This window comes from Nodosilinea nodulosa PCC 7104 (assembly GCF_000309385.1).
In the GTDB taxonomy this organism is placed as follows: Bacteria; Cyanobacteriota; Cyanobacteriia; order Phormidesmidales; family Phormidesmidaceae; genus Nodosilinea; species Nodosilinea nodulosa.
On sequence record NZ_JH976537.1, the window covers coordinates 252,411 to 310,081 of the forward strand.

Below are 57,671 nucleotides of genomic sequence, written 5' to 3' on the forward strand. Positions count from 1 at the left end.
CATGGCGAGCTAGATAGGCGCCGGGGAGAGTTCCTAGGCTGGCGGCAAAAATGAACAGCACGATCAGTTGCCAATTTAGGGCAACATGCCCCAGATAGCCCAGAAACCCGGTGATCGAGTTGGCAATAATAATTAGCAGAGACGTGCCGATCGCCTGTTTCATCGGCAACTTGGCCAGCAAGACCAGCGCCGGAACGATCGCAAAGCCGCCGCCCACTCCCACCAGGCCGGTCAATACACCCACGGCCAGCCCTTCACTCAAAAGCCAGAGCCAGCAGTATTTACAAACAGGTTTAGGGTAGCCAGCTAGGGGATTGTCTGGCGGCATCGGCCTGGCACTGCGGTAGATCATAAACGCGGCGGCCAGCAGCATGGCGACAGCAAACAGCAGCATTTGAAAGGTTTCGGAAACCACGGGCAGGGTCGCAATCTTGGCCCCCGTAAACGTCCCCACCATGGTGGCAGAGCCAAAGACTAGCGCCGTTTTGAGATTGACATTGCCGGCTCGCCAGTGGGGAATCAGACCCAGGAAGCTGACAGTTCCCACGATGATCAGCGTCATGGCGATCGCCGATTTGGGGGCGACCCCCATCACATAGACCAGCACCGGCAGCGCCAGCACTGAGCCGCCCCCACCCAACAATCCCAGACTCAGGCCAATTCCCCCGGCCAGCCCTAGGCCAACGATCCAGGGCATCAGTACTGGCTCCGCTGGTTGTAGGGCAGCTTGGCCAGCAGCAGGCCCAGCATGCAGGTATCCGTTACCCCCGCAAAAATTAGCCCTGCCCCCACGGCCCCGCTCAGCAGCAGAAACCAGGGAGAGACTAATGCCCCCAGCAGGGTTCCGGTCAGCATCAGAGAACCGGCCACAATTTGCACCTGACGCATCGGGCTAATTGGCGCACTCCGCCCACTCCGATTTGTGACAGTGGCATATCCCGCCTCTTTCCAAGCGCCAATGCCGCAGGCGAGATGCGCTACCGATTCAAACCCGGCGTCAAAAAGCTTTTGGGCGGCGATCGCCGATCGCCGCCCTGAACGACAGTACAGCACCAGTTTCGCATCATTCGTCTGGGGAATTTTGCGGAGATCGAACTGAGACAGCGCCACCAGGGTAGCCCCAGGAATATGCTCTGTCGCAAACTCCCCCGGTTCGCGCACGTCAATGAGGGTGGTGGATTGCTGGTCTAAGCTCTGTTTTAGAGTTTGAGCATTCAGCGTATGTAGCTGGTTCAACCGAGACGTCGACATTCAAGATTCTCCCATTAGCAGTGCAGCGTACCGTTGCCAAAGCATTTCCCCAAGAGGCCAGAACGCTTCCCCAGCGCTCAGCGACTCAAGCCAAGACCAGGAACCCCTCCTTTTAGATTAATCTATTATATAGTTATATAAAAGATAAAGTATCTGATTGTCCTGAAATCTGAGTAAGATAGTCATATAACTTGTCTTCTAAGACGTGGTATCTTTCCCTCGACCTATGGCCCTACCTCCCTCTGCCCTGGCTCCCGTGGCCGATTACTTCAAAGTCCTGTCTGAGCTCAGCCGCTTGCAGGTGCTGTGTTCTCTAAAGTCAGGCTCAAAGAATGTCACCGAAATTATTGAAGAAACTGGCCTGGGTCAGGCCAATGTCTCAAAGCACCTCAAGATTCTGGCCCAGGCCGGGATTGTCTCCCGCACCCCCCAGGGCGTTAGCGTTTACTACGAGATTGCCGAACCGTTCATTTTTGATCTGTGTGAGCTGGTAGGCGATCGCCTTTTCACGCGATTGGAAGCCCAGTCGCAACAGCTTAAACAGCTGGAAGGGTTGCGACGAGCTGAACCAGTTGGTGCAGACAGCAAAGGTTCCTGATCCCTTGCGCCCCAAGCCGGTCGGCTAAGTCCTCATCCGTTGCCCCACGCACACCTAGCAGGGTATGCGTGGGGCAATTTTTTGGGGCAATTTTTGGCTCAGGCCGTTATGCCAAATCTTGATAAGCTACCCCCGATTAGTGGCGCATTGCGGCTAATCAAAGCCATCAGGGCGCTGCCAGGCGAGGGTGTAGCCGCGAATGCATCCTATGGTCTACCTTTTGGGAATCAGGATTATGGGATTCGGATTCGGTATTACAGAATATTAAACCTCTTAATGCAGTTAATTATATAACCTTATAGTGTTATAGTTATTCCACTGAGCTGCCGGAGGCGCCATGGTGAGGTCGGTTAACGGTCGAAAGCAAGCCTGGACTCAGCACCAGTGGGTGCGGTTAATTGCAGGCAGCATCGTACTGATCAGTTTGTCGCTCTCGCTAATCAACCCCAGCTGGCTGTTTTTGACCGCGTTTGTGGGGCTAAACCTGCTGCAATCGGCATTTACCAACTGGTGCCCGCTGATTGTGCTGCTAAAAAAACTGGGCGTGAGGGAGTGATGGGGTGAGGCGTGACGAGGTGCCCGCCGAAGATTTCAATACTCAATATTAAAAACTCAACTTTTAGGAGTCGCTGCTATGGCTCGCGTTGTTGTGATTGGGGCCGGGCTAGGAGGATTACCTGCCGCCTACGAACTGAGGCATGCTTTGCCCCAGGAACATCAGATCACGCTGATTTCAAATCAGCCGAAATTCACCTTTGTGCCCTCGCTGCCCTGGGTGGGGCTGGGGCTAAAATCCCTCGATCGCATCCAGCTAGATTTAGCCGCGATCGTGCCGCAGCACGGCATTGAGTTTATTCAGGCGGCGGTTACGGCCATTGATCCAAAGTCCCGCCAGCTTAGGATGGATGCCACAACGCTGGACTACGACTACGCCGTCATTGCCACGGGGCCAGAGCTGGCGCTAGATGCCCTGCCGGGGTTGGGGCCAGAAGGCGGTTACACCCACTCGGTATGCAATCCCCACCATGCGGTGTTAGCTGGGAAAGCGTGGGAGAAATTTCTGGCCGATCCAGGCCCTATTGTGGTGGGTGCGGCACCGGGGGCCAGTTGTTTTGGCCCCGCCTACGAGTTTGCTTTTTTGATTCACCACGTGCTGAAGCAGAAGGGGTTGAGGGCGCAGGTGCCAATCACCTTCATTACCTCAGAACCCTACGCCGGGCATCTGGGCATCGGCGGCATGGCCAAGTCTCGCTGGCTGATTCGCAAGTTCATGGCCGATCGCGAAATTGAGCTGATGGAAAACACGGCCATTTCGCATTTTGAAGCCGACGCGGTACATCTGACCGACGGGCGGAAAATTCCCTCCCGGTTCACCATGGTGCTGCCGCCGTTTCGAGGCCCGCGCTTTCTGCGCGAGGCACCGGGCCTGGCCGATGCCAAAGGGTTTGTGCCTGTGTTGCCCACCTACCGGCACCCCGACTTTGAGTCGATTTACTCGGTGGGGGTGATCACCCAGCTCAAACCCGTGGAGCAAACCCCTATTCCCACTGGCGCGCCCAAGGTGGGGCTGATGTCCGAAGAAATGGCGCTGGCGGTGGCCCACAACATTGCCCTGGAGCTGGGGGTGGCGACGGGACTTCAGTCTAAACCAACTCTCCAGGCCGTTTGCTTTGCCGACTTTGGCAACACCGGGGCGCTGTTTTTAGCCGACCCGCTCCTGCCGGATGCGTCGGGGGAGCGCGATCGCGCCCTGATTTTTAACGGCATCTGGGTCTCCTGGATGAGGACGGGGTTCGAGAAATATTTTCTGACGAAAATGCGCCTGGGCTGGACGATTCCCTGGTTCGAGCGGTGGGGCTTTCGGGCGATCGGGTTGCCGCTGGTGACACCTCTGCCCGCCCGTGAGCAAAGCCGCTCGTTAGCGCCGACCGTTTGAGGCAGCGGGGGGATGAAAGGATTGGGCAGTCTACTCTGCCAATTCTGCATGATTCCACCTGATTAACGCTGAGGGGAAATGTGCCATGGACGCAATGCTGAGCCCTGCCGAACTGGAGATACTGGCCGGTCGATTTAAGATTTTGGCCGAACCCGCCCGACTGCAAATTCTTGCCGCGCTACGCCACCAGGAGCACAACGTGCAAGAAATTTGCGCCCACACCGGGCTTCACCAGGGCAACGCCTCTAGGCATTTGCGGTTGATGAGAGACGCAGGGGTGGTGGCCTGTCGCCGGGAGGGCATTTGGCGCTATTACCGGGTCATCGATACCGAACTGTTGGCCCTCTGCCCCCATTTACACCCATCGTCTCACCCGTTTGAGGAGCAAAGAACACCATGACGGCCTGTCGTATTCGGCAAATCTTTTCCTGGATGCTTTTGCTAGGGGCAATTATTCTGGGCATTTTTCTGGGTCTGGAAATGTTGCATCCGCCCAGCGCCGCTGCCGCTGTGCGGCAACTAGAGGAAGCCCCCGGACAAAGGGTCTATCAATCTCGCCAAACCCTCAAAGATCAGCATGGAAATGCGTGGCAGGCCGTTGCCTTCAAACGTATTTTCCCTGACGGCGAGAGCAGCTTCGAGCTGAGGCTGGTGGGCTTTCCTGGCGCGGTTGCGATCGCACGCTCCCAACCGCTGACCTTAACCAGTTCCCTGGGCAAAACGCTGAGCGCGGCGGATGTTTCAGGCCAGATTTTTACCGATTCCACCCGGCCTGAAGCCCATGTAGGGCAATACGATCTTCAGCCTTTACTGCCGCAGCTACAGACAGGAATTCCCCTCAAAGCGGCACTGCCAACCGTCGGTGGCGAAGCGGTAACTCTGTCTATTTCCCCCGCACTCATTGAGGAATGGCAGACCGTTTACAGCCATGGATAGTCGTTAGCTCCTTTGAGAATTTTTCAACCTAAATTTGAGAGAGTTTACAATGTCAGACTTATTTTCACCGGCATGGATGCAGGCATTTGGTGAGCAGTGGAATGCCGAACCAGAGCTAGCCGATGCCCTGGCCAAGATTCATTTTAATTCGGTCATTGGCTATGGTTTTGTTGACGAGCCAAACCCCGCCGCCATGCTGAGGCTTGAGGAAGGGCGGGTTGTGTCTGCTGGCGCCTACGACGGGCAGCCGCTGAATTGGGATTTACGCGCCGATCGCAGCCATTGGCAGCAGTGGAGGACCAAAGGCCTGACCACGGCGGGGCTGGGTATGGCCTATGTGAGCCGCAAGCTGCAATTTCGGGTGGGAGACTACGCGGCCATGATTAAAGATCCCCGCATGGCGAAGCCGTTTATTAAATCGTTTGCGGTCATGGGCCGAGTTTGAGCGGGAGAGAACGGGGCAACTAGCGCCCCCACCATTAGTTTTGCCAATAACTGCACGGCGAGGAAGCCCGTTATGACAGCCAAATCAAAGCGAATTAGCCAGAAGAGTTCAAACCCAGTTTTGCTCACCCCGGCCCAGCTAAAATCACGCCAAAATCACCTGCTGGTTGTGGATATAAGGGGCCGGTTGGAATACTGGCTGGGGCATATTCCCGGAGCGCAGCGGCTCAGCCGCAGCCGCGTGCTCAGAGAGATTTCTAAAGAGCAAGCGATCGTCCTCACCTGCCTGTCCGGCCACCGGAGCGCGATCGCGGCTCAGTGGTTTGTAACCCAGGGCTACCGACAGGTCTACAACCTCCAGGGTGGTTTGCTGGCCTGGCAAAGCGCCGGGTATGCGCTGCGCCGGGGCCATCGTCCTTAAGGAACAAGACCAATGACTCACACCACATCCGATGAATCGCTGAATGCACCGCTGGACAACGCGATCGATGGCTCAGCTCAGCTCCATCCGTCGCCGAACCCGTCTCAGCGGCGGTGGGCGCTGCTGCTGGGCGGCACGCTGCTGCTGGCCGGAGGCACCTGGGGAATGTTGCAGCTCACCCGTTCGGCCCCTGCCCCCGAGGTGGCCCTAGTGCCGGCCACCGCCGTTGACGTGCTGACCCTGCGCGCCCAGCCCGTGGCCAGCACCCTGGATCTCTCCGGTACGATTCGCCCGGTGGATCAGGCTGTTCTGTCGACCCGCGTGAGCGGGCGGATCACCTACTTTCCGCTGGAGGCGGGCGATCGCTTCCAAAAGGGCGACATTCTGGCCCGCATCGATGTGCAGGACATGGCGGCGCAGTCCAGCTCGGCCCAGGCCGGAGTCGCCCAGGCCCAGGCCGAGCTGGCCCGCTCCCAGGCCACCCTGAGCCAGCTGCGATCGCAAAAATTAGAGGCCCAGGCGGCGCTTCAGCTGGCGCAAATTAGCCAAACCCGAACCGCGCAGCTCCAGGCCAAGGGAGCCGTATCCCAGGCCGACCTCGATGCCGCCAACACCACCCTGAATCAGGCCCAGGAGCGGGTAGCCCAGGCGGAGTCGGGGATTCAGCAGGCCCAGGCGGCGATCGCCCAGGCCCAGTCTGCCATCGATCAGGCCCAGGCCGGGGCCACGGCGGCCTCGGTCAACGAAAGCTACGGCACCGTAGTGGCCCCCTTCGACGGCATCGTAATTGAAAAAATGGCCTACCAGGGCGAAACCACCAACCCCTTCTCCATGGACGGGACCGCGCTGCTGAAAATCGAAAATCCCGATCGGCTGCAGCTGGAGATCGCTGTGCCGGAGGAAAACCTGCGGTTTGTGCGCGTCGGTCAGCCCGTGCAGGTGCGGGTGGATGCGGCCAGTGCCACCCTCAGCGCCACCATTGGACAAATTGTTCCGGCGGCAGATCCGGGCTCTCGGAGCTTTTTGGTCAAGATTCCCCTGACTGGTTCTGACCGCTTGATTTCCGGCATGTTTGGCCGCATCGCCCTGCCCACGAGCGAAAGCCAGGAAACGGTTCTGATTCCCGCTGCGGCCCTGATTCAGCGGGGGCAGCTGCAGGGGGTGTATGTGGTCAAGCCGAGCGCCGCCCAGTCTAGCAGCGCTCCATCGGTAGCCGTGCTGCGCTGGGTAAAAACCGGCAAACAGCAGGACGGGCAGATAGAAATTGTTTCGGGCTTAGCGGCGGGCGATCGCATTGTCACCAGCCATATCGAGCAGCTCAGCGACGGGCAGGCGATCGCGATTCAAAACTAGGGGCAAACGACGATGCAAAACGAATCGAATGGTCATCAGCCCGCCTCATCCCATTCCCTGGGCTTTGTGGGCCATTTAGCCAAAAAATTTATCGACTCCAAGCTCACACCCTTGATCATTCTGGTGGCGCTGCTGCTGGGCCTGGGGGCAACGCTAATTTTGCCCCGCGAAGAGGAGCCCCAAATTACCGTGCCGATGGCCGATGTGTTTGTACAAATGCCGGGGGCCTCGGCCAGGGATGTCGAACAGCGGGTCACGTCGCCTCTGGAGAAGCTGGTCAAAGAACTGCCCGGCGTGGAGTACGTTTACTCCACCTCGCGGCCGGGATCATCCCTGGTGATCGTGAGATTTCTGGTGGGGCAAAACCCAGAGGATTCTGTGGTTCAGCTCTACAACAAGATCTATGCCAACGTTGATAAAATTCCGCCGGGGGTGTCGCAGCCGCTGATCAAATCGCGATCGATCGACGATGTCCCCATTTTGACCCTCACCCTGTGGGGGGAGCAGAGCAGTGGGGCAGACCTGCGGCAGATTGCCGCGCAGCTGGACGAGCAAATTAAGCAGGTTCCCGATGTTTCAGAAACGACTATTATCGGCGGCCAAAAACGGCAGCTGCGAGTAGATCTAGACCCCGCCAGGCTCAGCGCCTACGGCCTGACGCCGCTAGAAATCTCCAGCGCGCTTCAGGCCCAAAATACGGAGCTGGCCAGCGGCGCGTTTAGCCAAAACAATCAGTCTTTTCTGGTCAGAACCCAGAGCTTTATTCGATCGGCAGAAGATGCCGAAGGCCTGGTAGTGGCAATCGCCAGGGGTCAGCCGGTCTACCTGCGCGATGTGGCGACGGTCACCGATGGCTCGGAAGAACCGGCCAGCTACGTATTTTTTGGCCAGGGAGCTGGAGGTCAGGAGCCGGGAAAACACAGTCCGGCAGGCCCAACTCAAAACTCAGAATCAAACCCGCCAAATTTTGGCGAAACGGAGGCGCTGACGATCGCGATCGCCAAGCGCTCCGGGGCCAATGCCATTCAGGTTTCCCACCACGTTCTCCGCAAGCTGGAGCAGATCCAGCGCCACTACATTCCGTCCAATGTCCATTTGACCGTGACGCGAGACTACGGCGAAACCGCAGCGGAGCGATCGAATGAGCTGCTGTTTCACATGCTGATTGCGGTGGCTTCAGTGACGCTGCTGATGTGGTTTGTGATGGGCAAAAAAGAGGCCATGGTGGTGGCGGTCTCAATTCCTGTCACCCTGTCTTTAACGCTGGCCAGCTTCGTCTTTTACGGCTTTACTCTCAACCGGGTCACCTTCTTTGCGCTGATCTTTTCCATCGGCATTTTGGTCGACGATGCGATCGTGGTGGTGGAAAATGTGGGCCGACACCTGCAACTGCCGGAGAACAAAGCTCGCCTGCAACAGTCGGCAAACCGTCGCCAAACCCTGCAACAGATCGTGCTGGAGGCGGTGGATGAAGTGGGCAACCCCACCATTTTGGCCACCCTGGCGGTGATTGCGGCCATTCTGCCCATGGCCTTTGTGGGCGGCCTGATGGGCCCCTACATGCTGCCGATTCCGCTGGGGGCCTCGGCGGCTATGATCTTTTCGGCCCTGGTGGCCTTTACCGTGGTGCCCTGGACGACCATGCGGGTGTTTAGCGGTTCCAGCCTGTCTGCCCATGCCCACGGCGAGGATGCCCTGAGCCAGCTATATCGGCGGTTTATGTACCCCCTGGTGCACTATCCCCGGCGCGGCACGGCGTTTCTGGTGGCTACGGTGCTGGCGCTGATCGTCATTGTGGGAGGGCTGGCCGGGTTTCAGCTGGTGATCTTAAAAATGCTGCCCTTTGACAACAAAAGCGAGCTGCAGGTGGTGGTGAATATGCCCGAGGGCACCACCCTAGAGCAGACCGCCAGCGCCACCCGAGAAATGGGGCAGTACCTCGCCACCGTCCCGGAAGTAACCAGCTATCAAAGCTATGTGGGCACGGCATCGCCCTACAACTTCAACGGCCTGGTGCGGCACTACTTTTTGCGCTCTGGCCCCAATGTGGCGGATATTCAGGTGAACTTTTTGCCCAAGGGCGATTCCCGTTTCGGGAGATTTCATCAACGCCACCGCCAGAGCCACGCCATTGCCAAGGCCCTTCGCCCCCGGCTGAAGGACATTGGCGATCGCTACGGTGCCCGTGTCCAGGTGGCCGAAATTCCCCCCGGCCCCCCGGTGCTGCAAACCCTGGTGACGGAAGTGTACGGGCCTGACTACCCAGGGCAAATTGACCTGGCCACCCAAATTCGCCAGCTATATCAATCCACCGATGGGGTGGTGGATGTGGACTGGTATGTGGAAGCCCCCCAGACCGACTACCGCCTGGTGATCGATCGCGAGAAAGCCGCCCTGAACGGCATCAGCCCGGCCCAAATTTCAGCGGTATTGCAGATAGCGCTGTCGGGCCAAAATGTCGGGCTATTGCACGATGAAAATGCCCGCGAGGATGTGGCGATCAATCTCAGGTTTAGCCCGTCGAGCCGTACCAGTTTAGAGGATCTAAAATCGCTCAATCTCAGGGGAGAAAACGGCAATTTAGTCCCCCTCAGCGCCCTGGTTAAAACAGAGACAACTACGGCAGATACCAGCATTTACCACAAAAACTTGCAGCCCGTGGTCTACGTCCTGGGGGATGTTTCCGGCAGGGTAGAAAGTGCGGTCTACGCCATGCTCAACCTGCAACCCAAGATCGACAAACTGGTTCCAGCAGCGGGCACCTCGGTTCAAACCTACCTGACAGAGCAACCTCCAACCACCGAAACCTACGCGATCAAGTGGGACGGCGAATGGCAGGTTACCTACGAGGTTTTCCGCGATTTGGGCATTGCCTTTGCGGTGGTGCTGGTGCTGATCTATGCCCTGGTGGTGGGCTGGTTTCAGTCGTTTACCACACCGCTGGTAATCATGGCGGCCATTCCCTTTTCGCTGGTCGGCATCATGCCCGCCCACTGGCTGCTGGGGTCATTTTTCACCGCCACCTCCATGATTGGCTTCATCGCCGGAGCCGGAATTGTGGTGCGCAACTCCATCATTCTGGTGGACTTCATTGAGCTGCGCCTGAAGGAGGGCATGCCGCTAGAAGACGCGGTGATCGATGCCGGAGCGGTGCGGTTTCGCCCGATGCTGCTGACGGCGGCGGCGGTGGTAGTGGGGTCAGCGATTATTCTGACTGACCCCATCTTTCAGGGGCTGGCGATCTCGCTGATGGCGGGGGAAGTGGCCTCGTTGCTGCTGTCGCGATCGGCGGTACCCATCCTCTACTACAAGCTCTGGCACAACCGCAAAGCCCCCCGCTCTGCGATCGAAAAATCTATGGTTGGCACGGCAAAGAACGGGGCAATGGGATAGGCGAACCGCTCGCCCGCGCTTGTTCCGCGATTTCTCCGGCGGGCTCAAGGGCTGAGCCTGCCCACCAGGTAAACCAGGGGCGATCGCCACTGCACGGTCTGCCCCTGCAACTGCCGCTGGCACTCCTGCTGAATGGCGGCAATGTCTTTGTCGGATAAATGCTGGGCCAGCTGGTCGCGGTAGCTGGGGGGAGTGCTGCCCACCGCAAACCACCGCTGCAGCAGGGCCGCCGAAATATAGATACTGCTGTGCAGCACAGCTTCGCTCAGCTGGACGGTAAAGCCTGCTTTGCGAAACAGCGCCTCTAGGGTTTGGGCCTGCCAGTTAAAGCGGGGGTCGGTGGCGGAGTGGGCGATTCCCGAAGGGATCACTCCGTGAATCGCCTCGTCGGCCTGGTGCCAGCGCTTGCCCAGGGCTTTGCTGAGGGTATCCTCTCTGACCAGGGCCGAAATGCGCTGGCTGTGGCGGGGAATGGTTTCGGCCAGCAGCACGACTCCGCCGGGGGCGAGAAACTGCTGCACGATGGCGATGAAGCGATCGCGGTTGACCACCTGGCTAAAGGTATTGCGCCCGACAATGCGCTCGAAGCGCACCCCCGGCGTGTGGGACTCCAGGTAGGCGGCCAGGGCCTCAAAGTCGGCGTGGACCAGTACGGGGCGGGCCATTTCAGGCAGCTGCGCCGCCTGCTCTTCCAGCGCCACCTGGTCCTGGGCGGTGTGCACGCGGGCGTAGACGCCGCCCTCGGGCACCCGCCGCAGCGCCTCCCAGGTGAGCAGCCCGGTGCGGGCGTTGAGATCGAGAATGCGGTGGTGGCGCTGCGGCGGGGCCAGCTCAAAGATGCGATCGCGCACGGCCCCCAGCTGCTCGCCCGCCTGGCTGAGGGTGCGCTGGAGCCAGCGATCGCGGGCCGGGTCGTCGGGGCTGTAGGTGAGCGCCTCCGGCAGCGCGCCGCCGCCGTCCACCATCGCCGCCAGCTGGGCTTCGCGCCGCTGGGTCACCTGGGTTTGAATCGAGGCCTCGTAGCCCTGACCCGAAGGCTGGTAAAACACCTGCCCCTGCAAGCCGCTGGGCAAATACTGCTGCTCCACCCAGTGGTCGCGGTAGGCGTGGGGGTACAGGTAGCCCTGGCCGTGGCCAAAGCCTTTGCTGTCGCGGTTGCCGTCGCGCATGGGGTTGGGCACCTCCTGCTCGCGCTCCTGCTCAATGGCGGCCAGGGCGTCAAAAAAGCCCATGGTGCTGTTGGATTTGGGCGCCGTCGCCAGGTACAGCGTCGCCTGGGCCAGGGGGTAGCGGCCCTCGGGCATGCCCACCCGGTCAAAGGCGGCGGCGCAGCTGGTGACTACGGTAACGGCGTGGGGGTCGCCCAGGCCAACGTCTTCGCTGGCCAAAATCACCAGGCGGCGAAAGATGAAGCGGGGGTCTTCGCCCGCGTAGACCATGCGGGCCAGCCAGTACAGGGCGGCATCGGGGTCAGAGCCGCGCACGCTCTTGATAAAGGCGCTGATGGTGTCGAAATGGGCGTCGCCCTCTTTGTCGTAGAGCACCGCCCGCTGCTGAATCGACTCCTCCGCCACCTCTAAAGTGATCTGGATCTGACCCGATTCGTTTGGGGACGTGGTCTCCACCGCCAGCTCCAGGGCGTTGAGCAGGGCGCGGGCGTCGCCGTTGGCCACATCCACTAGGTGATCTAGGGCAGCGGGGTCAAGCTGAATGGGGCGATCGCCGTAGCCCCGATCGCTATCCGCCAGAGCCTGCTCCACCACCCGGTACAGGTCGGCGGCCTCCAGCGGCTTGAGCTGAAAGATGCGCGATCGGCTGACCAGGGCCTTGTTGACCTCAAAAAACGGATTCTCGGTGGTGGCCCCAATCAAAATCACCGTGCCGTTTTCCACCCAGGGCAGCAGCGCATCCTGCTGGGCCTTGTTGAAGCGGTGGACTTCATCGATAAACAGAATGGTGCGTCTGCCGTACTGGCCGCGCAAATCCTGGGCGGCGGCGATCGCCTCGCGAATATCTTTCACCCCCGCCAGCACCGCATTCAGCGCAATGAAGTGGGCGCTGGTGGTGTTGGCAATAATCTGGGCCAGGGTGGTCTTGCCCGTGCCCGGCGGGCCAAAGAAAATTAGCGACGACAGCTGGTCGGCCTGGATGGCGCGGCGCAGCAGTCGCCCCGGCCCCACCACCGCATCCTGGCCAATGAATTCATCCAGGGTACGGGGCCGCAGCCGCGCCGCCAGGGGCGCATCGCGGCCAATCTGTTCTTGGCGACTGTGGTCAAAGAGATCCATTCGGGCGCTAGTCCTGCTGGCTTAGATAATGCCGCTGCGCCCTACTATATCGCGCACCATTGCTTAGATAGACGCAACCCTGGGCAGATACCACGATAGGAAAACCACATCAGGATATGTCTGTGCCCATGGTTTTGTACTTGCGAGGTTGGCGGCCCCATTTCTACTCAACCGAAGGCCATAAACCTGTCCACATCCATGCCCAAAGGGGAGATCGAGGCTGCAAGCACTGGCTAGATGTAGAGGCTTACGAAATCCTTGCAGCCTACCCGCGCAGTCTATCAACGCGCGACAGCAGAGAAGTAAGGAAGATTATCTTGCAGCATTTGGGCGACATTGCAGACGCCTGGGGGGCCTCGTTCGAGCTACGGCATTCGCTGGCCCCCGCTAGATGAAACCCTATCCATCGACGGTCTGCTTGAACTCGCAGCCATCCAACCCCAGGCTCTAAAGGCTAATTGAATCCGTGAGACTAAGGCTACAGGCCGTTATAGCTCAAATGGCTTCCTAGCTCACCAGATAGGCTTTCAAATCCTGGCGGGCGTAGCGCAGTTTTTTAATCGCGTCGCGCTCGATCTGGCGCACTCGCTCGCGGCTGACGTTGAGCTGCTGGCCCACCTTCGAGAGCGATAGCCCTTCGCCGGTGCCCAGACCAAAGCGCAGTACCAGCACCTCCCGCTGCTGGGGGGTGAGGCGATCGAGAATGCGAAAGATGTCCTGCTGGAGATTGCTTTGGGCGGCGTAGTCTTCAGGCGATCGCCCCTGGTCGTCTTCGAGCATGTCGGCCAACTCGGTGTCGCCCTTGTCACCCACCATGGCGTTCAGCGACATGGGCTGCTGCGACTGCGACAGGTACTGGCGCACCTGGGGCAGGGGCAGATCCAAATGGTTGGCCACCTCTTCCAGGGTGGCGGTGCGGCCTAGCTCCTGGGCGAGCTGCCGCTGGGCGCGCTTGATTTTAGTCAACTTTTCAAAAATGTGGATGGGCAAGCGAATGGCCCGGCTCTTTTCGGCGATCGCCCGCGTCACGGCCTGGCGAATCCACCAGTAAGCGTAGGTCGAAAACCGAAAGCCCTTGGTGGGGTCAAACTTCTCTACCCCCCGCTGCAGGCCCAGGGTGCCCTCCTGCACCAGATCCATCAGGTCCAGGTTGCGCTTGGTGTACTTCTTGGCGATCGAAACCACCAGGCGCAGGTTGGCCTCCACCATGCGGCTGCGGGCGGCCTCGCCAGACTCCACCTGGTGGTTCAGGTCGTCCACCGACAGGTTGGCCGCCGCCGCCCAGTCCTCAGTGGAGGGCGTCTGGCCCGACCCCTTAGAGAGCTTAGCTGCGATCGCGTTGAGCTTGTTTAACCGCTGCACCCGCTTACCCAGGGAAATCTCTTCGTCGCGGGTCAGCCGAGGGATGCGGCCAATTTCCTTCAGATACGCTTGAACAGAATTACTGGAAGCAGAAATAGCTTGAGCCATGGGAACATCAGTAGTGGCAGTTGACTTAGATGCCACTATGACAAGCTACAGGCCCAGATGCCTCTACCCTGGGGCAGGCCTAAAGATTTCCTTAAGGCGTGCAGTTGGCGGCGTCGTACTGCACCTGCACCGGCAGCCAGCTGGCGCGGGGGTTGGGCAATGGCCCGTCCTGGGGTGCAAAGCTCCGCTGTAGCGCTGTCTCCAGAGCCTTTTCATCCAGCACGGTGTAGCCCGTGCTGTCGAGCAGTACCGGGTCTTTGAGCAGCTGCCCGGAGGGGCTGAGAATCACCCCTACCAGCCCCTCCGAGGGCGGCGGCACCAGGCAGGTAGCGATCGGGTAGGCGACCTGGAGCGGGGCCAGCTTGGTGCCCAAAATCGGGGCGTCGTCTTCGCTTAGCCCCTGGCTTTCCTGCTCTAGCCAGGTGGACAAATTGTTGGTGTAAAGCGAGACTTCGTCGTTGAGCAGCGACTTGGCCTGCCCGTTGAACTCGTACTGGGCTGGGTCGCGCAGGCGATCGTCCAGGGTAGCGGGCGGTGGCTCCGGGGGCACTGGCTCCAGATCTACCGTCTCTGGCGGCGGTGGGGCTGGCGTCTCCGGGGCGATCGGGGCGGCGGGTGCTGGCGTCGCCGTTTGGGTCTGGGGCGGCTTCTGGGAGGGCGCCTGGGGCGCTCTGGCGACAGGCGGCGGGGCAGGGCGAATGGCCCCAGCGACGGGTTTTGGCGTCGCTGGTAAGCGCACCACCCCGACCACCGCCGTCGGATCGTTCAGCTCGGTCAACCGGTTTGGCAACTCACTGGGAGTCTCTGGAGTAGACTCGGGCAGGGGCATTCCCAACAGCAGGCCGTGCATCCCGATCGATATCAGCACCAGCAAACCACCCCCCGACCACCGGAGAGAACGCTTGCCCGCCCTGAATTTGAGAGGAACTATCATGGCTATGCCTGCTGCTCAGTGCCAGTAAATGTCAGCCTTTGCCGCTCTAACGGTGGCACATCTCTCCAAGGGTGTTATCAGTGAACAGACAGTTTTTATACTGTCGTTATCTGTCGTTACCCTGGGGCTGGCGGGGCGTTAGCAAAAAGGGCTCAAAAGATGCGACGGATGCGACGAGAAGACTGGACCCTACTGACGGCGGGCCTGCTGGTAGTCCTGGCCGCTATTCTTTTAATTGCCCTGGAACCCCGCCTGCCCACCGTCGATTCACCCTCCGAGGCCACGGCCGTGCCCACCCAACTCCTGAGCGATCCCTTCTTGCAGTACCCCACCCCCGGTGCCGTACGGGTGGTTTGGTTCACCGAGTTTGAGGGCCAAGACCACCAGGTGAAATGGGGATCGCCCGCACAGCAGCCCAGCGCTAGCTTACCCAACCAGGCGGCGGCTACCACAACCCAACTGCCCCGCACCCGAGAAGATGCCCAGTCGCGGCTCGACCATCCCAATTTTGCCGATCTAAAGCAGACGGTGCCGCGCCCCATCTGGCGCCATGAGGCGCTGGTGACCGGCCTGCCGCCGGGGCAGCGGGTGCCCTACCAGGTGACGAGCACCGCCGCCGATGGCACCACCGCCGCAAGCCGGGTGTTTACCCTAACCGGAGCCCCGATCGCGGGTCAGCCGCTCAAGGTACTGCTGACCTCCGACCATCAAAATATGCCGATGGTAGCCGCCAATCTACAAAAGGTAGAAGAAACCCTGGGCCAGGTGGATGCGGTGTTTTTTGCGGGCGATCTGGTCAACATTCCCGATCGCGCCTCCGAGTGGTTTGACGACAGCCGGGGCTGCGGCTTTTTTCCCTGTTTGCAGGGCAACACCCGCTACGGCCTGGAGCGCAATGGCCGCACCGTGAACTACCGGGGCGGCGAAATCATCCAGCACGCGCCGCTGTTTCCAATTTTGGGCAACCACGAGGTAATGGGGCGATTCGCCGCCACCACCCCCCTCAAGGATCAGTTTGGCAATCCTGTGCCGCGCCCCGTGGCGGTAGGCTTGTACGAGGCCAACGCCGACCTGTATAACCCCAGCGGCGACCCTGCCCTGCGCCGCCAGTGGATCATTAACAATTCGTTCAACAGTGACACCTACGAGGCCCTGTTTAGCCTGCCAGTCACCCAGGTGCCCAACCCCGATCGCCCCGAAACCACCAGCCGCTACTACGCCATCACCCTGGGAGACATTCGCCTGGTGTCGCTCTACGTCACCCAAATCTGGCGCTCCTACGACCTCGACGCCGCCACGCGGGGCCGCTACCAGGAGCGCGAAGCCGACCTGGGCACCCCGCAAAACTGGGGCCACGGCCAGCACATTTTTGAGCCGATCGAGCGGGGCAGTTTGCAGTACCAGTGGCTAGAGCAGGAGCTGGCCAGCGAAGCCTTTCGCCAGGCCAAATACAAGGTGGTGATGATGCACCACCCGCCCCACACCCTGGGCGACAACATCGTGCCCCCATTTACCACCCCGGTGCCCCACTACGATCGCGATGGGCAGGGCCAGCTCACCGCCGTGCGCTACCAGTACCCCCGCGCCCAGGACCACATCGCCCGCGACCTGGTGCCCCTGCTGGAGCAGGCCGGGGTAGACCTGGTCTTCTACGGCCACTCGCACCTGTGGAATCGCTTTGTGTCGTCCCGGGGCACCCACTACCTGGAGACCTCTAACGTCGGCAACTCCTACGGCGCCTTCTGGAAGGATGCCGCCCGGCCCGTGCCCCCGGAAACCATTGCGGGTTCCATGGTGACCTATTCCCCCAGCGACTACGCCGCCCAGGGCGACCCCAACGGCCTGGAGCCAGTGGTGCCAACCCTGGCCCCCCTCCTCGACGACAGCGGTCAGCCCCTGCCCTACATCGCCAGCAACGACATCACCGCTTTTAGCGTCTTTGAAACCGAGACCGGCACCGTCAGCAGCTACTACTTCGATACCCGCAGACCAGAGTCGGCGGTGGTGAAGTTTGACGAGTTTACCCTGGGCAAGTGAGCGCGGCGGTGAACGGCGCCCACGTCGAACCCCCTATAGCCATAGTCATGTTAGGTAAAATATCCAGAAACCCTATGAAACCTGAGTTCGGGATAACGCGGTCCCCTCCTTGGAGGGGTGCCCGAAGGGCGGGGTGGGTTAAACCTACGGCAAAATACAAGTTTCTAGATAGGGTGAGTTGCCATGCTGGCATAGACAACCCACCCCTACCCCTCCCAAGGAGGGGACAGTGGGCCTGCTTTGCCAAGGTCTTTTCTGATCCCGAACTCAGGTTATGAACGTTCAAACTTTTGAACGTTCACAGAAGACACGGCTTAACCAGACTGGCTACGGCCTACCTCCGATCCCCAGGGCCAACCTGTAGGGGCGTTGGGGCAGCCATGCCCAATCAGAATTCTCCAGCCGGATTTGGTTAGCCCCGTTCTGCGTAGGGTTCGGTGGCGAGAAATTGGCCAATCAGGTACAGCGACCCGCACAATACCCTGAGGCGACCTGGGGTATGGCCTATGGCGACCAGCCCATCCCTTAGAGAACCATGGTGCCGGCACTGGGCCAGGCCTGGGCAGGCCGATCGCGCGATCGCCCCCAAATCTTCTGGCATGGCCGTTTCATGCCCCGGCACCGGCACCAGGTGCAGGGCGTCGCCGGGCCGCAGCAGCGCCTCAAAAATATCGCGGTGATCCTTGGTCGCCAGCATGCCCATCAGCCACACCGTTTTCGCTGGCGCTTCCCCCTGGCTGGTCCACCAGCTATCGACGTACTGGCGCAGGACCTCGGCGGCGGCGGGGTTGTGGGCGCCATCAAGGAGCAGGGGGTAGCCTCCGGAGCCTTGACCCCAGCTCACCCACTGGAGCCGCCCTGGCCAGCGGGCCTGGCCCATGCCCTGGGCGATCGCCTGCTTGGATATATCCCAACCCTGGGAGCGCAGGCTGAGCAGAGCGGCGATCGCGATCGCCGAATTGACCAGCTGATGAGCGCCAAGCAGGGGCAGCGGGTAGGTCATGGCATCGTCACCGAGGCCCCAGCAGGCCTGGCCATCCCCTACGGACACCGCCGGAGCGGGCCACACCACCGGGCAGCCCAGCTCTGCCGCTCGGGCTTTGACAACGGTCTCAGCCTCTGGCGGCAGCGGGCCAACCACGGCGGGCCGTCCCCGCTTCAGCACCCCGGCCTTTTCGCGGGCAATATCGGCCAGGGTGGGGCCAAGACGCTGCCAGTGCTCCCGACTGAGGGAGGTAATCACGCTGACCAGGGGGGCATCCACCACGTTGGTGGCATCGAGGCGGCCCCCCAGACCCACTTCCATAACGGCCAGGTCAACCCCAGCTTCGGCAAAATAGAACCAGGCGGCGGCGGTAAACACCTCAAACTGAGTCGGCGAGGGCTGGCTTGGGTCAATGGCGGCCACCACCCGCCGCAGCTGCCGAAGCAAATCCTGCGGGCGAATGGGCTGACCATCCACCGCAATGCGCTCCCGCCAGCTCACCAGGTGGGGCGATGTGTAGCGCCCCACCCGATAGCCCGCCGCCCCCAGCACCGCCGCCAGATAGGCGCACACCGACCCTTTGCCGTTGGTGCCCGCCACATGCACCAGCGGCACCCGCTCCTGGGGATTGCCTAAGGCATTCAGGAGGCGCTGAATGCGCTCTAGCCCCAGCTCGACCCCAAATCGCCCAAAGGCGTCTAACAAGGACTCAATCTGCCGATCGAACGGCTCAAAATCTGGAGGTTGCACCACGGGCATCCGTCGTTTTTAGTGGACCTGTGCCAAGTGGCGATTTAAGCGTCGCCGCTAGCACTTGAGTAAGTGTCGTTGAATTAAAGCGTTCCTCGACAGCAATCGGGATGGCGAAATTCGCAGCTTGCGGGCCAAAGGCTAACCCGCGACCCCTGCGTCCCGAAGGAGGGTCAGAAAAACTTCAAATCCCCTCTGCACCCCGATTATAGTGGCTCTCCATGGAGCGTCTTACCCATTCCTATCGCAAGCGGCCCAAATGACATTCCATCTCGTCTTTGCCACTCCCCGCCAGCTAAAGCAACGGGCGACTTTCCTGGTGTGCCCTCGGAGCGGTTACAGAAAAATTTCTGAGGCGGGCTGGGGTTTGCCAAACAGGTAGCCCTGGCCAAATTCACACCCCAGCGATTGCAGACAGTGGAGCTGTTCTGAGGTTTCGATGCCTTCGGCAATCACGGGCAGCGATAGCTGACTGCTGAGCGCAATAATGGTGTTGATCACCTGGTGGTTGCGGTTGCCGGTGTGAATCTGCTGCACAAAGGAGCGATCAATTTTTAAAGTATCGATGGGAAGGCGATGCAGGTAACCCAGGGAGGAATACCCTGTACCAAAGTCATCCAGGCTGATTTGAATCTGGCGCGATCGCAGCTGTTCCATCACCGCGATCGCCGATTCCGTATCCTGCATTAGGGCGCTCTCGGTAACTTCGAGCTTCAGGTATACCGGATTTATCCCGGTGGTAGCCAACACTTGGTCAATATCGGCTAGCAGCGTAGGGCTGTCAAACTGTCGCACCGAGAGATTGACGCTCACCGTCCAGTCAGCGGCACCCTGCTGCTGCCAGATCTTCAGCTGCTCGCAGGCCTGCTGCAAGACTACTAGCCCCACCGGCACCACCAGCCCAGTCTCTTCCATACAGGGAATGAACTCCGCTGGCGACACCAGCTGCCGTTCGGGATGCTGCCAGCGGATTAGGGCCTCAAAGCCAACTACCTGACAGGTAGCCAGCCGGACAATGGGTTGATAGTAGGTAATAAATTCCCGATGCTCTAAGGCCCGCTGCAGATCGGTTTCCAGGGCAAGGCGGCGCTGGGTGGCGGTGGTCAATTGAGCATCAAATACCTGGTAGCTGCCCTTGCCCTGGCGTTTAGCCCGGTACATAGCGGTATCCGCAGCCTGGAGCAAGGCTTCAGGCTGCGTCGTGGTGGCATCGGCCAGCGCTACGCCTATGCAGACCGATACAAAAAAGTCACAGTTGGCCACTCGAAAGGGTTTGGCAAAGCTCTCAAATATAGCCTGGTTCCAGCTTTCTAGCGTGGCTGGATAGTCCAGGTAATGCAGCAGAAAGCAAAACTCATCTCCCCCAACCCGGGCCAGCACATCCCCAGGACGCAGCAGTTGCTGTAGGCGCTGGGCAATAGCCTTTAGTAACTCGTTGCCAACGGCATAGCCAAAGGCCCCATTCACCAATTGGAACTGATCGCAGTCCAGATAGGCCAGCCCCACCGAGGAAGGGAGGCCTTTGGGCGACACCTGGATTTTCTCTCTACAAGCCTCTGCAGACTGCAACGCCAAAGATATCGCCTGCAACAGTCGGGTGCGACTGGGCAGCTGGGTCAGGGCATCCTCGTCAATCAGCGCCCGGAGCTGGGCGGTGCGCTGCTGTACGAGAGCCTCTAGCTGGGTATTAAAGTCGGCCAGCTGTTGGTACTGTTGATGGATGCGCAGCAAAGAGCGAACTCGGGCTACCAACTCTACCTGGTTAATCGGTTTGCTAATGAAGTCGTTGGCCCCTACCGCCAGGCACTGGCTGAGCTCCTGCTTGGAGCTGAGGGCCGTTACCATGATGATGCCTACCCCCCGCCACTGGGGCAGCGCTTTGATTTGCCGGCACACCTCTATGCCGTCTATGCCGGGCATCATTACATCGAGCAAGAGCAGGTCGGGCTGCAATGTGTCTAGGCAATCTAGGGCGGCCTGACCGCTGGCGACGTAATGGAGGATATAGCCCTGCCCCGTCAGCATGGCTTCAACCACGTCAAAGTTATCCGGTTCATCGTCGATGACCAAAATCACAGGCTTTATCGCGGTCGGTTCATTCATGGAAGGTGTAGCCCGATCGGGGGTTAAGGGGTGAGTAGAGCGTGGATTCTTTCGTTCAGCTGCTTCAGGCTGACTGGCTTAGTCAAATAGTCAGTGGCACCCGCCGCTATGCAGCGATCGCGATCGCCGGCCATGGCCAAGGAAGTCAGGGCAATCACGGGTACATTGGCCAAACTGGGAATACGGCGCAGATGGCCGATCGCCTCCAGGCCATCCATCCTCGGCATTTGGATATCCATCAGAATCAGGTCGGGGGTTTTGTGCTGAGCCCAATCAATGGCTTCCTCGCCGTTGTGGGCGACTTCAACCCGACAGCCCTTGGCCTGCAAATAGCTCCTCAAAGTGCTGATGTTGGCTTCATTGTCTTCGACCAGCAAAATCAGCGGAGTCGTGGTGGGAGTCGCCGCCACCTTTGGTAAAGGCGTTGCAGGGCCAATGGCCGACGGCGGGGCTGGCACCGGGGGCGCGGGGATCCCCGCGCCATAGGGAAGTTCAACGGTAAAACAACTGCCCACGCCGACGTCGCTGGTGAGGCCTACCTGCCCCCTGTGGAGCTCCACAATGCGCTTGACTAGGGCCAGCCCCAGCCCGGTGCCCTGGTACTGCCGGTTGAGGGAACTATCCACCTGGACAAAGGGTTTAAACAGGCGCTGCATGTTTTCAGGGGTGATGCCAATGCCGGTGTCGGTCACCGCAAAGCGCAGGTAGGACAGCTCTGGGTGGCTCTGGGTGGGGGGTAGAAGGCTGACATCAAGGGTGATATGCCCTCCTTCAAGGGTAAATTTCACCGCATTGCTAAGCAGATTGATCAATACTTGCCGAATCCGCCGCTCATCTAGGGTGATCTCCGGCAAGTTAGGGGGCAGTTTAACGGCTAGCTGAAGGCCTTTTTTGAGGGCGGGTTGCTTGATAAAAGCGAGGCTAGATTGGCACAGCGGGGCGATCGCCGTGGGGTGGCAGTCTAGCTCCAGCTGACCGGCCTCAATCTTGGCCACATCCAGGACATCATTAATTAGCTCTAGGAGGTGCGTGCCACTGCGCTCTACAGTTTTGAGAGCCTTTAGCTGTTGGGCATTGACCGGACCAAACACATCGTCGTCTTGCAGCACCTCTGTCATACCCAGAATGGCGTTCAGGGGGGTGCGGAGTTCGTGGCTCATATTGGCTAAGAATTCATCCTTGAGGCGGGTGGCCCGCATCAGTTCCCCATTGGTAAGGGTCAGCTGCGCCTCGGCCTGCTGCCGCTCCTGCAATTCCTGTTGCAGTTGTTCAAATAGATTGGCCTGCTGAATGGCGATCGCCAGCTGGTTGGCAATCTGCTGCAACAGCTGGGCTTCTTGCTGATGCCAGACTCGGCGGGTGCGGCAGGCATGCACCACCAGCACCCCCCACAGCTTGCTGCTGCCCTCGGGGGAGGCCCAGCGGTGGGTTTCGATGTCGCACAGTTCTTGAAGGATAGGAGCAACAATTTTGGACTGAATCTGCCCAGCTTTGGAGTACTCCACTAAACAATCCGTCCAGTGGTCCTCCATGACATCGGGCACAATTCGGGGTTGCCCCTGCCAGTAGTGTTCCAGAATATCCTGAGACCAGGTTTCATCATCCCACTGCATGGCCTTGAGCTGGGGTAAATCGGGGGCGACGGCTTCTTCAAGAATGCAGCTGTGACCGTTTTGGGCAACTTGAAACACAATCACCCGATCGCTCTGGAGCAGCTCTTGCACTTGCTGAGTGGCGATCGCCAAGAGCTCTGGCAGGTCAAGGGACTGGCGAATCTGTTGCAGAATCAGCTCCAAGGCCGTTTGCTGCCGCAGTTGCCGCGCAATCTTTGCCTCGGCCTGTTGCCGTTCTAGCAACTCTGTCTGAACCTGCTCATACAGGCTGGCCTGCTGAATGGCAATGGCCAGCTGGTTAGCCAATTGTTGCCCCAGGTTAATTTCAGACTGCTGCCAGTGGCGGGGCGCATCACACTGATGGATACACAGCAGCCCCCACAGCTCGTGGTTACAGAGCAACGGCATCACCAAGTTGGCCTGCACCTGAAACTGAGCCAGAATGTCGCTATGGCAGGGTGTGAGACCATTGCTATAAATGTTGTCCACTACTTGGTAGCGCCCCTGGGCATAGAGATTGGCGTAGTTTTCGCCAAAGCAGTGGTCGTGGATGCGGATAGCCATTGCCGAGGAAAACCCATTCACCACCGACTCTGCTACAAACTCACCATCGTCGTAGCCAGAGTCGGGGTAGAACTTGAAAATGCCTACCCGATCGGCCCGGAGGAAGGCGCGAATTTCGTCACAGGCAGTATTAAAAATAGTCTGGAGGTCGAGGGATTCCCGAATGTGCTGGGTGATTTCGCGCAAGACCACTTCTCGCTCAGCCTGTTGGCAAATAATTTCTTCACTGTTTTTGCGCTCAGTGATATCTTCAGCAATGCCCGCTAGACGGTAAACCTGGCCCTGGGCATTGCGAATGGGGAAGGCCCGATCGTGAATCCAGCGCTGGGTGCCATCGGGGCGAACAATCCGATATTCTTCGTCGAAGGTGCCTTCGAGTTGTTTGGGAATAGCCGCTAACACCTGCTCTCGGTCGTCGGCATGGATCCTGTCAATCCAGGCATCGGGGGTAATGTAGAGATCGGTGCAGGGGCGGCCCCAAATCCGCTCGTAGGCGGGGCTGACGTAGACGCGATCGGTGCGGTTGAGATGCAAAATCCAAAAGACTGCATCGACCACTTCGGCCAGTTGGCGAAACTTTTCCTCACTTTCCCCCAGGGCCTCTTCCGACTGCTTGCGATCGCTAATATCAGTCAGGGTGCCTACGTATCCAAGCATGGCCCCGTTGACATCGGTTTCAAGCAGCATCTGACAGTAGTACCAGATAATACTGCCGTCATCGCGCAAAATTCGGGCTTCATTTTGAAACGGTGCAACCGCACCGGTCTGCAACCACTGCTGGATTACCGTCTGGGTGCGCTCCCGATCGTCGGGATGAATGGTTTCTAGCCAGCGATCGTCCAGGGCAAAGTCGATCGGTTTTCCGGTCATTTCGCACCAGCGCTCGTTGACATAGGTGCAGTGACCTTCAAGATCGAAGCGAAAAATGGCTACGGGTACTGCCTGAGCCAGCATGGCATAGCGCCGTTCGCTCTCCCGCAGGGCCGCTTCTGCCTGTTTGCGTTCGGCGTCTAGCCGTGCCCTTTCGCTGATATCTTGGCAAACACAAATTAGCAGGTTATCGGTCGAAATGGTCAGCGACAACTGCTCTGGGAAGGTTGTGCCATCTTTACGGGTAGCCGTGACTTCACCTTGCCAAGACTTTTCTGCTGACAAAATTGGAAGTATTTCCCGATCGAATCGCTCTAGCTGCTCAGGGGAATACAACATCCGCCAACTTTGGCCGACCAGTTCTTCTGCCTGTTCGTAGCCAAACATCTTGGCATGGGAGGAGTTGAAATACAGGTAACGCTCGTTCTCAAGAATAGCAATGCCGTTGACTGCGGCTTCGATCGCGGCTAACTGCCGCTGGAGGGCAATTTCGGCGTTTTTACGTTCGGTAATATCCCGATAGGTGCCCAAAATACCCACCACTTCCCCCGCCAGGTTGCGCAGTGGTAATTTGTTGGTTTCCAGCCAGATTACCGCCCCATCCTGCTGGTGCTGGAGTTCAATGATGCCAAGTTTTGCCTCGCCGCTGTCCATAACAACGCGATCGGCGGCTCGGTAGGCGTCCGCCTCAGTCACCCCCCAGGGCATCGCAGAGTCGTCTTTGCCTACCAATTCTGACACAGAACCAAGGGAGGCATCTTTGAGAAAGCGTTGGTTAGCGCCCAGATACCTGGAGTTTTGATCTTTCCAAAAAACCGAGAGGGGTACCGTATCCAGCACCGTTTGCAAGAACTGCTGAGATTCTTGCAGGGCAGTTTCGTAGCGTTTGCGATCGCTAATATCACGCAGAGCCCCGTGCACCAGTCTTCCTTCACCCGTGCTAATGACACTGGCAGTAATGTCTACGGGCACCACACTGCCATCTCGCCGGCAGCAGGGCATATCCAAGACTTGAGTGCGTTGTCCTTGAGCTACTTCAGCAAATTCCGCCGCTGCTCTGGGCAGCGTCTCAGCGGGATGTAGCTGGGTGAAATGTAGGGTGGACAATTCTGCTAGGGGATAGCCAAACATGGCCGCTGCATTCTGGTTGGCTTCCAGAATGTTTCCCTCCAGATCGATCAACAAAACGGCGTCAGCAGCACCCTCCATCAATCCTCGATATCGGGCTTCTCGCCGCTGTAGCTCCTGCTCCGTAGTTTTTCTGTCGGTGATGTCTCGAAAGATGCCTCGGGTAGAAACAGGTCGCTGACTACCATCGGCCCCGACGGCAAACCGACAGTTGACATTTCCCTCCACCACAACCCTTTGCCCTGACTTGCAGATAAAAGTCAATTCCATCTGCTCCACATGGGTAATGCTTCCCGATTGCATCTGCGTGAACACAGTTTGGCAATGGGGCAGACAATCCGGCGCTAACACGTCGAAACAGGTCAACTGTGCCACTTCGGCGGTGGTGTACCCCAGCACATTTTGCCAAGCGCGATTCACAAACTCAAACCGCCCGGTGCTAACGTCCACCATTTGAATCAGGTCATTAGCGTTGTCTAAAAAGTCTTGCAGGAGTGTTTCCCGTTCGGCCAGCTCAGCGGTGCGCTCTACAACCCGAGATTCCAACTCTCCATTGAGCTGCTCTAGGGCTTGCGCCGTCATTAACCGCTCCAGCTCTGCCCCGGCCCGAGCGGCAAAAATAGTGAGCAGGGTTTTGGCCCAGTCTAAATCAGCCAAAGGGGCATCATGGAGAATGCAGATATTGCCAATGGGGTCGCCTGCGGCATTTTGCAGTCTGACCCCGAGATAGCTGTCTACCTGTAGGTCAGTAAACAGGGCATTGTCTGGGTACAGCGCTTGCACCCCCGTAGGATGACAACAACTGCCAGTTTGGAGCGCCTCGAAGCAACAGGGGAGTTCGTCATAGGGCAGAAATAGAGGGACAGAAAGTTCGCCGTCGGCAAAAAATGCCAAGACTTGAAAGCCATCTGGCATCGCTTGACTAATCGAAACATAGCGAACTCCTAAGGCTTCGGAAATATGGTGCACTAGGGCGGGGAAGAAGGCTTCCCCTGTTACAGCAGCAGTCCCTTCGGTCAACTGGCGCAGAGTGGTTTCGGCCCGATCGCGCCGAATTTCGGCTTCTTGCTGTGGGGTAATGTCTTGCACCGTTCCCTGAGAAATTCTTGGGGTGCCGTCGGCGCTGTAGATGGTTTCGCACTGCTCGCGCACGTACTTGATTCGTCCATCGGCCAGCCGCAGGCGATGCACCAAGCTAAACGGTTGGCGATCGCGCAAATGGTTCGCATAGGCTGTATCAATAAGGGTCCGATCGTCGGGATGGACTAAATCTAGAAAAGCTTCGTAAGAGGCGGCAAATTGCTGCGAATCGACCTCGAAAATGCGAAATACTTCCTTTGACCAGTAGGAGGTGTTGTGCTGAAGATCTAGTTCCCAGTTGCCGATGTGGGCAATGCGCTGGGCTTTCTTCAACCGTTCTGTGCTCTGGCGCAGCTGCCGCTCCGCTTGCTGCCGCTCCTGCAATTCGGACCGCAATTGTTCATGGGTGGAGGCCTGGTTGAGGGCGATCGCCAGCTGGATAGAGAGCGATCGCACAAACTCAACCTCCGCCGGTTGCCAGTCGCGGGGCTGCATCTCAGTTACATTCAGCAGACCCCATAGCTCGTCTCCGCAGAGCAAGGGCACCAAAATTTTGGCCCGAGTCTGAAGCCGAATCAGCATGTTGCGGTGGCAGTCCGACATCTCAATGGCATCGATATCGGACACCACTCGAATGCGTCCCTGGCGGTAGGCCTCTACCTGGGTCTCTAAAAAGCATTTGTCGGCAATGCGCTCGCCAATTAAAGAGCGGTCGGCATCGTTGGACTCCGCTACCACCACGGTGGTCCAATCGGCCTCAAATCGCCAGATGCTGGCGCGATCGCAGCCTAAAATTTGCTGTACCTGCTGCACAGTGGTATCTAAAATTACCTGAACATCTAGGGAGGCCAAAATTTGCGCGGCCAACCCAGCCATCAGGCGATCGCGCTCCGCCTGTACCTGAACCATTTGGGTGCGCTCTGCCACCTGCCGCTCCAGCTCCGCCGCCCGGTTTTCTAACAGGGCCAAACGCTCTGTCTCCAGGCGCGTCACCTTTCTCTCTAGCGCCTCCGTCAGGTTGCAATACTTCAGCGGGCTAAAGGCTTGCCACAAACTGTCGTGGGTGACCAGGCCCACCAGGCAATCTTGCTCGTCCACAAGCGGCAGGTGGCGAAGGCGGTGCTGTTGCAGCAGCTCGATCGTGCTAGTCAGATCGGTGAGGTCAGATAGGCGGCGGGTGATCACCGGCTGGGTCATGACCTCGGCCACCGACAGCCGATCGAGGGACCGCTGCTGAGCGCTGAGGCGCACCACATCTCGCTCGGTCAAAAGGCCCACCACCCGACCTTGCTCTACAACCACCACACAGCTGCCAGCCTCCATGTGCAGGCCATCTTCGCCAGCGGGGTCGTGGCCGGTGGGGCCAGGGGTACTCACTCCACCCATAAGGGCGATCGCCGTCCCTGCCGAGACATCTGGCTGGACTGTCAAAGGTTTGTCAATAATGGCAGCTGTTAGATCAGCGGGCCTAGGGGTAGCCATGGGTTCCGCCCACCTTAGCTAGAGATACCAAATATTACCCACCCCGATCCCTCAGCGTCCCAAATGAAACGCTTCTGAGTAAGAAATCTTCGTGTTTTGTGATTCATTTTTTGTGATTATTCATTCCCCCATCCTTCTGATTCAGCTATCCCCAAAAATTCCGCCAGCGCAGTCACCCGACTTACCCCAAAAATCACATGGCCTTGCTTAATGTAAAGCCATGTGAGAGTGGAGCTAAGTCACAATTAAGGGGAGCAGAATCATCATCAGCCACATCAGTCGCCCCAACCCTGGAACAGCTGGTTCCACGACTAAATCAGGCTCCAGCAGTGCATTCACCCGCAGCTCTAGACGATTGAGGGATAGAGATTCATTGAACCCTACACAAGGCTCAATATCAGACGAATACCTCTGGGTAACTAGGGTCATCTGCCGAGATAGCTTAACCAGCAGCTCTGCCAGCAGCAGCGGGGCACTCGGACTAGCCGCTACAGCAAAACCACCGGCTCCTACTATGCCCACCGCCACACCATCTCGCTGGGCGCTCTGCTGCGATCGCGCCACAACAACCCAAACGTCTCAAATGGCCCGGATGCTCTACGCTTAAGGCATATTTTCTTAGGGCCAACTAAATGCGCGTTGAAGCCTGCTGCCAGGCCCTGCTTGAGCACCTACTGCCCGATCTCGACCCCGATCGCCAGGGGCTTTGTGTCGATGTCGGGGTCGGCACCTTTGCCTTTTACTGCGAGCTGTTTGCCCGGCTGGGGTTTACCACCGTCGCCGTAGAGCCTTCCCCCACCGACAAGCTGCGGGCGCTGTGTCAGCAGTACCCCATTCAGCTAATCGAGCAGTGCCTGTCGGATCGGGTGGGCACCCAAACCCTGCACATGGGCCAGTTTGCCAACCTGGCCAATAGCAACTTCAGCTCCCTGGCCGCCGACTGGTTTGGGGCCTCCGGCACAACTCGCTCGGTGCCAACCCTAGATTTGGCCACCCTGCTCAGCCAGGTAGCTACCCCCTACATCACCGCCTTTAAGCTCGACATTGAAGGGTGGGAGCCGGTCGTGATTCAGCAGTTTGCCGAGCTAGCTACCGAGCAACTGCCCCGCGTCGTCATGTTTGAGTACGGCGGGGGCAGCAGTCGCGCCCAGGGAGCAAAAGGCTGGTCGCCCAAGTTTTTTGAGGGCACCATGACCTGCCTAAAAGTCTTGCAGCAAAAAGGCTACGCCTTTAGCGTCATGGTTGACTACGCCTCGGGCAGCCGGGCCAAGGTGTTTGACCTACAGGCCATGGATTTGGCCCAGGAGTCACCCTTTTACGCCAACGGCGTCTACGGCAATATTCTCTGCTTTTACCAGCAGCGCTTTCCCCCCGAGAGAATTCAGCGCATCTGTGCGCCCTACCGGGGCGGGCTGGCCAACTGGTTAATGAGCACCTTCGTCTCCTGACTACGCCAGGCCTAGGCCTGGGTTTGGGGAGGGAGATAGGGGCGAATCTAGCGCCCCAAGCCTTCGGGAACCTGCTCACTGTAGTAGTATTGCCCCAGCGCTGCGACGGGTTCCTCAAGCTCTACGGTAGAACCCACCGCAGCATCGGCGGCGGCGGCTAAAAAGGCGTTGGGGTCGGCCCGGTAGGCGGCGAGCAGGGCTTTTTCTTCTCCGGTGAGATCGGGGGAGCTGTCTTGCTCAATCTCTAAAAAGGTGGCTTCTACCAGCTCCATTTGCTCTTCGGCCACACCGAGTTCGTGGTGGGTTTCGCCGTTGAGCAGCTGCTCTAGGGGCTGCAGCTCGGCCACCTGGCTGGACAGGGCTTGCAGCCGATCTTCGTAGGTTTTGGTCAGCTGCTGTAGCTCCTGCAGGTGCTGACCGGCCTGCTGGTCGAGGCGGGCCTGAAGCTCGGCCTTTTCGGCTTCCAGGGCTTTTAGCTTGACCTGGTTGGCCTTGAGCGCCTTGAGCAGGGGCACCACCTGGCCTTTGAGGGTCATGTGGTCGACATCGAGCTGGTGAAACCGCTCGGACAGGTTGACGTAGGCGCGGCACAGGCGAGTGTAGCGCTCCACCATCTGATTGACGTGCTGAAAATTTCTCACTGCCGTCTCCAGGCGATCGGTGGCCATAACAATATCCTGTCCGCTAAGGGGGGTGAGGGGGCCAGGGCAGACTCTTCTGTCCCGTCAAGGGTTCTGTCTCGTCAAGGGTTCTGTCCCGTCAAAGGTAAAGCCATACTGTTGAATAGCCTTTTAACTACCACGGTTTTCCCTAAAATTTCAAGCGGCTGGAGATACATCTGACGCTAAAACCTGTCTACCGGCCTAAGCTGACGGGCCGACTTGTCGTCGACTGATCAAAGTAGGTTGTTTTTCAGAAGAGGTTTTGGTTAATGTGTCAGAATAATGGGGCTACTACCAGCCCATTTTTGCCCCCCCACTGGCAGTGCTGTGCGTACCTACAAAAGCCAGAAGATCGACCAGAACGCCGACTACCCCTGCCCCTGTCGCCGGAATGGGTGCATCAAGCCCATTACGCTGACTGAGGCCTTTGGCTGCGATCGCTGCCAGCAAATTTTTGTTGTGCAAGACGACGGCTACGTGATTGAGCAGCTGTCTACCCACTACCCCTACAAACGCCTCTGGCGCTGGACGGGGCAGCAGTGGCGGCTCGATCGCTCCTCTCTGAGCGTTAGCTACCTGCCCCTGGTGGTGCTGGCCGCCTTTGGCGTGATGGTGTTTTTCCTGCTGCTGGCCACGCTGCAAACCCCCGACGGAGCCCAGTCGATCGCGCGATTGTTGACCACCCTGGCGGTATCGCTGGCCGTGGTTGGCATGTTTTGGCTGGCCTCGCGGCGCTAGGGCTATGGTAGTACTCGCCAGCCAGACAGACTTTAGTGCCGCCGTCGAGCAGGTGCGCCAGGCCAGCCACGACCTAATTGCCGCCGGGGCTGAAACCCAGAGTCGGCTGCTGGAGGCAGTCGCCACCGCCATTGAGGCCGATCTAGACGACATTCTCGAAGCCAACACCCTCGACCTGGAAGCCAGCCTGGATATGGCAGTGCCGGAGCGGGTGCTGGACTGGCTCAAGCTCACCCCGGAGCGGCTGCAAACCACCGCCAAAATTTTGCGGCGGCTGGCCTACCTGGGCGATCCCCGGGGGCTGTTGCACCCCGCCCCCAGCCGCCTCAGCAAGGCGGTGTCGGGCTATGGCCAGGTGGTGCCTTTGGGCGTGGTAGCCCTGGTGTACGAGGCGTTTCCGGAGCTGGCGGCGATCGCGGCGGGGCTGAGCCTGCGCACGGGCAACGGCCTGATTCTCAAGGGCAGCAACGAGGCCGGTCAGACCAACCAGGTGATTTTGCAGGCCCTGCACCGGGCGATCGATCAGGTGGGTCTGCCCCAGCAATGCATTCTCTCCCTCACCGAAGAGCAGGGCGATGTCGCCCGCTCCTGGCTGCTCCAAGACCGCGGCGTCGATTTGATCATTCCCTACGGCAGGCCCGGCCTGGTACAGCAGGTGGTGCGCCAGGCCGGGGTGCCGGTGCTGCCGACGGCGATGGGCAACTGCTACCTCTACTGGTCGGCCACCGGCCATCTCGACACCGTTACCGCCATGGTTTTAGACAGCCACCGGGGCGAGCCCGATGCGGTAAATGCGATCGAAAAGGTTTTAGTGCACCGGGGCTGTAGCTCCTCGGCCCTGGCTCAGCTCTGCCATACCCTATGGGACCAAGACTTTGAGGTGCTGGCCGACGAAGCCCTGCTGGGCGATCTGCCCGACGTCAAGCCAGCCGCGATCGCCGACTGGAGCCGCCCGTTTTTGAGTAAAACGGTGGCGCTGCGCTCCGTCGACGACATTCGGGCCGCCGCTGCGCTGATCAACCGCCACAGCAGCGGTCACGCCAACGCCATTGCCACCGAAGCCTACACTGAGGGCGGCCGCTTTACCCAGCTGGTGACCAGCTCGGTGGTCTACATCAACACCTCGCCCCGCTTTGTGCGCAACCCGGCCCAGGCCGCTGGCATTGCCCTGGGCATGACCGCCCAGCGGGGTCGCTGTAGCGGATTTGTAGGCCTGAGCGCGCTGCTGACCACCCAGCATATTTTGCAGGGTCTAGAGTAGGCCTAACAAAACTTAGATATTGCTTTGCGATAAATTTCTAGCATGGTATCCACCTTTGCATCCCAGGTAAACTCTTGAATGACTTTTTCTTGTCCGGCCTTGCCCATAGCCTTACGTAATTCAGGATGCAGAGATAGCTTAATCATTGCTTTTGATAAGCCATCTAGAAACTCCTTTCTCGATGATGGATTTACTAAAATTCCGCATGAGGGATCTAGATAATCCGATGGCCCACCCCAGTTGGTGGCAATAACTGGAAGACACATACACATTGCCTCTAGCACTACGGCTCCACCACACTCTTGCAAGCTAGGTAAGATCATAGCGTCATGCTGCTGTAGCTGTTTTGCACATTCACTCTGATCTAACCACCCTGTGAAATGTACTTTTCCTGGTTGGTTAGCTTCAGTGTCAAGTACACCCAGATCTTGCGCCAACTGTTCTAAAGATTCCCGCTCTCTACCATCGCCGATAATAGTTAAACTTATATGGGCTCTTTCCGATGCCGTTTTGAAAGCTTGCAACAATAAATCAACGGCCTTCCAGCCGACCAGCCTGCCAACAAACACGTAGCGAGTTAGGGAATGTCGATTCCCATCAAAATCATGCGCGGCAAAATTCCATACCGAAGTGTCAACTCCATTTTCAACTAATTGAATTACCTCACCCTTGCAAGTCTTAGGAAGAGCCTTCCGCGTGCGAGCATTAGCTACTAATAGAACTGCGGCCTTCCGTTTCCCAGGGATTAAAACATTGAGAAAATGAGAGGCTTTACGGCCAAAAGACTTTATCAAGGTATGTGATCGGCTCTCCTTTTTTCGAAAAGCAGCAGGATAGTCCATTCCACCATTCATAGGTCCAACAATAACAGGCACACCCATACCAAAGAAGTAGGACGGTGCTTTTGGTGACACTGGTGTTGGTTGATGAACAATATTTATTCCGTGAATTTTAATTAAACGTCGAATTAGTTGCCTTTGCTCTAGCTGAGTAATAGATTGAAGTAAAAAAGAAATTGGATAAGCGAGTGAACTAGTCAACTTCCAGCGCGGCAATGGGTATAGCCAACGATGCCATCTACTATCGCTTGTATATATAATGGAAACATTATCATCATCTGGGAAGAGCTTTTTTAATTGAGTCCGCACATGTTCTCTGACAACTAGCCAAACCGGAATACCGCGTCTTCTTAGAACTCGATAGTAGTGCAAAGGTAAGGCCGCCTCTCCACCAAACTGCAACGATGCAGCCTCTGCAACTATGACGACACGAACACTCTTTTTGGAAGTTTCTTCCTTAGCTTTCATTGTTAATTCCCTTGCGATATAAATACATGAAGAATATGTGAAGAAAAGGCTAGTACTCTGAGGCGGAAGTTTAGGGACTATTTCTACAAGCTAGGGAGCAGGGGAGCCAAGTGCGCCAAAACGGTGGAAATATTTCAGCCTTCGAGTACTAAGTAGAAGGGCTAAATTAAGCCCAGCTTAAGTTTCTGGGTTTCGGCTCCGCTCAACCCTTTGCCCAGCAACAGATCGAGCATTGAGCGGAGTCGAAATGCGTCTTATAGATAATCTAGATAATCAGATCTACTTACTTAAGTTGCATTCTAATGCATCTGACTGGTTTGGCAAGTTGCATTCTAATGCATCAGACTGGTTTGGCTATAGCGTAAGGTCTGAAGTTTTAGCAGCTGAGGCAAAAAAGGCAGCGACTAAGCTCGGCTTTATTCAATCAGGCGGCATGGCAGAGTAACTCAGTCCAGGTATCGAAGATAGGGCGAGGGACTTTAACGTACTCAAGGTCATCTCGTGATGTCTGAAAAAGACGAGAAGCCCATAGATAGGGACGGACAAAGGCCAGGGCATCAGCAAAGGTGGGGTGTTGCTTCGTGTACCAGGCGGTATGAGGGAGGGAGAACATAAATTGCGGGTGCAGTCGCTGGGTGGGGAGAACGACAAGGGGAAACAGTGCGAGTAAGGCAGGAGTCGTGCGTAGGATCGCTAAATCAGACCACTGTCGCTGAGTTTCGACACCTAAATGAGCCTGCACCCCCCGGAAGGTGACATCGCCCCCTCTAGTCGATCGATCGCCCGCTGACCGCCAAAGCGCTGGGCAATGATGTCGTCGTAGGTGTCGGCGATGGTCACCACCGAGAGAATGCAGGTTTGCAGCTCCATCAGGTCCATGTTTTCGCCGCCCAGGACGCTTTCGGCAAACAGCACCTGGTTGGCGTCGTCGAGGTGAAAAGCGCCAAACCGCATGCGCCGGTTCTCGGTGAGCAAAAAGTGCATCAGCTCGTGGTCGATGGTACTGCCCACCGTGACGCAGCTGGTGGCCCGCACTGTGGCCAAATCGGCGCGCTCCCAGGGGTGAATCTCCCAGGGCAGCACCTCAATGGCGATCAGGGTAGAGCCATAGAGCACGTCGAACTGGGGAATATCGGCATAGGCTCGCAGACTGTCTTTAAACAGGGCGGCGGTTTGCAGGTAGTCGGCGACTTTGGTGTAGGTGAGGGCCTGGACGTTGTTGACGAAGGAGATGGCCATGGGGAGTGGGAGAGGGATGGGAAGGAGGGTGGATGGGTGGATGGGTGGATGGGTGGATGGGTGGGCACTACTGCTGCTTCTGGGTGGGGCAACCCGTTTGCTGCCAGCACCTACATCATGAACATTTTTTGGTCGAGGGATTTGGGGGCGTGGGCGTCGGCGTACTGCTGGGGGCTGGCGTCAGACTCCAGGCGACCATCGACCAGGTTGATGATGCGATCGGCCACGTCGAGAATGCGGTTGTCGTGGGTCACCATCAAAATGGTGCAGCCCTTTTCCTGGGCCAGCTGCTGCATCAGCGTCACCACGTCGCGGCCCGACTGTTTGTCGAGGGCGGCGGTGGGCTCGTCGGCCAAAATTAGCTGGGGCTGGTTGACCAGGGCGCGGGCGATCGCCACCCGCTGCTTTTGCCCCCCACTCAGCGCCGCCGGTTTGTAGTCGGCCCGCTCGGCAAGCCCCACCTGGCTGAGGATATCCACCGCCTGCTGGCGCTTGCCGCGAAAGTTGCCGGTCAGCTCCACCGCCATCTCCACATTTTGCGCCGCCGTCAGCGACTCAAACAGGTTGTGGGCCTGAAAAATAAAGCCAATGTTGCGGCGAATTTCGACCAGCTGACGGCTGCCCAGCCCTACCAGCTCTTGCCCCAGCACTCGCAGGCTGCCCTCGGTGGCCGATCGCAGCGCCCCAATTAGCGTTAGCAGGGTGGTTTTGCCCGAGCCGGAGGGGCCGGTCATAATCACAATCTGGCCGGGGTACAGATCGAGGCTGATGTCAAAGAGCACCTGCTTGCGCAGATCGCCCCTGCCAAAGAAATAGCTGAGGTTGCGCACCTGAATGGACGCCTCAGTGCTGGTGGTGGGGACGTCGGGGGGCGAACCAGACGCGATCGGCAGCGCAGAACTCATAGCCCAAATACCTCCGCTGGGTCAGTGCGCTGCACCTTGCGGACGGCAACGGCACCCGAAATTAAACACATCACAAAGGTCATGACGTATATGTTAACGACTCGCTGCAGGGTCATTTGAAACAGCAGGCCGGTGACGGCGGCCCCCAGGTTGTAAAACAGCGCGCTAATCAGCAGGCCGGGAATAAACCCCAGCACCGACAAAATAATCGCTTCCTGAATCACCACCCCAAACAGGTAGGTGTTGTCGTAGCCGATCGCCTTCAGGGTGGCGTACTCCGACCAGTGGTCGGCCACGTCGGTATAGAGAATTTGGTAGACCAGAATAATGCCCACCACAAACCCCATGGTGGTCAGCAGCGAGAAGACAAAGCCGATGTTGGTGTTGACCTCCCAGTAGGCGCGCTCGCGGGCAATGAAACCCTCTGGGCCATTCATCGGCAAGACCAGAACATCCTGGGGGAGGCCGTCGCGCAGGGCCTGTACCAGGGCGTCGATGTCGGTACCGGGGGTCACCCGCAGCAGGCCGATGTCGGCAGTGGCAAAGCTGCGCTTGTCTTCCTCGGGGCCGCGATTGGCAAAAAACCGCAGAAAATTCTGGTCGCTCATAATCAAGTTGCCGTTGCCCGAGGCGAAGTCGGTGCCCAGGCTGAAGGTGCCCACAATTCGAATCTCGCGCTCGGCCAGCTCGGTGATGACCCCGGTTTCGCGGGGGCCGATCTCGGCTCGCGATCGCTCGTCGAGCATGGCGGTATTGGGCTGCCGTAGCGCCTGCTGGCGGGCCAGCACCTCTGGCATGGTCAGCACCGGGTCGGAGGGGTTGTAGGCGATCACCCGCACCGGGCGGGTTTTCTTGGTCTCGGGGTTCTTCCAGCGGGCGTCGCTGATGTAGATGGCGTAGGCTCCTTCCACCCCGTCAAAGGCCTGGGCCTGGTACAGGCGGCGGCGGGCAAAGGCGCGGGGTACAAACATGTTTTCCTTCAGCCGATTGATAATCACAATCTCGCCGTTGAGCCGCTTGAGCAGCTGGGTCTGGCTGTCGTAGAGGGCGTTTTTGAAGCCGGTGAACAAAAACATCAGCAGCACCGCAAAGGCCACCCCGGCCATGGAGGTGAGGAATTTCTTGCGATCGTGAATCAGATTGAGCAGGGCCAGGGGGGTGCGTTTCACGCAAATACCTCCGCTGGGTCAGCCGTGACGGCTTTTCGCACCGAAATTAGCCCCGACAGGGCGCACATCAGCACCGTAAGGGCAAACACAAACCCAACCCGAAACAGGGTCATCCGCATGGGCAGGGTCCCGGCGGTGGCGTTGTAGGCCAGCTCGTAGAGACCCAGGGCCAGGGCCAGCCCCGGCACGTAGCCCATCAGCGCCAGCAAAATGGCTTCCTGAATCACGGTCTTGAACAGGTAGCCGCCGCTGTAGCCGATCGCCTTAAGGGTGGCATACTCGCGCAGGTGGTCGCGAATGTCGGTGTAGAGAATCTGGTAGACAATCACGGTGCCCACCACAAAGGAGACCAAGACCCCCAGGCCAAAGATGAAGCCAATCGAGGTGGTTTGAATCCAGTACTTGCTTTCCTTGAGAATAATTTCGGGCTTGGTGTAGACCTCGACATCGGCGGGCAGCTGGTCTTCCAGGGCGGCTTTGACCCGCTGGGCATCGGCTCCGGGGTCGAGCAGCACCAGGCCCAGGTTGACCTCGGTCAGGGGCCGGGGCGAAAAGTAGCGGAGGAAGTTTTGATCGCTCATAATCAGGGTGCCGTCGGCGGCAAACCCGCCCCCCAGGTCGTACTGGCCGACCACGGTGACGTGGCGGCGGTCGGCCTCGGTCTCGAGACCAAGGGTCTGAGGGCCAAATTCGGGCCGCGATCGCCGGTCGATAAAGGCCGTATTGGGCTGCTGCAACGCCCTGCGTTTCTTGACCGTATCCAGCTCCGGCATCAGAAACACCGGGTCGCTGGGGTTGAAGGCGTAGACAAACATCGCCCGGCTAATCTTGGTCTCGGGATTTTTCCAGAGGGTGTACTCGGTGTAGAGGGGCATGACCTGCCGCACCCCCTCAATGCCGGATGCCTGGTACAGCCGCTCGCGGGGAAAGGCCTTGGTGGTGCTAATTTCTAGCGACTGGGGCGAAATCAGAAAAATGTCGCCGTTGAACTGGTCGTAGAAATTAGTCGTGGTGCTGACCAGCGCCCCCAAAAAACCCAGGTTCATAAACATCAGCAGCACCGCAAAGGTGACCCCGGCGACGGCCACCAGCAGGCGGGGGCGATCGTGGCGCAGGTTGTACCAGGCCAGGGGAATGCGGGGCAGGGTAGGGAACTTCATCGCCGCCCTCTAGGAGTCAATGTCGATGGCGACATCGACCTGGAGGTTGGTGAGGGCGGCCACCGCATCGCTCTGATCGACCTTGACCCGTACCTCAACGACTCGGGCATCGGCGTTAGCGGCGGGGTCGTCGTCAAGCACGTCGTTTTTGGCAATTTGCAGGCCGATTTCGCTGACCGTGCCGGTCAGGGCGTCGCTGAAGGCCCCGTTACGGCTGCTGATAGTGACGGGCTGCCCCACTTTAACCAGGCCAATATCGGTTTCGTAGACCTCGGCCACCACCACCATCTGACGGGTATCGCCCAGGGCCAGAACCGGCTCTCCGTTGGGCGACACCGCTTCGCCGGGGTAGGCAAAGATGTCGAGGATCTGCCCGGCCTGGGGGGCTCGAATGATCGTGCGGGCGAGCTGGGCCTCGGCCAGCGCCAGACTTTGAGCGGCGGAGTCGACTCGGCTGGCCACCTGGGCGCGGGTGGTGGTGGCCCGGGCCGAGGCCACCTGGGCCTCGGCATTTTTCATATCGTTGAGGCGGGCCTGCTCGAGCCGCTGCCGGGTGGCGGTGGCGTTGTCGAGGTCGGCCTGGAGCTTATCTACCGTGGCCCGCTGGCGGTCTAGCTCCTGGCGCGAAATCGCCCCCGCCTGGTTGAGCTGCTGAAACCGGGCCAGGTCAATTTTGGCCACGTTGAGCTCAGCCTCAAGACTGTGCATGGCGGCCTGCTGGGCGGCGATCGCCGCCTGCTGCGGCCCGTCGATCTGGGCCACCCGGCTGTTGGCTTCCTGCACCTGGGAGTCGCCCAGGGTGGTTTCGGCAGCTAGCTGAGCGCGAGCTTCTGACAGCTCGCTGGCGGCGACATCGCGCTCGGCCCGGCGCACATCGTACGTATCTAGGTAGGCCAGAATCTGCCCCGGCTCAACCTGATCCCCCTTCTTTACCTCCAGGCGATCGATGCGGCCCGAGTCTGCGGTGGCCACATCAATCACCCGACTGACGGGTTCGACCCGACCCAGGGCCACCACCTTGACCTGGCGCGGTGGCGGTAGCTCGGCCTGCTCACGGGCCGCCTGGCGGGTTTGCATCCCATGGCGCACCGCCAGGGTAGAACCGACCCCTACTGCCAGCAGAGCCGCGATTAATAGCCAAAAACTGGGCTTCCTCCAGGGCTGAGTAGATGGGGCAGACATAGATAGCCGTTGATAACTGCCCTGAATTTAACTGAACGGTGTAGTTTAGTCAATTGTTCAGACACAGGCTACTGACGCCATAAAACAGAAGCAATCGACCCTCACAGATTGTCGGAGGTATTGCCCGGCGGCGGATCGGCGGTGGGGGCGGCTGGCGGTGGGGTATCTACGGTCTCTGGTAGGGGGTTGACTACCCCAGGCGGCGCATCGTTGTAGCGCCTCAGGTCTTCTACGGGAAGCGGGTCTAAGCGATTTTCCGCTGCGCTTTGGGGGTTAGCCACAGGAGCAACATCGGTAATCAGCGCGGGGTCTAAAATTGCGCCTTCTGGCTCAAACGGGGACTGCTGCTGTAGGGCCTGCAGCAGGTTAGGGCGCAGGGCCGCTAGGGGTTCGTCGGCCGGGGGACGATAGGCCGGATCCCCCAGCTGTAGACCGGCCATTAGATCGCTGGTTTGGTAAAACTCCAGCAGGTCAAACTCAACAACTTGCAGGTTTGCGCCGCTGACAAAGGCCATTTGGCCGCTGTAGAGGGCAAATTCCTGTCCGGTGCTGGCACTGGTAATTAGCACCGGGCCGGACGGGGCATTGGCCAGCGCCATCACCAGGGTTAACCCCCGCGAGGGCACGTAGCGTACCACTACGGCGGTGCTGTTTAGCCCCACTGTGGCGTTGGGGGTTTGAACCGTGGTTCGGCCCCGATCGGGAGGGACAAAGACCGCAGCGGTACCCTGATTGAGGTATAAATTGCGGGTGGCTGGCCAAAATCGCAGGTTCGCCTGCTCGCCAATGCGGGCCAGCGATCCATCGTTGAACAGCACCTCAGCCTTAGACATGGCGCTGGTGCTGAGGGCTTCGTCGGGGTAGAGGCAGTCGGCGACTGAGGCCGGGCGTGAAACCCCGTCGGCAGCCAGCAAACTAACCTGATTCGTGCTGATTCTCAGCTTGGCCCAGACCCAGGGCACCTCTGCTAGGGCCGGCCATGCGATCGCAACACTGCCAGACATTGCCAGCAGCACCGCCAAAAAACCATTGGTAGAAAAAACCATAGTGCAGTGAAGGTTGACCACGTATTACAGCAGGCCTGCGGCCTTGAGGTAGATGCGGCCAAAATGTCCTGGTCCCTGAACAGCCAGGAAGATTATCGGTAGAATACCCCAACCATGACGGCGTAGCGCTAAGGGCAAGGCCCTTCGCTGGAGGGGGCACTACCGTAGGGGAGAGGTTGGGGGGCTTACCCCTATGGTAGGTTTCAGGCGGTGGCGTTTTGCCCTAGTTCATAAATCTTGCGCCGCCTTAAATTAAATATTTAGTGAATATAGGCTTAAGTTTCAGGAATTCCCAGACAGATCAGTGATTCTTCTGGTGACGATGCGACCCCAGTTCTCCCTAGGCAGACTCCATTGGCTAAGCGGCATTTCCCCCTTCAACTGACGCTCGTGAGCCTGGGCTTACTCTGCTGTGGAGTGATGCCATGTCAGGCCCAGACTGGTCGCTCCAGCGAGGCCGCAGCAGATTTGACCTCTGGTGGGGCAACCCAGCCGCCGACCGCAGGGGAGGAGACCGCCGCCGAAGTCTCTGAACCTGTTCGTCAAGGCGCCGCCGGAGAGGCGTCAGAAAACGCTCCCCTGCCCGCGCGGCCGGGACCGATTGACTTACCCAGCGCCTCGCCCGAGCGCCCCAGCGCCTCGCCGCCTAGCCTGGCCACCGACCAAGATTCTCTGCCCAGGGCGAGCGCCTCCCTCCTAGACCTGCCTGCCACCGTCCAAACCACCGCCACCGATCTAATTCCCCTGGCCCAGTCTGGCGAAGCTCCTGCCGATCCGGCCCCCGGTTCTGCACCTCCTGAGAGCCCGTCCCAGACCGATGGGGATGCCGAGCCGATGCCCCAGGACCCAGAACTGGGGGTAATTCAGGTGCGCAGCCTGCTGGAAGACAACGATCTGGGCATTTTGCGCATCCGCCAGCAGCCTCAGCTGCCCATGCAGGCGGCCCGCCCCCCTGCTAAAATTGGGTTTTTCTCGGCTCGCCTGGCGATCGCCAGCAGTGACAACATCCTGCTGGCCGTCAACGACGTTGGCGGCCTTACCGGCGATACCTTTTTGCGCCCTTCGATCGCCTTCGGCGTATACCCCGCCCTAGGACCCCAAACCGCTCTAATTGCCACCGCCGACCTGGGCCTACAGCGCTACGGGGCCCAGTCGAACCTCAACTACGACGATCTGCGATTCAGGGTAGGGCTGCGCCAGGGGCTAACGCCGCGCAGCTACGGCCAGCTCATATTCACCTACCAAGAGCTGTATCGGCCAGGGGCCAACCGGGCAAGATTCTTCAAAAATACCGCCCTGGGTCTAACCCTGGGCCGCCGCGACCCAATTACCCCCAAACTGGCCTTCGATTCCTATTACCTGGTCCAGTTCAACGGGGCCCAGTCCACTAACGGCGCCACAACCGTCGATTTTAGCCGCCTCTTTCAGTCAGCGGGGGGCTATCTGGGGTACGACATAACCCCCCGGGTTCAGCTGGGACTGAGCTATCAGCTCAACTTGATCGACTACACGGCTCAAACCCGCTACGACACGTTTCACCAGGTGCTGGGACAGGTGGTATACCGACTCAGCCCCAACCTGCGCCTCAATGTCTATGGTGGCTTCAGTTTTGGGCGATCGTCAGAGCCTCGGGTGCGGTTTGACGACACTTTCTTTGGTGCCACCATCGACGCCACCATACCCCTCTTTTAGAGATAGCCCTTAGCCTATCGCTCAGCAGCTCTTACTCTGTACGGATGGGTAAATCTCTGGACAGAGACAGATGTAGCTAAACAGCAGGGACAGTTTATCATCAGCTTTGGAAGTTCCTGGCGGGGGTGATGCAAGTATTCAAATCGGTGCAGCAGCCGTCGGCAGCCTTCTGGATGACGGCGTGGTTTTTGGTGGCCCTGGCCCTTCGCCTACTGTTTTTGGTGAGCAAGCCTCTGTGGATGGATGAGGTGGCCACCGTAATATTCACCCTGGGCAATAGCAGCCATTCCGTGCCCCTCGATCAGGTTGTTTCTCTAGATCAGCTGCTGACGCCGCTTCAGCCGCGCCCAGAGGCATCCGTAGGCTCCACCGTCCGCTACCTGATGCAGGAAGACAACCACCCACCGGCCTACTTTGTGCTGGCCCACCTGTGGATGCATCTCTTTCCGACCGTGCAGGGGGTGGCTTCGCCCTGGGCCGCCCGAGCTTTGCCGGCCCTCTTTGGAGCCCTGAGCGTACCGGCTGTCTATCTGGCCGCTTGGCTGGGGTTTCGCTCAGCCCTGGCGGGGCAAATTGGAGCGGCCCTGATGGCTGTGTCTCCCTTTGGCATAGCCATGGCCCAGGAGGCCCGGCACTACAGCATGGCTACCCTGCTGGTCTCCCTGGGGCTGGCCTGTTTTGCCGTCGGTGCCTGGAGCCTGCATAGATCCCCGGCTGGAGAACCATCATCTCCCCCCATTTCCCCTGCCTTTGGGCTGCTCTGGGTCGGGGTCAATGCCCTGGCCTTCGCGACCCACTACTTTACAGCTCTGGCCCTGCTGGCCCAGGCGATGGTGCTGGTGGCCTTGGCCTGGCATCAGGGTCGCATTAAGCCCCAAGTTCTCTGGCGGCGTCCCTGGCAACGGCTTTACTGGGTGGTGCTGGGCACATTGGCCGCTGGTCTGGTTTGGCTGCCAGTGCTGCTCAACTTCTACGGCAGCGGCCAGTCCTCGAATTTAGCTATCGATCTCAGCCAGCCCAGGTATTGGTTGGATCCGGTGGCCCAGATGCTGGTGGGGCTAATCTTCATGGTGATCACCCCGATCACCCATGCTCAGGGCGGACTCGGCATCGCAGCGGTGGTGGCGTCAGTGCTGCTGCTGCTGCCCATACTGCTGTGGATGGTGGCGCGGCTAATCGGGGCTAGGCGACAGGTTTGCCAGTCGGCCTCGGGGCAGTTTGGGCTGTTTTTGACCGGAGGGTTTGTGCTGGCCGCGATCGCCCTGTTTTTTCTCGTGAGCTATGGTCTGGCTACGGATATCACCCGGGGCCACCGCTACAACTTTGTTTTTCATCCCGGCGTCATGGTGGTGGTGGGAGGGCTGCTAGCGGTCTACTGGCCAGAGGCAGAAGTAAAGGAGACTTCACCCAAAATTCCCTTTACCCAATGGCGGGTCTCAGGGCGGCGCAGCGTTCAGGTCTTCTGGGCGGCGGGCCTGGCGGGCGCTCTATTTGTGGTCAGCAATCTAGCCTTTGCCAAGTACTACGATCCGGCCCAATTCATCCAGACAATCCAGGCAGAGTCAACCCATCCCGTGCTAGTGGGTTTTCCGACCAGGGTTGAAGAAAAACCAACGGTGATTGGCCACGAGCTATTGAGCGTGGGCTGGGAGATCCATCGTCACTTCAACCCGGCCAGCCCCGAGAGCCAGTGGACGGTGCCCCCTCGGTTTTTCATTTGGACATTGCCCGACAGCCCCACCGTTGCCCCCGAAGCTAAACTGGCTGAAATTCTTACCACCATGCCTCGACCCTTTGACCTGTGGTTTCTCAACAGAAACGCGGCCCTTGATGGCTATGGGTGCACCATGGTGAACCAGGCCAGCAGGGGAGGTCACGGCTACACCCACTACGGCTGTTCCTAACGGGGCTTACAGACCAAGGGCGACTCTGGGCCAGGCGGATTCGATTTCAGCAGAGCCGATCGCTAATCGTCAATTTCGGCCAGCTCAATCACCTGGTTGTCGTAGTCTTTGACCAAAAAATTGAGGGGTTTCTCGTTGCGAATTTTGTGCTGCACGCCGCTGAGCTGCACCCGCATCAAAATGTACTCCAGACAGTTGTGGTCGAAGCACACGTGGCGCTGCTGGTTGCGGTGGCCCAGGCTAGCTCCGGCGACGACGTGCAGCTGGGTGTTTTTGCGCAGCTGATACCAAAGCCCCTCGGGACTGCTAAGGGTGCCCTGGTTGGCAAAGCTGGTGGCCCCACCCAGATACATGGGGTCGAGGCCTGCGGTACCCAGGGTCTGCTCATAGTTGTAGTAGTAGTGTAGGGGCACCTCAGCGGCTGGCAGGTTAAGCATTCCTTCGTAGAGGTGGCGAGCTACTTCCAGGTCAGACACCATTACCGTGTAGACCTTGGGGGCGCTTTTGAGAAACATCCACATGGCCCCGGCATAGGCTACCAGCAGCATGACCATCACCCCCTGGGTCGACATGATACTGTCGAGGGGGAGCCCCATCAGGGCCAAAGAAGGGGTGGGGTTGGTCAGGGACAGGTCAAACAACATAGGCCCACACAGGAGATAACGACACGGCAGATGAGACGTTGGTTAGGGCAAAAAAGGCTGGAGCTGAAAAGCCTGGGGCAGAGCAGGGTTGGGAACCATCTTCTTCCAGTGTATCAATTCTGCAATAAACTCCATAGCTTTGGGCTAGCAAAAGCGTAGAGCATCGGCCTTAGCCCCCGGGCCTAATCTCAGCCTCGGCTCGTTAAAACTTTGCAAAACTGGCCCAGTTTGAAAAATTTTAGTCGCCAAAATCGCCACGGTAGGTATATTAGAGGCTGATTTATCCGCAGACCCAGTCGGCAGCGGGCCTTGGACCTATTGGCAGTGGCCCTTAGCCGCGGTGGTGGGGTGGCGGCGAATGTTTTTCACGGCTCAACCCATGTCTAGCACAGCGCATATTCCCAACTTCCCCGAGTGTGACCACCGGCTGGTGCAGGGGCTGCACCACCTGAGCGATCGCGAACTGGTGCAGCTATTTCAGCGACACGGCGATGCCGGACGGTATTTCACCGCCATCTTTTGCCGCTACAGCCCCATGGTCTACAGCCTGATTCGCCATTCGGCGCGATCGCCCGTGCAGGCCGAGTACCTGTTTGCCCTCACCTGGCGGCACATTCTCCACGAGCTGGGCGGCGTGGATTGCCCCGAGGCCATCGCTGGCGAAGGGCCTGGCGCGTTTACCCTACAGAACTGGCTGATCAACATTACGGCCCTATGCATTAATCAGGCGGTGGTGCCGGAGGTAGAGTCAATTCACTATGCCCTGGAGCAAGCCACGCCGCCGTTCTGGTGCTATGTCGAGCAGGCGCTCGATCGCCTGCCCCCAGTCGAGCGCCTGGTGACCGTCATGGCGCTCACCTTCCGCTGGAGCGAAAACCGCATTGCGGCCTACCTGCAGGCCGAGGGAGAATCTCTGACGGCGGCGGAGGTCCGCCACAAGCTGGAGCTGGCCTTTCAGCATTTGGAGTCGGCCCTGCCGGAGGATATTCGCCAGATCTACCTGGGTAGTGGATCGCTGCGGTCTGAGCCCCTCGCCGATGACCTCAACGACCTGCTCACCGTGCCCGATCTAGAGGCGGTGGGCCTGGCTGATGTCGATCTGGTGGGCATTGGCGGCGAGGTGGGTAGCGAGTGGGCCAACTGACCCGTCTGGCCTGGCGCGATCACACTGGCGCGATCGCAACCGTGGGGAACATGCCTGGGGAGGGCAACGGCAATGAATCATAACTATTTACTCACCGGGGCGCTGGCCCTGGCGCTGCTGCCGGGGCTGAGTCTGCCTGCTGCTGCGGCCAGTTTAGACGAGCAGCTCGATATTCACCCCTACAACGGCACCGAGGGACAGTCGCGGGACGTGGCCGACGGCTGGATGCAGCTGGGCAATCAGCAGTTGAGTGAGGGCAACCTGACCAGTGCCGTCGACTCCTGGGCCGAAGCCGCTGAAATCTACCGTCTGCTGGGCGATACCCAGTCGGCTGGGCAGGCCTACGGCTCAATCGGGGCAGCCTTTGCCACTCTAGGACGCTACCCCGAAGCCGAACGGGCGCTGGTGCTGCGCATCGGCACGGCCCACGACAACAACGACCCCCTCGGCCAGGTCTACGGCCTCAACAACCTCGGCAATCTCTACGTCAACCAGGGGCATATTTTAGAAGCCCAGGCCCAGTTCGAGGAGGCTCTGCAAATCGCCCGCGCTACGGGCGACTCGCGGGCCATTGGCCTGTCGCTCAGCAACCTGGGCCAGGTGGCCACCCAGCGGGGCGATCTGGAGGTGGCGGTACACCTGCTAGAGGCGGCGGCCAACTACCGTATTCTGGCTGGCGACTACCTGGGCGAAGCCCACTCCTCCAACAGTCTGGGGGATGTCTATGTCGCCCTAGGGCGTGAGTCCAACGCCATAGGGGCCTACCGAGTAGGCCTGCGAACCGGGGTTGAGACGGGCGATCGCGCCCTTCAAATTCGTGCTCTAGATGGCCTGCTGGGCATTTACCTGGGCCGGGGAGACTTAGATATCACCAAGCAATACCTCGACCAGCGCAGCGCCCTTACCCTGGGCACGACCCCTGCCGACCTGCAAACCGCTCTCACCTACCGCTGGCTGGGCGACTACTACCTGAAAACTGGCGACAGCGATCTGGCAGAGCAGGCCTTTACCAAGGGTTTGCAAATTTCCCGCAATCTCCAGCGCAAAACCCTAGAGGCCGAATTTACCAACCGCTTGCTGGCGCTTTAGTACGGCGCTCCTCACCCTGCCGTGTGAGTTTAGACAGTAAAAGCGAGCCGCCTTAGGGGAGCACCTCGGCGTACTGGTCGCTGGGCTTAGCGATCGCCGCCGCGCCATTTAGACCTGAAGCGACCTGGGTGATCGGGTTGCGAGCCTTAATCAGCGCAATGGCCCGAGTTACGGTCTCCGGTAAAATCACCACCAAGCTGTCGTCAGGGGCCGTATCCAGGGCCGTGTTAATGGCCTCGGTTTCGTCCAGAATGGTGCGATAGGTGGTTGAACCAGCGATTTCCTCAATGCCGTGGACGATCCACTTGGCGGCATCGCCGCGATCGCGGCCCCGAGTATCGTCGTCTTCTTTGACGATGATGTCGTCAAACATGGTGGCGGCCAGCTTGCCCAGGGTAATAAAGTCGTCATCGCGGCGATCGCCAGGCCCCCCCACAACGCCAATCCGCTGCCCTGGCCAATTTTTCACAAAGCCCCCCAGCGCCTCGTAGCTGGCGGGGTTGTGGGCATAGTCAACCAGGGCGTGGAAACGGCCCAAATTAAACAGGTTCATGCGGCCTGGAGTTTGGTCGGTGGAGGCCTCAAAGGTGTGCAGGGCTTGGCGGATGTAGCCAATATCAATGCCCTGGGCAAAGGCGGCCAGGCTGGCCGCCAGGGCGTTGGCGATCTGGAAGGGAGCGCGTCCACCCATGGTCAGGGGCACCTTCTCGGCCTGCTCGATGCGCAGCAGCCAGTCGCCCTTGAGAATCGACAGATAGCCCTGCTCATAGACAGCGGCCAGGCCCCCCTGCTGGGAGTGCTTGCGCACCAGCTCATTGTGGGGGTCCATCGAAAAGTAGGCCACCTGGCTTTTGACCCGCTGGGCCATGGCCGCCACCAGTGGGTCGTCAGCGTTGAGCACGGCATAGCCGCTGGGGCGAACGGTTTCGGCCACGACGCTCTTGAGGTGGGCCATATCTTCGAGGGTTTCAATATCACCCAGGCCCATGTGGTCGGCGGCAACGTTGAGCACGACGCCAATATCGCAGTCCTTAAAGGCCAGCCCCGATCGCAAAATTCCCCCCCGCGCCGTCTCCAGCACGGCCACCTCCACGGTGGGATCTTGCAGAATTACCTGGGCGCTCTGGGGGCCGGTGGTATCGCCGGGTTCCACCATGTTGTCGCCAATGTAGATGCCGTCGGTGGTGGTAAACCCCACCATCTGCCCAGTCTGCTTGAAAATGTGGGCGGTCAGGCGGGTGGTCGTGGTTTTACCGTTGGTGCCGGTAATCGCCACCACCGGAATCCGGGCGGGGGTACCGGGCGGAAACAGCATGGCCAAAATCGGTTCGGCCACGTTGCGGGCAATGCCGACGCTGGGGCACACGTGCATACGCAACCCTGGCGCGGCATTGACTTCGACAATCACCCCATCGACCTCGCGCAGGGGTTTGGAAATATCGGTGGTGACCACATCAATCCCGGCAATGTCAAGGCCGATGGTTTTGGCGATGCGCTGGGCCACCCAGATATTGTCGGGGTGAATATCGTCGGTGCGATCGATGGCGATGCCGCCCGTGCTCAGGTTGGCGGTAGCCCGCAGGTAGCACATCTCCCCCTCAGGCAGCACGGTGTCGAGGGTATAGCCTTTGCGATCGAGCAGCTGCCAGGTGGTGCGATCGACCTCAATGCGGGTCAGCAGGTTATCGTGGCCCACCCCCCGGCGCGGGTCTTGGTTAGTGATCTCAATTAGCTGCTCAATGGTCGACTTGCCGTCGCCCACCACGTGGGCGGGCACCCGTTCAGCCACTGCGATCACCCGGCCGTTGATCACCAGCACGCGGTGGTCACGGCCCCGGTAAAAGCGCTCCACAATGACGCCTCTAGAAACCTCCTTAGCCGCTTCGTAGGCTTCTTCTGCCGCCTGATAGGTGTCGATGTCGATAGTGATGCCGCGCCCGTGGTTGCCGTCAAGGGGCTTGACCACAATTGGGTAGCCACCCACATCTTCGATGGCATTTTCGAGTTCGTCTAGGTAGTTGATCACGGTGCCCCGGGGCACGGGCACTCCGGCATTGCGTAAAATTTGCTTGGTGCCCTCCTTGTCGGAGGCTAGCTCCACGGCCAAAATGCTGGTCTTGCTGCTCAGGGTAGCCTGCACCCGCTGCTGGTAGCGACCATAGCCCAGCTGAATCATGGCCCGGGTGGAGAGCTGCATCCAGGGAATATCCTGGGTTTCGGCGGCGCGCACAATGGCCTCTGTGCTGGGGCCGAGGGCGGCATCCAGGCGAAACTCGCCCAGGTCGGCCAGATCTTGCTCTAGCTCTTCTTTGGCATAGTGACCGCTCTCGACCAGGCTGTTGCACAGGCGCACCGCTGCCCGAGCGGCGTAGCGACCAGCCTGCTCATTTTGGTATTCAAATACCACCTGGTAGATGCCCGCCTCGGCCACGGCGCGGGTGCGGCCAAAGCCCACGGGCATGCCTGCCATGGTTTGCAGCTCAAGGGCAACATGCTCGATGATGTGGCCCATGTAGGTACCCTGGCGCACCCGGCTCAGAAAGCCGCCGCGGTGCCCTGGTGAACAGAAGTGCTCAATTAGGCTTGGCAGCGTCTCGGCTAGCGCTTCGTAAAACCCAGGAATTTGGTCGGAGGGGCGATCGGCTAGATCCTCTAGATCCAGCCGCATCAGAATCAGGTTTGGATAACGGATGCTCCAGTAGTTTGGCCCTCGGAGAGTCTGGGTTTTAAGAATTCGCATGGGCTGTCGTAACTCACCAGTCGTAGAACAGGGTTGGCTGAGAGCAGCGAGAATTTGCAGGGTGCTGATCAGGCATGTGGTGTAGTGCAGTATAACCCCAGGTTAGGGCGCAGGACAGTATCCCGGAGGCACGATCTTGACCCTAACTGAGGGAATAACCTGATATCTCTGCCAGAGGTCGTTCGGCTACTGGGTCAAGGCCTGAATAAACCGCTGCAGCTCACTGAGAAAACCACTCCGCTTGCCCTTGGTCACGGGGGCGCCTGGGGCCTGGGTAACCTGCCCCAGCAACAATTGGTCGATCGCTTCGCCGGAGGGCTTTTGGGGCATTTCGCCCAGGAGCACATAGCCCGAGTCAGTGTCTTGCCACACCTGCCAGGGGTGGGGATAGCAGCGCAGCAGCACGGCCCCCTCCAGGGGGCGCAGATAGTAGACCGACTCCAGGGTGCTGAGAAAGCGATCGCGCAACTGCCGTCCGGCATAGCCAATGCCAACTGTGGCCACGTCTTCGAGCTTGGGGTTAAGCATGATGACGAACTTATCGCCTGCTTCGGCGCACATCTCCTCGACCTGGCTGACCTCTATGGAAGAAGGCTCGACAAACAGATAGGCCTGATCGCTCGGTTCCATCTCGCTGTGGAGTTCGCCGATACCCCGCACCACAAAGTCAGGGTTGCCCCAGTCGCGGCGGGCCAGGGCTGCCGATCCGGCGTCGGGAAAATATATTTTGAAGACTAGGCCTAGCTCTTGCAGGGCGGGGTAAAACTGCTGCGCCACCGGCATGCCCTTTAGCTCGGAGTAGGCCAGCTCTACCACCATGCGGGGCACCCCAGCTCGAATGGCCGCCTGGGCCGCCCCCCGAGCCTGAAAAATGGCCTCTTCAAGGCTTGCCGGTACAGCGGTTACAGCAAAATTTGTAGCACCATCTTGAGTCATATCGGCCATCAACGTTAGCAACACTACACAGGGGTCAAAGCTAGAGGGGCCAGGGCGCGGTGCAGCACCTGACGCAGCACCATCGCCACCCAGTCGATATCGGCGGCGGTGGTGTGTCGCCCCAGCGTGAGGCGAATGCCGCAGCGGGCGGCGCGATCGCTGTACCCCATGGCCAGCAGCACCGGGCTGGGGCTGAGCTTACCGCTGTGGCAGGCCGATCCGGCACTGATGCCAATGCCGGCCAAGTTCATCTCGCGCACCAGAGTGCGGCCGCTGACGCGATCGCCATCGGCAGCCACGCAAAAGCTGACGTGATGGGGCAGGCGGCGGTGGCGATCGCCCGTGGGCATCAGCTCAGCTACGGTGGATAGTTGGTCAAAGAGGCGATCGCGCAGACCCGACAGGCGCACAGTCTCGGCAGCCATTTCCTCAGCTGCTAGGGCTGCCGCCACCCCAAACCCGGCCAGGGTTGGCACCGCCTGGGTGCCCGATCGCAACCCCAACTCCTGACCACCGCCCCTCAACAGGGGCAACAGCTTGGTTCCAGGCCGCACGTACAGCGCCCCGGCCCCCTGCGGCCCGTAGATTTTGTGGCTGGAAAGCGACAGCAAATCGACCGGCAGCGTTTGCACATCCAGAGGCAGCCGCCCGGCCACCTGCACTGCGTCGGTGTGAAACAGCGCCCCGTGATCACGGGCCATTTGCCCTAGCGCGGCGATCGGCTGAAGCGTACCCACCTCGCTTTGACCATAGATAATAGACACCAGCACGGTATTGTCCCGCAGGGCCTGTCGCAGCGCTACCGGATTGACCCGACCCTGGCTATCGACCGGCAGGCGAGTCACCTGCCAGCCTAACGCTTCGAGCCGCTGGGCCGGTTGTTCTACCGCCGAGTGCTCCACCGCCGAGATAATCATGTGCTGAGGTACCCGGTAGCGCTGGGCTACCCCCATCAGGGCCAGATTATCGGCCTCGGTGCCCCCCGCCGTAAACACCACCGCACTGGCCGGGGCATTGAGCAACGACGCTACCTGTAGCCGCGCCTGCTCTAGTGCCGTAGCCGCCCGACCGCCCCAGTGGTGAAGGCTTGAGGGGTTGCCCCAGCTATCCGCCATGCAGGTGGCCATGGCCGCGATTACCTCTGAGCGAGGGGGCGTGGTGGCGCTGTAGTCTAAATAAATTTGCATAGGGTGCTCAGCGGGAGAACAGCGCGCCCCAAAGGCACAAAATCCATCCTAGCAGGGAGCGCTGTCGCCGTTGAGTTGACCTAAACATGTTCCCTCTAAAATACCCGCCCATGGTCTGATTAGAACTGGACCGATGGGCTGAGGCCACATCTCAATCGGGATGGTTTTTAGGTGGCTTGCCCTAAGCTTTAACAAATAGCTCGAAGGGGTAGTCAAAGAAGCCCATGAAGGTTTTTGGCAGCGCTGTAAAGTTGCCTACCACAGGGGTATATTGCGATTTATACGCCTTCAGGGCCTCTAGCTTCTGGGATTTAACTGGGGCAATAGGTAGGCTGTAAAGCCCTTGATACTGTTGAGTGGATAAGTCGTTTAGGTTTTCATAGCGCCACAGCGACCAAACCAAATATTGCCAAAGATCCACCGTCAGGGGTACTTCCTTCAGGGCTGCCTTGACTAGATCGTGGGTGGCAATGTGGTCGTCATGCTGATCTTTGTGGTACGGCACGTAGACCTCGCCGGGCTGCACTGCCCTTAGCCAGTGGGCCAGCGATTCAACTAGCCGCTGGCGCTGATCCCCCTCTAAACTTCTCAGAGTTGAGTCCTTGGCATCTAAAAAGACGATGTTCGAGGCTTCAACGCCCAAAACATCCAGGGCGGCTGTTGCTTCCTCCTGGCGCAGGCGAATACATTCCTCTGTCGTCAGCGGCGGGGGTTCTGGGGCACCCCAATAGCACAACTGTCCATCGGTCAAAAACACAACCCAAACCGGCACCCCCTGCTGGCGCTTAAGGGCAATCAAACCACCGCAGCCCAGGGTTTCGTCATCTTGGTGGGGAGAAAAAATAATTGCTGGCTTTTGGGATAGCTGCAGCACTTTCCCTCGCTGACGGAGCTGACGCCGCACCAGCCGTCGCTTGCCGTAGTCTATTGCCTTATCTACCGTTGCAAAATTGACCATGGTGATTGCTCTTCAGTAAGGTTGCTGGACCAAGGGGATGGGCAGGTTTTGCCATAACTATGGGCCTAGACTAGTGACCTGTCAGGCTTAAATCTGTAGTTTGGGTGAAGCGCTAGGCTTGATACACTGCCGACCTGGCGGTGGGTTGCTGCCTGCCATCAGGAGGTTGGAGCAGCGCCCGAAGCACACCCATATGCCAACCTATGCGCCAAAAGCAACTGATGTTTTGGATATCTACCAGACTCCGGAGAACCCAGAGAGGCAACAGCACCAGGCGCGGCCCCACGCCGTGAAACTGCATACCTTTCTCTCTGTACTTGAGGTAAATTTTACCCATCCCGTTTCCCCAGGCGTAGGCTTTGCGATAGGTGGACCGTCGGGCTTCGAAAAATCCTTTGGGTGTAGGAGATGCGTTGCGCACGTGGACGACCGCATCGGGCACAAAGGTGAGTTCAACTCCAGTGAGCTGAACGCGAACGCAAAATTCTGCATCTTCGAGATGGGTAAAAGCTTCGTCAAACCCCCCGACCCGCTCGTATAGCTGCCGTTGAATGGCCAGACCTCCGGCTCCGGCAAAGGGCAAAAAGGGAATTCTAAACTGCTGTAGTCCTTGGTCTTGATTTTGCCCGTCGATTTGATCTCCCGGATTAAGCCGCGCGCAGTCAAATCGGCAGGCCAGAAAGCTTTTGCTGACAAAGGCCTGAGCCAAAGCCTGGAGCCATCCCGCAGCTACGACGTCATCGGCATCACAAAAGGCAATGTAGTCTCCAGTGGCGGCTTTTACACCGACGTTGCGGGCGTGGCCAGCGCCTTGTCGATCGGAGGCATCGACAATTTTAAGGGGCAGGCGAGCGCTGTACTGCCTGACGATATCTAGAGTGGCATCGGTTGAGCCGTTGTCTGCGATGATAACCTCCCAGGGGGGGGTGGTTTGCTGAATTAGTGCCTCAAGCTGCTGGTCGATAGTCGCAGCGGCATTTAAGCACGGAATTACAACGCTGAGCATCATAAAAGCCCCTTGCAAGGCGCCTAAAGGTGGTCTTTTAACTGAACGGAACGCCAGGCCTAGGCTTTGCAGCGATCGGGTTTGGCGCCGAAAAACAGCGGCCTCCACACCTGGCGGAAGCCACAAGTCAAAGGGAAAAACTGTGTTTGCTGTTACCTAATAGGTATAGTTCACCCGTCATGAAGCAGCTATCCCTTGGACCGGGGTTTTACAGATTTAGCAGGCGCAATAAAAATCGGGTGTAGGACATGTACACCCGATCCAAAAAATGTTATCATTCCGCTCTTTGTTTTTTCGGAGAGATGCTTTCCTAAGTGATGTTTAACAAACGCTCTCTCCAGGTATAGTCTAGGACGCCTTGAGTAGTCGATTGACCACTCCCATGTGCCAGCCCAAGCGCCAGAGACTGTGACTAGACCTAAATCCGGATCCTATAAACCGCAGCATCCAGAGGGGAATCAGCACCAGACGCGGTGCTATTCCGTGGAGCTGCATACCCTTTTCGCGGTAGCGCAGGTATAGGGTGGCAAGCCCGTAGCCCCAATTGTGAGCTTTGTGAAAGGTCGACCGCTGGGACTCTATAAATGACTGCTCAGTACCCGTACCGTGGCGGTAGTGCACTACCGCATCCGGTACAAAGACTAGGGTATGGCCAGCCATCTGTACGCGAATACAGTAGTCGGCGTCCTCTAGGTGTGGGATGGTTTCATCAAACCCTCCCACAGCGTCGTGGATATCTTTGCGAATGGCCAGTGCGCAGCCTCCGGCAAAGGGATAAAAAGGCGTTCTAAAGTTTTGCAGGCCCTCGCTCTCTGGGGTATTGACAGCGCCCGAATTGAGCATTTCGTTGTCAGCACGGCAGGCTAGAAAATCGGAACGGGTGAAGGCTTGCCCCAGTGCCTCCAGCCATCCTTGATCGACGACGTCATCGGCGTCGCAAAAGGCTAGGTAGACGCCGGAGGCAGCTCTAGCCCCCGCGTTGCGGGCGTGGGAAGCGCCCTTGACCCTAGCGGCATCGATTACCGTTAGGCGGGGCAGGCGATCGCGGTACTGTTCAACTACAGCAAGACTATTGTCGGTGGAGCCATTATCAGCCACGATCACTTCATAGGGGGCGACGGTTTGCTTTGTCAAAGCCTCAAGCTGTTGATCAATTACCGCTCCAGCATTAATACAAGGAATAACAACGCTTATTTTCATAATGACAACTCAAGATAAATAAATAACCTACGATCGCGGTGCTCTCCGTTTATAATTCGTCGCTCCATGCACTACGTTTAGGGCAATAAGCAGCAAATCCATCAAGTCAAAGCTTAAGCATCTCCGCTCATCTCTTTACCAAAAGCTCTTGAATAAAGTTGCTCTTGAATAAAGTTTCCGTTTTCATCTGTCTTGCGCCATCGCTGGGTCATAAAATCATAGCGTTTGACTACGCGTGCGGGAGTTCCGACAGCAACAGAGTAATCAGGAATACTCTTTGTCAAGACACTGTTAGCACCCACAACACAGTGTTTTCCAACAGTAACAGGACCGTATATACAGACGTTCTCACCAATCCAACTATCATCTCCGATATTAATTTCACCAAGAACTAGTAACTCGTTATCCCTAATTGCGCAATCAATATTTCGGTAATCATGCAAGTTGTCCGATAGATAGCATCGATCGGCAATCAATACGCCTTTCCCAATCTCAACTCGATTACACGCCACAATGTGGCAGGCATTACCAACGTAGGTAGCATCGCCAATTAGAATTTCAGGTGTAAAATGTTGATCACCATAGTGATTATTACCAAACAACCAGCCATTCCAGGCAATATATACATTTTCCCCTAGGGTTATATATTTTCCTCCAGAAACTTTTAAAGGCCACTCCACTCGGCTACCCGGTCCTACTGACTTAAACTTTGTGAGTAAGGCGGCAGAGCGGATTCTATTGAACACACTATGGAACAACAAGAAAGTCTTACCTAGAATGTTAAAAATAGCCATTTTTCTTTCAGTATTGGCAGCAAAGATTCCGTATTTCAGGTGCAGGAAATGCCATTCCTAAGCACTCAATGCCTAGAAAACATGATGACTCTAGCAAAGTCACTTTGAGAGAGTTCTATGCGGCAGTTTTTCTAACTCACCACACGGGTTGAACTTCTCTTGGTTTGCCGGATGCCTTTTCTTTCTAATTAGTAAATCAAGCCTTCATTGACCAACCCAAGTTTGAATCAATAAATAGGTAAACCTAGGGAAAGTCCTACGCTAGAAGAAATGATTTAAAAATGCTCTGAAACACCCCGATGAGCCTTTAGGGGTAGCGTGAGCAGACCATTCTAAAGTTTCAAAGCCCAGTGCTTTTACATAAACTATGATGGACTAGATTTCAATCAAGTCCAAACAGAATGCTAAAGCATCGACTTGATTTCCCGGAAAGATAAAGCTTAAGCTAAAATTCTTAGATGCCTAGAATTATTTAGGGGGGACTCAGTAGTGAAAAGGCTTGAAATGAAAGTGTGCCGATATTTACAACGTACTTGCTTCTCATGCCAGATAGCCCTGCCAACTCAACCGACTTAAGTTTCTCAATAATAAAACTTGGCATCAAACCTGCCGGAACTTTGCTATTGCCCGTAGAGACCGGGGAAACACAAGTCGCTATGGGGGACTAATCAAGCTAGAGGCGGGCGAGACGTGAAACATGCGTCTTCTCTACTAAATCTCAAAAGATGATTACATCTGTCTAAGATAGTAGCGTTAGCAATTGTATCCTTTTATAAATCTTATATGAAGCAAAAGAGCTTGTAGTAATGATTTTCTAAAGTTGACTGCGACAATATCTCTTGCAGAACAAGGCCTACTTCACGGCACCCTGCCCCTTTTGAACTATTTTCTAACGAGGAGAACTAGCCCTTCTGGCGGCATTGAGCTACAGCCCGGCAAGCAACCGATTGACCACTCCCATGTGCCAGCCCAAGCGCCAAAGACTGTGACTAGACCTAAATCCGGATCCTATAAACCGCAGCATCCAGAGGGGAATCAGCACCAGACGCGGCGCTATTCCGTGAAGCTGCATACCCTTTTCGCGGTAGCGCAGGTATAGGGTGGCAAGCCCGTAGCCCCAATTGTGGGCTTTGTGAAAGGTCAACCGCTGGGACTCTATAAATGACTGCTCAGTACCCGTACCGTGGCGGTAGTGCACTACCGCATCCGGTACGAAGACCAGCGTATGGCCAGCCATCTGCACGCGAATGCAGTAGTCGGCGTCCTCTAGGTGTGGGATGGTTTCATCAAACCCTCCCACAGCGTCGTGGACATCTTTGCGAATAGCCAGTGCACAACCCCCAGCAAAGGGATAAAAGGGCGTTCTAAACTTTTGTAGCCCTTGATTCTCGGGGGTATTTACACCATTTTTGTTGAGCTTTTTATGGTCAATGCAGCAGGCTAAGAAGCTGTGGTCGACAAAGGCGCGGCCCAGAGCTTCAACCCATTCTTCGTCGACCTCGTCATCGGCATCGCAAAAGGCCAGGTATTCTCCAGTGGCCGCCTTAGCTCCTACGTTGCGGGCGTAGGAGGCCATTTGTACCCCTGTGGCATCGATAAGCTTGAGTCCTGGCAGGCGATCGCGGTACTGTTCTACAACGGCGCGACTGTTGTCGGTGGAGCCATTGTCGGCCACAATCACCTCGTAGGGGGCCAAAGTTTGTTTAGTTAGAGCCTCTAGCTGCTGCCCGATGAGCGGAGCTTCATTAAAGCAGGGAATAACAACGCTTATTTTCATAGTGTCAATTGTTTAGGGGAATACAGGTAGGTGTCCTGCGATCGCAGGACTCTGTCATTTACAATCATCTTTCTAAATATCTTTGGTTAGGCCCGTAGGGAAATAGCAAGGCTTGGTGTAACTATCGGCACTCAGTGACCAATCGTAGCCCTGGGCTACCATAGACCCTATCAGTCGGAAGATAGAGATTTCTAGGCCCATTCTTTCAAGACATCTCACGGTTTTAAGGATCCATAGGGCAGAAAAACCAGATGCTCACAGCATAGCTATCCAAGCAGGCTTCATAGAGATCTTTCTATAGAGTCTCTATGAAGATTAGGCCATTTGTAAGCACACCCACAGGAACCTTACTGGAAATCGCTCCGAATGACTATGACGCTTTACACAATCTGCGGTACTGGCTGTGGCCTAAGCCTGACTTTGGCCATAGAGATACAGGGCAGGTAGAGGGTGATCGGCTCCGGCGATCACAACTACAGGATTTGAATCATCACCCTCTGGCGGTTTGCCCTGGGCTTGGACTACTGCATCTGCCACCTCCTGAACGCGATCGGGACCAGTTTGGTGCAGGACTGTTAACCAGGCCCAGCCGCAGTCCACCAGGCGAGCGATATCTACTCCAGCATAGGCTGGCTCAAAAGGACGCAGTCGATTTACCCCCTCTCCCAGGAGAATAGACGCTCCCTGCCAGTTGTGGTTTCCCAGGTGGTACAGCCCTACGGCAATTTGCAAAATACCCTGATAAAACGGCTTCTCTAAGGTGTTAGCCTCCATCCAGATTGATTCGAGCACGTCATGGCAGCGGTAATATTCGCCCTGATTAAACAGAGCAATGCCCTCTTCCAGG

At 58.3% G+C, this 57,671-nt stretch carries 45 protein-coding genes (2 of these 45 cut by a window edge); 18 read left to right on the forward strand and 27 right to left on the reverse strand.

Annotated features, from left to right (window positions below; genetic code table 11):
• Positions 1 to 697, reverse strand: the 5' portion of a protein-coding gene (locus LEPTO7104_RS0101050; protein ID WP_017296684.1) for a sulfite exporter TauE/SafE family protein. The gene continues 80 nt to the left of window position 1, outside the view; 697 of the gene's 777 nt are visible here — the first part of the coding sequence; its start codon is at positions 695 to 697; its stop codon lies off the left edge, out of view.
• Positions 697 to 1,251 (reverse strand): rhodanese-like domain-containing protein, encoded by a 555-nt coding sequence (locus tag LEPTO7104_RS0101055; protein ID WP_026072257.1) that lies wholly within the window; start codon positions 1,249 to 1,251, stop codon positions 697 to 699. The genes LEPTO7104_RS0101050 and LEPTO7104_RS0101055 overlap by 1 nt, the downstream gene beginning before the upstream one ends.
• Before the next feature lie 226 nt (positions 1,252 to 1,477).
• Here LEPTO7104_RS0101055 and LEPTO7104_RS0101060 point away from each other — a divergent pair, with 226 nt between their 5' ends.
• From LEPTO7104_RS0101060 to LEPTO7104_RS0101105, 9 genes are all read left to right on the forward strand, one after another.
• On the forward strand, positions 1,478 to 1,849 hold the full coding sequence (locus LEPTO7104_RS0101060; protein ID WP_017296686.1) for an ArsR/SmtB family transcription factor: 372 nt from the start codon (positions 1,478 to 1,480) through the stop codon (positions 1,847 to 1,849).
• Positions 1,850 to 2,186: 337 nt separating this feature from the next.
• Positions 2,187 to 2,405, forward strand: a complete 219-nt coding sequence (locus LEPTO7104_RS0101070; RefSeq protein ID WP_017296688.1) for a YgaP family membrane protein — start codon at positions 2,187 to 2,189, stop codon at positions 2,403 to 2,405.
• 78 nt (positions 2,406 to 2,483) lie between these two features.
• Complete coding sequence (locus LEPTO7104_RS0101075) at positions 2,484 to 3,785, forward strand: NAD(P)/FAD-dependent oxidoreductase (RefSeq protein ID WP_017296689.1); 1,302 nt, start codon at positions 2,484 to 2,486, stop codon at positions 3,783 to 3,785.
• An 85-nt stretch (positions 3,786 to 3,870) separates the two neighbouring features.
• Entirely contained in the window at positions 3,871 to 4,185 is a 315-nt protein-coding gene (locus tag LEPTO7104_RS32215; protein ID WP_017296690.1) for an ArsR/SmtB family transcription factor, read from the forward strand.
• Entirely contained in the window at positions 4,182 to 4,721 is a 540-nt protein-coding gene (locus LEPTO7104_RS0101085) for a DUF3122 domain-containing protein (protein ID WP_017296691.1), read from the forward strand. Before LEPTO7104_RS32215 ends, LEPTO7104_RS0101085 begins: the two co-directional genes overlap by 4 nt.
• A gap of 49 nt (positions 4,722 to 4,770) precedes the next feature.
• Positions 4,771 to 5,166, forward strand: coding sequence for a hypothetical protein (locus LEPTO7104_RS0101090; protein WP_026072259.1), 396 nt, complete (start codon positions 4,771 to 4,773; stop codon positions 5,164 to 5,166).
• A gap of 72 nt (positions 5,167 to 5,238) precedes the next feature.
• Positions 5,239 to 5,586: a rhodanese-like domain-containing protein gene (locus LEPTO7104_RS0101095; RefSeq protein ID WP_017296693.1), complete on the forward strand. Its 348-nt coding sequence runs from the start codon at positions 5,239 to 5,241 to the stop codon at positions 5,584 to 5,586.
• 12 nt (positions 5,587 to 5,598) lie between these two features.
• On the forward strand, positions 5,599 to 6,939 hold the full coding sequence (locus LEPTO7104_RS0101100; RefSeq protein WP_017296694.1) for an efflux RND transporter periplasmic adaptor subunit: 1,341 nt from the start codon (positions 5,599 to 5,601) through the stop codon (positions 6,937 to 6,939).
• Positions 6,940 to 6,951: 12 nt separating this feature from the next.
• The gene (locus LEPTO7104_RS0101105) at positions 6,952 to 10,332 is read left to right on the forward strand and encodes an efflux RND transporter permease subunit (protein ID WP_017296695.1); all 3,381 of its coding nucleotides are present in this window, start codon (positions 6,952 to 6,954) and stop codon (positions 10,330 to 10,332) included.
• A gap of 44 nt (positions 10,333 to 10,376) precedes the next feature.
• On the opposite strand, the gene LEPTO7104_RS0101110 is transcribed toward LEPTO7104_RS0101105, so the two are convergent.
• Positions 10,377 to 12,620, reverse strand: coding sequence for an AAA family ATPase (locus LEPTO7104_RS0101110; RefSeq protein WP_017296696.1), 2,244 nt, complete (start codon positions 12,618 to 12,620; stop codon positions 10,377 to 10,379).
• 128 nt (positions 12,621 to 12,748) lie between these two features.
• Between LEPTO7104_RS0101110 and LEPTO7104_RS43450 the strand changes: the two genes are divergently transcribed.
• Positions 12,749 to 13,015 carry a DUF4160 domain-containing protein gene (locus LEPTO7104_RS43450; RefSeq protein WP_225886907.1) on the forward strand — a complete coding sequence of 89 codons (267 nt, stop codon included), beginning with the start codon at positions 12,749 to 12,751 and terminating at the stop codon, positions 13,013 to 13,015.
• 112 nt (positions 13,016 to 13,127) lie between these two features.
• Here the strand turns inward: LEPTO7104_RS43450 and LEPTO7104_RS0101115 are convergent, their stop codons facing one another.
• On the reverse strand, positions 13,128 to 14,090 hold the full coding sequence (locus LEPTO7104_RS0101115; protein ID WP_017296697.1) for an RpoD/SigA family RNA polymerase sigma factor: 963 nt from the start codon (positions 14,088 to 14,090) through the stop codon (positions 13,128 to 13,130).
• Positions 14,091 to 14,181: 91 nt separating this feature from the next.
• On the reverse strand, positions 14,182 to 15,024 hold the full coding sequence (locus tag LEPTO7104_RS0101120) for an energy transducer TonB (RefSeq protein WP_155523469.1): 843 nt from the start codon (positions 15,022 to 15,024) through the stop codon (positions 14,182 to 14,184).
• Between the two features lie 168 nt (positions 15,025 to 15,192).
• Here LEPTO7104_RS0101120 and LEPTO7104_RS0101125 point away from each other — a divergent pair, with 168 nt between their 5' ends.
• Positions 15,193 to 17,061 (forward strand): metallophosphoesterase family protein, encoded by a 1,869-nt coding sequence (locus LEPTO7104_RS0101125; RefSeq protein WP_017296699.1) that lies wholly within the window; start codon positions 15,193 to 15,195, stop codon positions 17,059 to 17,061.
• A gap of 412 nt (positions 17,062 to 17,473) precedes the next feature.
• Here LEPTO7104_RS0101125 and LEPTO7104_RS0101130 read toward each other — a convergent pair whose 3' ends face one another.
• The 4 genes from LEPTO7104_RS0101130 to LEPTO7104_RS0101145 all read right to left on the reverse strand — a co-directional run bounded on the left by LEPTO7104_RS0101130 (position 17,474) and on the right by LEPTO7104_RS0101145 (position 28,200).
• On the reverse strand, positions 17,474 to 18,805 hold the full coding sequence (locus LEPTO7104_RS0101130; protein ID WP_017296700.1) for a bifunctional folylpolyglutamate synthase/dihydrofolate synthase: 1,332 nt from the start codon (positions 18,803 to 18,805) through the stop codon (positions 17,474 to 17,476).
• A gap of 327 nt (positions 18,806 to 19,132) precedes the next feature.
• On the reverse strand, positions 19,133 to 20,899 hold the full coding sequence (locus tag LEPTO7104_RS0101135) for a two-component system response regulator (RefSeq protein ID WP_017296701.1): 1,767 nt from the start codon (positions 20,897 to 20,899) through the stop codon (positions 19,133 to 19,135).
• 23 nt (positions 20,900 to 20,922) lie between these two features.
• Positions 20,923 to 27,585, reverse strand: coding sequence for a PAS domain S-box protein (locus tag LEPTO7104_RS41460; RefSeq protein WP_264307641.1), 6,663 nt, complete (start codon positions 27,583 to 27,585; stop codon positions 20,923 to 20,925).
• A 285-nt stretch (positions 27,586 to 27,870) separates the two neighbouring features.
• A complete protein-coding gene (locus LEPTO7104_RS0101145) occupies positions 27,871 to 28,200 on the reverse strand; it encodes a hypothetical protein (protein ID WP_017296703.1) in 330 nt (109 codons plus the stop codon).
• Between the two features lie 68 nt (positions 28,201 to 28,268).
• Here LEPTO7104_RS0101145 and LEPTO7104_RS0101150 point away from each other — a divergent pair, with 68 nt between their 5' ends.
• Positions 28,269 to 29,084 (forward strand): FkbM family methyltransferase, encoded by an 816-nt coding sequence (locus LEPTO7104_RS0101150; protein ID WP_017296704.1) that lies wholly within the window; start codon positions 28,269 to 28,271, stop codon positions 29,082 to 29,084.
• 47 nt (positions 29,085 to 29,131) lie between these two features.
• Here LEPTO7104_RS0101150 and LEPTO7104_RS32225 read toward each other — a convergent pair whose 3' ends face one another.
• Positions 29,132 to 29,752, reverse strand: a complete 621-nt coding sequence (locus tag LEPTO7104_RS32225; protein ID WP_017296705.1) for a hypothetical protein — start codon at positions 29,750 to 29,752, stop codon at positions 29,132 to 29,134.
• Between the two features lie 321 nt (positions 29,753 to 30,073).
• Here LEPTO7104_RS32225 and LEPTO7104_RS0101160 point away from each other — a divergent pair, with 321 nt between their 5' ends.
• Positions 30,074 to 30,484, forward strand: coding sequence for a hypothetical protein (locus LEPTO7104_RS0101160; protein WP_017296706.1), 411 nt, complete (start codon positions 30,074 to 30,076; stop codon positions 30,482 to 30,484).
• A 4-nt stretch (positions 30,485 to 30,488) separates the two neighbouring features.
• The gene (locus LEPTO7104_RS0101165; RefSeq protein ID WP_017296707.1) at positions 30,489 to 31,745 is read left to right on the forward strand and encodes an aldehyde dehydrogenase family protein; all 1,257 of its coding nucleotides are present in this window, start codon (positions 30,489 to 30,491) and stop codon (positions 31,743 to 31,745) included.
• 2 nt (positions 31,746 to 31,747) lie between these two features.
• On the opposite strand, the gene LEPTO7104_RS37775 is transcribed toward LEPTO7104_RS0101165, so the two are convergent.
• The 7 genes from LEPTO7104_RS37775 to LEPTO7104_RS32230 form a co-directional block, all read right to left on the reverse strand.
• Positions 31,748 to 33,052, reverse strand: coding sequence for a glycosyltransferase family 4 protein (locus tag LEPTO7104_RS37775; RefSeq protein ID WP_071527157.1), 1,305 nt, complete (start codon positions 33,050 to 33,052; stop codon positions 31,748 to 31,750).
• 726 nt (positions 33,053 to 33,778) lie between these two features.
• Entirely contained in the window at positions 33,779 to 34,291 is a 513-nt protein-coding gene (locus tag LEPTO7104_RS0101180; protein WP_017296710.1) for a T3SS (YopN, CesT) and YbjN peptide-binding chaperone 1, read from the reverse strand.
• Between the two features lie 110 nt (positions 34,292 to 34,401).
• On the reverse strand, positions 34,402 to 35,196 hold the full coding sequence (locus LEPTO7104_RS0101185) for a DevA family ABC transporter ATP-binding protein (RefSeq protein WP_017296711.1): 795 nt from the start codon (positions 35,194 to 35,196) through the stop codon (positions 34,402 to 34,404).
• Positions 35,193 to 36,365, reverse strand: coding sequence for an ABC transporter permease DevC (devC, locus tag LEPTO7104_RS0101190; RefSeq protein ID WP_017296712.1), 1,173 nt, complete (start codon positions 36,363 to 36,365; stop codon positions 35,193 to 35,195). The genes LEPTO7104_RS0101185 and devC (LEPTO7104_RS0101190) overlap by 4 nt, the downstream gene beginning before the upstream one ends.
• Entirely contained in the window at positions 36,362 to 37,525 is a 1,164-nt protein-coding gene (gene devC / locus LEPTO7104_RS0101195) for an ABC transporter permease DevC (protein ID WP_017296713.1), read from the reverse strand. Before devC (LEPTO7104_RS0101195) ends, devC (LEPTO7104_RS0101190) begins: the two co-directional genes overlap by 4 nt.
• A 9-nt stretch (positions 37,526 to 37,534) precedes the next feature.
• Positions 37,535 to 38,707, reverse strand: a complete 1,173-nt coding sequence (locus LEPTO7104_RS0101200) for an efflux RND transporter periplasmic adaptor subunit (RefSeq protein ID WP_040695231.1) — start codon at positions 38,705 to 38,707, stop codon at positions 37,535 to 37,537.
• Between the two features lie 101 nt (positions 38,708 to 38,808).
• Positions 38,809 to 39,753, reverse strand: a complete 945-nt coding sequence (locus LEPTO7104_RS32230; protein WP_017296715.1) for a FecR domain-containing protein — start codon at positions 39,751 to 39,753, stop codon at positions 38,809 to 38,811.
• A 420-nt stretch (positions 39,754 to 40,173) separates the two neighbouring features.
• On the opposite strand from LEPTO7104_RS32230, the gene LEPTO7104_RS0101210 reads away from it, so the two are divergent.
• Positions 40,174 to 41,445, forward strand: a complete 1,272-nt coding sequence (locus LEPTO7104_RS0101210) for a transporter (protein ID WP_020479976.1) — start codon at positions 40,174 to 40,176, stop codon at positions 41,443 to 41,445.
• 128 nt (positions 41,446 to 41,573) lie between these two features.
• The gene (locus LEPTO7104_RS32235) at positions 41,574 to 43,349 is read left to right on the forward strand and encodes a glycosyltransferase family 39 protein (RefSeq protein WP_017296716.1); all 1,776 of its coding nucleotides are present in this window, start codon (positions 41,574 to 41,576) and stop codon (positions 43,347 to 43,349) included.
• Between the two features lie 62 nt (positions 43,350 to 43,411).
• Here the strand turns inward: LEPTO7104_RS32235 and LEPTO7104_RS0101220 are convergent, their stop codons facing one another.
• Positions 43,412 to 43,993: a hypothetical protein gene (locus LEPTO7104_RS0101220; protein ID WP_017296717.1), complete on the reverse strand. Its 582-nt coding sequence runs from the start codon at positions 43,991 to 43,993 to the stop codon at positions 43,412 to 43,414.
• Between the two features lie 379 nt (positions 43,994 to 44,372).
• Between LEPTO7104_RS0101220 and LEPTO7104_RS32240 the strand changes: the two genes are divergently transcribed.
• Together LEPTO7104_RS32240 and LEPTO7104_RS36545 are read left to right on the forward strand one after the other, a co-directional pair.
• The gene (locus LEPTO7104_RS32240; RefSeq protein WP_225886909.1) at positions 44,373 to 45,137 is read left to right on the forward strand and encodes an RNA polymerase sigma factor; all 765 of its coding nucleotides are present in this window, start codon (positions 44,373 to 44,375) and stop codon (positions 45,135 to 45,137) included.
• Positions 45,138 to 45,209: 72 nt separating this feature from the next.
• A complete protein-coding gene (locus LEPTO7104_RS36545) occupies positions 45,210 to 46,226 on the forward strand; it encodes a tetratricopeptide repeat protein (RefSeq protein WP_017296719.1) in 1,017 nt (338 codons plus the stop codon).
• A 52-nt stretch (positions 46,227 to 46,278) separates the two neighbouring features.
• Here LEPTO7104_RS36545 and cphA read toward each other — a convergent pair whose 3' ends face one another.
• From cphA to LEPTO7104_RS32270, 9 genes are all read right to left on the reverse strand, one after another.
• The gene (gene cphA / locus LEPTO7104_RS0101240; protein ID WP_040695234.1) at positions 46,279 to 48,966 is read right to left on the reverse strand and encodes a cyanophycin synthetase; all 2,688 of its coding nucleotides are present in this window, start codon (positions 48,964 to 48,966) and stop codon (positions 46,279 to 46,281) included.
• Between the two features lie 186 nt (positions 48,967 to 49,152).
• Complete coding sequence (locus LEPTO7104_RS0101245; protein WP_017296721.1) at positions 49,153 to 49,911, reverse strand: DUF1995 family protein; 759 nt, start codon at positions 49,909 to 49,911, stop codon at positions 49,153 to 49,155.
• A 14-nt stretch (positions 49,912 to 49,925) separates the two neighbouring features.
• The gene (locus LEPTO7104_RS0101250) at positions 49,926 to 51,089 is read right to left on the reverse strand and encodes a cysteine desulfurase family protein (RefSeq protein WP_017296722.1); all 1,164 of its coding nucleotides are present in this window, start codon (positions 51,087 to 51,089) and stop codon (positions 49,926 to 49,928) included.
• 181 nt (positions 51,090 to 51,270) lie between these two features.
• The gene (locus LEPTO7104_RS32250) at positions 51,271 to 52,047 is read right to left on the reverse strand and encodes a PIG-L deacetylase family protein (protein WP_017296723.1); all 777 of its coding nucleotides are present in this window, start codon (positions 52,045 to 52,047) and stop codon (positions 51,271 to 51,273) included.
• A 112-nt stretch (positions 52,048 to 52,159) separates the two neighbouring features.
• Positions 52,160 to 53,056 carry a glycosyltransferase family 2 protein gene (locus tag LEPTO7104_RS32255; RefSeq protein WP_017296724.1) on the reverse strand — a complete coding sequence of 299 codons (897 nt, stop codon included), beginning with the start codon at positions 53,054 to 53,056 and terminating at the stop codon, positions 52,160 to 52,162.
• Between the two features lie 345 nt (positions 53,057 to 53,401).
• The gene (locus LEPTO7104_RS32260) at positions 53,402 to 54,253 is read right to left on the reverse strand and encodes a glycosyltransferase family 2 protein (protein WP_071527158.1); all 852 of its coding nucleotides are present in this window, start codon (positions 54,251 to 54,253) and stop codon (positions 53,402 to 53,404) included.
• Between the two features lie 113 nt (positions 54,254 to 54,366).
• Positions 54,367 to 54,933 carry an acyltransferase gene (locus tag LEPTO7104_RS37780; RefSeq protein WP_225886910.1) on the reverse strand — a complete coding sequence of 189 codons (567 nt, stop codon included), beginning with the start codon at positions 54,931 to 54,933 and terminating at the stop codon, positions 54,367 to 54,369.
• Between the two features lie 1,039 nt (positions 54,934 to 55,972).
• Positions 55,973 to 56,824, reverse strand: a complete 852-nt coding sequence (locus tag LEPTO7104_RS32265; protein WP_017296726.1) for a glycosyltransferase family 2 protein — start codon at positions 56,822 to 56,824, stop codon at positions 55,973 to 55,975.
• 408 nt (positions 56,825 to 57,232) lie between these two features.
• Positions 57,233 to 57,671: the 3' portion of a DUF309 domain-containing protein gene (locus LEPTO7104_RS32270; protein WP_017296727.1), read on the reverse strand. The gene runs 38 nt beyond the window's last position; only the last 439 of its 477 coding nucleotides appear in the window; the start codon falls outside the window, past its right edge; the stop codon is at positions 57,233 to 57,235.

What these genes read in the sequence shown, in the direction of transcription:
- LEPTO7104_RS0101105 (WP_017296695.1), top strand. Translation starts at nt 6,952, where the DNA reads ATGCAAAACGAATCGAATGGTCATCAGCCCGCCTCATCCCATTCCCTG.
- LEPTO7104_RS0101185 (WP_017296711.1), bottom strand. Translation starts at nt 35,196, where the DNA reads ATGAGTTCTGCGCTGCCGATCGCGTCTGGTTCGCCCCCCGACGTCCCC.
- LEPTO7104_RS36545 (WP_017296719.1), top strand. Translation starts at nt 45,210, where the DNA reads ATGAATCATAACTATTTACTCACCGGGGCGCTGGCCCTGGCGCTGCTG.
- LEPTO7104_RS0101150 (WP_017296704.1), top strand. Translation starts at nt 28,269, where the DNA reads ATGCGCGTTGAAGCCTGCTGCCAGGCCCTGCTTGAGCACCTACTGCCC.
- LEPTO7104_RS0101110 (WP_017296696.1), bottom strand. Translation starts at nt 12,620, where the DNA reads ATGGATCTCTTTGACCACAGTCGCCAAGAACAGATTGGCCGCGATGCG.
- LEPTO7104_RS0101210 (WP_020479976.1), top strand. Translation starts at nt 40,174, where the DNA reads ATGCCATGTCAGGCCCAGACTGGTCGCTCCAGCGAGGCCGCAGCAGAT.
- devC (WP_017296713.1), bottom strand. Translation starts at nt 37,525, where the DNA reads ATGAAGTTCCCTACCCTGCCCCGCATTCCCCTGGCCTGGTACAACCTG.
- LEPTO7104_RS32240 (WP_225886909.1), top strand. Translation starts at nt 44,373, where the DNA reads ATGTCTAGCACAGCGCATATTCCCAACTTCCCCGAGTGTGACCACCGG.
- LEPTO7104_RS0101220 (WP_017296717.1), bottom strand. Translation starts at nt 43,993, where the DNA reads ATGTTGTTTGACCTGTCCCTGACCAACCCCACCCCTTCTTTGGCCCTG.
- LEPTO7104_RS0101165 (WP_017296707.1), top strand. Translation starts at nt 30,489, where the DNA reads ATGGTAGTACTCGCCAGCCAGACAGACTTTAGTGCCGCCGTCGAGCAG.
- LEPTO7104_RS0101060 (WP_017296686.1), top strand. Translation starts at nt 1,478, where the DNA reads ATGGCCCTACCTCCCTCTGCCCTGGCTCCCGTGGCCGATTACTTCAAA.
- LEPTO7104_RS0101085 (WP_017296691.1), top strand. Translation starts at nt 4,182, where the DNA reads ATGACGGCCTGTCGTATTCGGCAAATCTTTTCCTGGATGCTTTTGCTA.
- LEPTO7104_RS0101100 (WP_017296694.1), top strand. Translation starts at nt 5,599, where the DNA reads ATGACTCACACCACATCCGATGAATCGCTGAATGCACCGCTGGACAAC.
- LEPTO7104_RS32255 (WP_017296724.1), bottom strand. Translation starts at nt 53,056, where the DNA reads ATGATGCTCAGCGTTGTAATTCCGTGCTTAAATGCCGCTGCGACTATC.
- LEPTO7104_RS32215 (WP_017296690.1), top strand. Translation starts at nt 3,871, where the DNA reads ATGGACGCAATGCTGAGCCCTGCCGAACTGGAGATACTGGCCGGTCGA.
- LEPTO7104_RS0101070 (WP_017296688.1), top strand. Translation starts at nt 2,187, where the DNA reads ATGGTGAGGTCGGTTAACGGTCGAAAGCAAGCCTGGACTCAGCACCAG.
- cphA (WP_040695234.1), bottom strand. Translation starts at nt 48,966, where the DNA reads ATGCGAATTCTTAAAACCCAGACTCTCCGAGGGCCAAACTACTGGAGC.
- LEPTO7104_RS0101180 (WP_017296710.1), bottom strand. Translation starts at nt 34,291, where the DNA reads ATGGCCATCTCCTTCGTCAACAACGTCCAGGCCCTCACCTACACCAAA.
- LEPTO7104_RS43450 (WP_225886907.1), top strand. Translation starts at nt 12,749, where the DNA reads ATGGTTTTGTACTTGCGAGGTTGGCGGCCCCATTTCTACTCAACCGAA.
- LEPTO7104_RS32235 (WP_017296716.1), top strand. Translation starts at nt 41,574, where the DNA reads ATGCAAGTATTCAAATCGGTGCAGCAGCCGTCGGCAGCCTTCTGGATG.
- LEPTO7104_RS0101120 (WP_155523469.1), bottom strand. Translation starts at nt 15,024, where the DNA reads ATGATAGTTCCTCTCAAATTCAGGGCGGGCAAGCGTTCTCTCCGGTGG.
- LEPTO7104_RS0101055 (WP_026072257.1), bottom strand. Translation starts at nt 1,251, where the DNA reads ATGTCGACGTCTCGGTTGAACCAGCTACATACGCTGAATGCTCAAACT.
- LEPTO7104_RS0101095 (WP_017296693.1), top strand. Translation starts at nt 5,239, where the DNA reads ATGACAGCCAAATCAAAGCGAATTAGCCAGAAGAGTTCAAACCCAGTT.
- LEPTO7104_RS0101125 (WP_017296699.1), top strand. Translation starts at nt 15,193, where the DNA reads ATGCGACGAGAAGACTGGACCCTACTGACGGCGGGCCTGCTGGTAGTC.
- LEPTO7104_RS0101115 (WP_017296697.1), bottom strand. Translation starts at nt 14,090, where the DNA reads ATGGCTCAAGCTATTTCTGCTTCCAGTAATTCTGTTCAAGCGTATCTG.
- LEPTO7104_RS0101075 (WP_017296689.1), top strand. Translation starts at nt 2,484, where the DNA reads ATGGCTCGCGTTGTTGTGATTGGGGCCGGGCTAGGAGGATTACCTGCC.
- LEPTO7104_RS37775 (WP_071527157.1), bottom strand. Translation starts at nt 33,052, where the DNA reads ATGAAAGCTAAGGAAGAAACTTCCAAAAAGAGTGTTCGTGTCGTCATA.
- LEPTO7104_RS32230 (WP_017296715.1), bottom strand. Translation starts at nt 39,753, where the DNA reads ATGGTTTTTTCTACCAATGGTTTTTTGGCGGTGCTGCTGGCAATGTCT.
- LEPTO7104_RS0101090 (WP_026072259.1), top strand. Translation starts at nt 4,771, where the DNA reads ATGTCAGACTTATTTTCACCGGCATGGATGCAGGCATTTGGTGAGCAG.
- LEPTO7104_RS0101245 (WP_017296721.1), bottom strand. Translation starts at nt 49,911, where the DNA reads ATGGCCGATATGACTCAAGATGGTGCTACAAATTTTGCTGTAACCGCT.
- LEPTO7104_RS32265 (WP_017296726.1), bottom strand. Translation starts at nt 56,824, where the DNA reads ATGAAAATAAGCGTTGTTATTCCCTGCTTTAATGAAGCTCCGCTCATC.
- LEPTO7104_RS32225 (WP_017296705.1), bottom strand. Translation starts at nt 29,752, where the DNA reads ATGGCCACCGATCGCCTGGAGACGGCAGTGAGAAATTTTCAGCACGTC.
- LEPTO7104_RS0101200 (WP_040695231.1), bottom strand. Translation starts at nt 38,707, where the DNA reads ATGTCTGCCCCATCTACTCAGCCCTGGAGGAAGCCCAGTTTTTGGCTA.
- LEPTO7104_RS32250 (WP_017296723.1), bottom strand. Translation starts at nt 52,047, where the DNA reads ATGGTCAATTTTGCAACGGTAGATAAGGCAATAGACTACGGCAAGCGA.
- LEPTO7104_RS0101135 (WP_017296701.1), bottom strand. Translation starts at nt 20,899, where the DNA reads ATGAATGAACCGACCGCGATAAAGCCTGTGATTTTGGTCATCGACGAT.
- LEPTO7104_RS32260 (WP_071527158.1), bottom strand. Translation starts at nt 54,253, where the DNA reads ATGAAAATAAGCGTTGTTATTCCTTGTATTAATGCTGGAGCGGTAATT.
- LEPTO7104_RS0101130 (WP_017296700.1), bottom strand. Translation starts at nt 18,805, where the DNA reads ATGCCCGTGGTGCAACCTCCAGATTTTGAGCCGTTCGATCGGCAGATT.
- LEPTO7104_RS0101250 (WP_017296722.1), bottom strand. Translation starts at nt 51,089, where the DNA reads ATGCAAATTTATTTAGACTACAGCGCCACCACGCCCCCTCGCTCAGAG.